Raw genomic sequence first — 57105 nt, 5'->3', positions numbered from 1 at the left:
ACGAACGGAATCCGCCAGTTCGTGTTGCCGCCCAGCAGGGCCCCGAGCGGCACGCCGAGCACGGTTGCGACGGTCAGTCCGGAACCGACGATGGCAATCGCCTGACCCTGCCGGCCGGGTCCCATGATCTCTGCGGACGCGGTGAGCCCGATCGCGAACAGGGTGGCCTGACTGCACGCGGACAGCACTCGACCGACGATCACCACAAGGTAAGTCGGCGCCAGGACTGTCACCAACGTGCCGACAACGAATAGAAGTCCCAGGCAGAGAGCGAGTCCTTTGCGGGGGAACCGTGCTGTCAAGACGGTCACAATGGGGCCGCCGATCGCAACTCCGAGCGCATAGGCGGTCACGGTCTGTCCGGCGGTCGCGATGCTCACGTCCAGATCGGCGGCCAGTTGCGGCAGGATACCGGCAACGAGGTATTCAGCAGTTCCGGTGCAGAATACCAACAGGACGAATCCCGCCAGGATGAGAATCGGCCGTTTGAGGAGATATGCATTTGCTGTTTGTTCGACATTCATACTGATAGGCTGATCCTTCACATCGATGTGAAGGCAAGTGGCTGAAGCAGAAAGGCCGAAACGATGAGGATCTCTGACGTCGCCGAACGAACAGGCATTCCATCCCGATTGCTGCGCTATTACGAAGAAAGGGACCTTCTGGTCCCCTCCCGCAATTCCTCGGGATACCGCGAATACGGCGAACAAGACGTCGCAATCGCGACACACATCCGCCAGCTGCTCGATGCCGGAATGAGCACCGCCGCAATTCGCACTGTCCTCCCCTGCCTGAGGGACAAGGCCGGTCAGCTTGCACCGATCTGCTCGGTCACCGTCGCCGATCTCGAACGCGAACGGGCGCGGATAGAAGCATCAATCGAGTCTCTCACTCAGTCGCGTGATGCCATCAGCCGAGTCATCAGCGCGGGCTGACAAGATCGAATAAGGATTTCGCCCGAAGAGTGTTGCAGGGCCACCTGATGGGCATACTGTGAAATGCAAACTCCGTCCTTGGGCAGCAGCCAGCAAACAGAGAGGTCGTACGCGCATGACAGATTTCCAGTCACTCTCCGTCCGCCCCACAGCGCCCGCCGATGAGGCCCGGTGGAAGGAACTCTTCCGCGCCTACCGCGAGTTCTACCGACTGGAGCCGTCCGAGGAGATCGTCTCCCGCGTGTGGTCGTGGCTGACCGACTCCGCCCATGAGTGCCAGGGACTCGTCGCCGAGGCGGACGGATCTATCGTCGGAATCGCCGACTATCGTCGTTTCTCCCGTCCCTCGACAGGCAGCGTCGGCATCTGGCTCGACGATCTCTTCACCGATCCCGAGGCGCGCGGCCGAGGTGTCGGCCGTGCCTTGATCTCCCGGCTGCAGATGATCGCCGCATCCGAAGGCTGTTCGGTGGTCCGGTGGATCACCGCCGATGACAACGCTCAGGCTCAGGTGCTCTATGACGATGTCGCAGCGAAGACGAACTGGCTCACCTACGACGCGAAGCCGACGGAGTCGTGAGCACTGAGTTGCCGAGTGAGGAGAGGCCGAGCTCGGTGGAGCCGGAAGAACAGGCAAGCTCAGCGAACGCCGGTGCTGACCGCGAGGTGCTGTTGTGCTGCCTGCTGTGGGCGCGCGAAGGACAGGCCGAGGCACTGACAGCCTACGAGAACGGTGTTCTCGCGCTCATCTCCGAGCACGGAGGGCGCGTCGTCAATCGTGCCAAGAGCGACGGGGCCCAGGGGCGTCCCGACGAGGTGCAGTTCTATCGGTTCGAATCCACGGAAGCGCTCGATTCCTACCTCGCAGATCCGCGACGTCAGGCGCAGGCCGCCGAACGCGATCGCGTCATCGCCAGGACGGAGCTGTTTCCGGTCAGCTTTCTTCCGACCGAGTGAGGTCCTGCGCGAAGTGCTGCTGTGCGAGCAGGACCAGCGCCTCGAGCAGCGGTCGGCGCAGCACGCTGCCGAGGACGACTCCGCGGATCCGCTCCTCCAGACTGACTGCGTCGCTGATCGCGTCGAGGTCGGTGCGACCGACGTCTTCAGCGGCCTCGACATAGGCGTCGAGCCGGTCGAGGATCGGAGTCAGGTTCTCCGTAGTCAACATGGCAACCGCGCTCACAGCCGCCCGATAGGCCGGTGACGACTTCGCGCAGTGCCACCCTCGCGCAGTGATCGCGCGGTCGAGTATCGCCGAGGCGGCTGTATCGTCCGTCTCGGCCTCGTCGATGAGCGCGTCCTGGACGACGCCCATCGCTTCGACTTCCGAGGCCTGCCCGTCCACAGCATCAACGACGGCTCGCACCTTCGCCAACGGCAGTCCGGCCACCGACGTCAGCGCCCCGATGAGGCGCAGCCGCTCGAGATGAGTGCGATCGTAGACGGCTTGATTCACGCTTGTCCGTCGTCCCGGCTGCAGCAGTCCTTCGCGGAGGTAGTACTTGATGGTCGGCACGCTGAGGCCCGAACGACGGGACAGCTCCGCCATCCTCATCCCCGACATCTCCGCTGCTTCCTGCATCGTCATCTCCTCCCGGCACTGTCAGCAATGTTCGGTGACTGGTCTTGCTCGACCCTAGCAGATACCTCTACTATCTATTATGGATAGTATAACTACCTATTAAGAGGAGAGGTCATGGATGCCTTGACTTTGCCTGCGGTCCTCGCCACCGGCTTCGTCGGCTCAGCGGAATTCGGGTCGGCCGCCTTGGTTCATCCCGTGATCCGTCAGCTGAGGACGGACGATCAGCTGGTCATGGAGAGGGGCCTGCTGAAGACGTTCGGCCGGGTGATGCCGGTGGGGATGACCGCGGCGACCGCGCTGGCCATCATCATTGCCATCGATGAGCCCAATGCATGGCTGGTTTCGGCCGCAATCAGCCTCGGTGTCGCTCTCGTCGTGACAATCGTCGGGAACGTCCCGATCAATTCCCGGACGGGACGGATCACCGAGGAGACCGCTCCCGAGGGCTTCATCGCCATGCGCAGACGGTGGGATGCCTTCCAGATCGTGCGCGCTTCACTGCAGCTGATCGGATTCGTCCTGGTGGCGGTCGGAGTCGTCGGGTTCGGCTGAGCACCCGTCAACGTTCATCTCGTCGTCAGGGCTGTTCCGGCACGCGCGTCGCAGTGCTCCGACCGCTGAGGTTTCAGTCCATCCGTCGCCGGAGCTCGGCGACTCCGCCGCCCGTCAGCTCTGTCAGCGCTTCCGGTCGGCCGGCCATGGCCATGACGAGGTCGAGGATCGGGCCGGTCACTTCCGGTCCGCCTCCGGACTCGAAGTCGGCGTCGACGGCACTGAGCTTCAACTCATCGACCAGGGTCTTCGAGTTCACTGCGAAGTCTTTTGCGGCGAAGTATCGGGCCACCTCGACGGTCGCCTCGGCGCCAGGGGTCAGGTCAAGTTCCAGTGGTCGTGCGATGTCTTGGCCGTGGACGATGACCTCGCCGAGGAAGGCCGGGAAGTCCTTCGTCGGAGCGGTGGTCAGAGCGATCGATTCACGGAACTTCGCAAGTGTCTCTTCCGGTGAGTCACCGAGGTGGCGTTCGAGCAATCGTGCGTTGTGTTTCGCAGGGTCGAATCCTGCCCGGATGATGCTGCGGATCCAGGCCCACCGCCCGGTGTTGGCAGCGGCTGTCAGGTGGGCGACAACCTGCTCGACCGTCCAGTCTGCACACTGAGTGGCGAGCGCCCACTGCTCGGGTTCGAGTGTGGTGAGCAGATCGGCCAGGCGCGCGCGTTCCGTGTGAATGAGGCCCCAGTATTCGGTTTCGTTCATCTGTTCGTCCCCTGTGATTCGTCACCCGAGACGCTGACGCGCCCCTCGTCTTCTAAGTCGAACAGCAACCGGAAGCGTTCGCAGACGACCGGCATCTCGGGCGCGAATCCGCGTTGACCATGCTCTTGCCAATAGCGCTCATGGATCTCGCTCCAGGCCGCCAGGGTTCGGTCGCCCTCCCCCTCCGCATGGGCATGCTCGGCGGTCACCCCGGAGAACGGAACGATGTCGATCGCCGTGGTTTCGATGAGGGCCCTCGGCCGGCCTCGGCCGTCAAGGATGATGCTCAGTTCGCCCACCTCGGGGACGGATTCGTCATCGGCTTCGATGTCCCACAGCGCCGAGGCGGTGCCCGTCTTGGTCCCAGCCAGCACTAGAGCGAGGAGGTCGTCCGCATGCTCGGGAGTCGCGCCGAAGGCCCATGCTTCAGGCATCGCCTCCGGTAGGTCGGGGTTCTGTCTGCGGGCCCGCCCCCAGAACGAGTCGAGTGTGACATCGAGCTTTGCCGAATGACTCACGACACAGCCTCAAGCCGATGCTTCAGACCTTGGATCAGGCTAGTCAGCCCAAACTCGAAGGACGCCACCGCTGACGAGTTCTCGCCGAATTGAGGATCCAGCGCACCTCGAATCTCCGCAAATCTATCTCCGGCCGATTCCTGAGTGATGAGGTCGACCGGAGCGACGATGTCCAAAGCGGAACCGAGGACATAGGCTTCGACGGACCGCATCACCGCCACAGTCTGACCCTGCGGCCACCCTCCTCGACGAAGTCCACCGATCACTGAGTCATACATTTCATACGTTGAGAGGTCTCGAATCGAGGTCGTGGCCAGCAATCGGATGAGGTTCGGGTGGTCGGCGAAGGCTCTGAGATACGTCCGGGCCCACAGCTCCAGAGCTCTGTCCCACGGCACGCTCTCCGACGATTCCTCGACCCTAGAGAATACTTGAACGTCGATTCCAGCCACAATACGGGCGCGCATCAATTCGATGAGTTCACCTCGGCCGGAGACATGGTTGTACAGAGACGACACCTGTCTGTCGACGCGAGCCGCCAGAGTTCGCATCGACAATGACTCTTCGCCGAGGTCGTCGACAAGCGCGAGCGCGGCATCAACCAGCCGATCCTGATTCAATCTCACAGAATGCTCGCTCTCAATTTCGCACTTCCCTACATCTTTCGAGCAGTGTATCGTGTTCCCAGTCACATACGAACACTGTTCGTGTAAACGCCGGTGCGGCCGGCCACACGCAATGGAGCAGGAGGACGGCCATGAAGACTCAGCACTTCCACAACGGCACGGTCTGGCTAGGTGCCGGTGCCGAACCCGCGGACTCCCTCGTGGTTCAAGACGGCATTGTCGTTGCCGCTGGTTCACACGCGGTGTCTCTCGTCCTCGATCTTGTCTCGAGCCACGACGGCGCAGAGTTTGAGTCCATCGATCTCGACGGCGGGTTCCTCATGCCGTCCTTCGGCGACGGCCATGCTCATCCGATCTTCGGTGGCATGGAAGCAGAGGGCCCACAGGTGAGATCGTGCACGAGCGTCGAAGAGATCATCGCTGAAGTGAAACGGTACGCCGAGGCTCACCCCGACGACGACTGGATCACTGGTGCCTCATATGACGGCAGCCTCGTACGCGACGGCCTCTTCGACGCCGAATGGCTTGACAGAGCCGTGTCCGACCGACCGGTCGTCCTTCGCGCTTGGGACTACCACACCGTGTGGTGCAATTCTCGAGCATTGGAACTCGCGGGAATCACTGCCGCAACCCCGGAGCCGCAGATTGGCGAGATTCCTCGCCGAGACGACGGCTCACCGCTGGGCACTCTGCGTGAATGGGGTGCAATTGATCTGATCGACGCCGTTCGTCCGCCACACCACGATTCCGTCCGACTTCGCGCTCTCGATCGGGCAGCCGACTATTACCTGGCTCGAGGCGTCACTTGGGTCCAGGACGCTTGGGTGGAGCCAGCAGATGTCGAGACCTATGCGTCCGCCTCTCAGCAGAATCGGCTCAAACTGCGATTCAACCTCGCGTTCTACGCCGATCCCCGCCGCTTCACGCAACAGCTGCCCGAAATGCTTTCTGCGCGCCAAAGGATCGAGGAACTCTCGGATCCGTACCTGACCGCTCAGACCGTGAAGTTCTTCGCCGACGGAGTCATCGAGAACGAAACCGGTGCGCTCATCGAGCCCTACTGCTCCTCCCTTCACAACCACGGCATGCGAGTCTGGGAAGGAGATTCGCTGGCAGAGGCGGTTCGCGAAGTCGACGCGGCAGGTTTTCAGATCCACATCCACGCCATCGGCGACGCGGCCGTTCGACAAGCATTGGATGCCATCGAGTACACAATCCGGAACAACGAAGCCCGTGATCGACGGCCGGTGATCGCACATGCCCAGATCATCGACTCTGCCGACCTGTCCCGCTTTGCTGAACTCGGCGTCATCGCGAATATGCAGCCTCTGTGGGCTCAGCTCGATGACCTCATGACAGTACTCACTGTCCCCCGGATCGGCAGAGAACGCGCCGTAGCGCAATATCGGATGCGCAGCGTCCTCGACAGCGGCGGACACCTTGCGTTCGGTTCGGACTGGCCCTGCACTTCAGGGGCGCCGCTCGAGGGTCTCGCCGTTGCCGTGAGCAGACAGACCGATGACGGTGAGCCCGAGGGCGGGTGGACTCCCGAAGAGATCCTCGACGTCGAACGCTCTCTCGACGCTTATTCGGCTGCGGTTGCCCACCAAGCATTTGCAGACCAAAGCCCCGACGAGTGGGGAGTGATCCGTCCGGGCGCGAGCGCCGACTTCATCGTTCTCGATTCGGATCCTCGAACACTTCTCCCACAGGTACTGTCTGATGCCCCTGTTCGCCGCACATACCTGCGCGGCGTGGCCGTCCATTCAGCGGACTGAATCGAAAGGACAATGATGTCCCATTCCAATCACAACGCCACCGCTCAAGACACCTCCCAAACCCACCTGAAACGTGCACTCGGGGTACCTTCACTCGTCTTCTTCGGCCTCGTCTATATGGTTCCGCTGACCGTCTTCACGACTTACGGAATCGTCACCCAGGTCACCGGCGGCCGCGTCCCGGCCGCTTACGTCATCACGTTGCTGGCAATGGTGTTCACCGCCAGGTCATACGCGAAGATGGCCGGGGCAATGCCCTTTGCCGGTTCGGCATACACGTACACGCAGAAGAGTTTCGGTGCAGGAATCGGCTTCGTTGCCGGCTGGGCACTGCTTCTCGACTACCTATTCTTGCCGATGATCAATTATCTCGTCATCGGCATCTACCTCAGCGCAGCCTTCCCCATGATCCCTGCTTGGGTCTTCGTCGTCTCTGCCATTGTTCTCGTCACCGTCCTCAACGTCATCGGAATCGTCTCCGTTGCACGGGCCAACATCGTCATCATCGCTGCTCAAGCAATCTTCATCGTTGTCTTCGCCGCGCTCGGCATCGCCTCATTCACGGATCCGGTTCTGTCGACCTAGCGGCGCCGTTCACTGGTGACGGCTCGGCACCCGGATTCGACAATGTCATGGCCGGCGCAGCGATACTGTGTCTGTCATTCCTCGGCTTCGATGCGGTCTCGACTTTGTCCGAGGAAGCCAAGGACGCGAAGAGAGCAGTCCCCCGCGCAATCGTCATCGCCACTGTCACCGGCGGCCTCATCTACATTGTTCTGTCATACCTGGCTCAGCTGGTCTTCCCGTCGAATCAGTTCGCCGATGTCGATTCAGGCGCGCTCGACGTCATGGCGGCGGCCGGCGGCGAATTCCTCACCGCCTTCTTCACCGCCGCCTATGTCGCCGGAGCATGCGGCTCAGCTCTGACCTCGCAGGCATCAGTCTCACGCGTTCTCTTCGCGATGGGTCGAGACGGCGTGCTCCCGAAAAGCTACTTCGGCCGCTTGTCACCGCGCTTTCACACACCCACGATTGCGACTCTCACAGTCGGCGGGGTCTCTCTGCTTGCGCTCGCCGTCGACCTCGCATTCATATCGGAGATGGTCAGCTTCGGTGCTCTGATCGCGTTCTCAGCAGTGAATCTGTCGGTCATCAAACACTTCATCATCGACGAGAAGAATCGTGGTTCCCGTGCAGTTCTCAGCTCTGTCGTTCTGCCGGGAATCGGATTCTGTCTGACCTTGTGGCTTTGGACGAGCCTTTCTCCGCGGACTCTGCTCGTCGGAGCCGTCTGGCTGATTCTCGGAGTCGGATACCTCGCCTTCGTCACACGAGGCTTCCGGAAGCCGACACCGATGCTCGACCTCGCGGACTGAACCTCCTCGGCGAGACCCAAGTCCATCGCCACCAGTCACCCCCGCTCCCTCGCGCCTCCTCCCCCGCTCCGACGCGGGCGGCAACGCCACCCTTCGGGCGAATGGCCCAATTTAAGACGAATAGCCCATGTTTGAACATGGGCTGTTCACCCTCAACTGGGCTGCAGCGAAATATACCTCTCCTCTTGTAATAGTGTGTTACACACACTATCGTGTGATGCATGAACGAGGACGCACAGAAGGCATTGGCCACCCACGAACAGGAGCTGCGACGCGGCACCGTGGTCTTCGCCAGTCTCGTCGCCTGTCGACGGCCGCAGTACGGCTACTCGCTGCTGACGACGCTGACCGAAGCAGGCATCACCACCGAGGCCAACACCCTCTACCCCCTCCTGCGACGGCTCGAGAAACAGGGCCTGCTGACGGCCGAATGGAATACCGAACAAGCCCGCCCCCGCAAGTACTACACGCTCACCGACAGCGGCGCCGAAGTCGCCGCCGCACTGCACAGCCACTGGCTCGAACTCAACTCCAGCATCACCAAGCTCTGGAAGGACGGAACACCATGAGTGCGCTCACCGAAATCTACGTCGACAACGTCACCCGCCACCTGCCTGAAGACTCCCGTCCCGACATCGCCGCCGAGATCACCGCCACGATCGACGACATGGTCGACGCCCGCCTCGGCGAGGATGCGGACCCCTCCCCTGATCACACGGCCGCCATCGAACGCGAGGTCCTCGAAGAGCTCGGCGATCCCGTCGCGCTGTCCCGGGAGTATTCGAACTCCCCACAGCACCTCATCGGCCCCAATTCCTACCCGCTCTATATCTGGTCGCTGCGGTGGGTTCTGCCCATCGTGGGCCTGTTTGCGGTGCTCACCAACGTCGTGGCCACCATCGCAGTCTCTCCCAACGCTCAGATCGGAGAGATCATCGGCAAGACTGCGGGCAACACCGTCACCGCTCTGCTGACCGCATTCGCCGTCATCACGATCATCATCGCTCTCGGCGACCGCAGAACGGACGGCGGCGCTTCCTCATCGATGAAGAAGCGACAGCCTGGCACGTGGTCCGTCGATGACCTCGACCGACGTGATTCCCACGGCAAACAGATCCGCGCCGAGGCGGGGCTCGGGTTGGTGTTCCTCGCGGCCCTGGCTACCCTCCCGTCCATCCCGACGACCCTGCTCTACGTCGGCCACCTCAACGAGGGCGAAACGTTCATCAACCCAGACCTCGGTGTCGGTTGGCTGGTCGGCTACTGGGCGTTCCTCGCTCTCATGGCCGCGATCGAGATCATCAAGTTCACGACCGCTTCGGCGAAACCGACCGTGGCGCTCATCGGCGGAATCATCGATGTGGCCATGGCCGTCTTCCTCACCATCACCCTGCTCACCCAGCCAGTCCTCCACCCCGAGCTGACGAACACCGCCAACGCCGATATCCAGCAGATCATCACAGCCATCGCGATCTGGATCATCACCATCTGGGACCAAGTGAGCACCTGGCGGATCTACCGCAGCAGACGTCGCTGAGCAGGAGCGATCGGGCCGCGCACCGGCGGCTCCGATCGCACAAAGGCCGACGAAGCTCAGTCGCGGCGGCTGGCGATGACGGTGAACTTCTTGTTCCGGGCCAGCTGCCGACTCGCTCCGATGATCGATTCGAGCCGACCCCGATAGCGCAGATGGGAATTGAACACCGTAAGCACCTGCCCGCCCGGAGCCAGATGCTCGGCGGCCGTGGCCATGAGCGCCGCGGCCGTCTCAGTTTCGATGGCCGTTCCCTGATGGAACGGCGGATTGAGCAGGATGAGGTCGAATTCGCCGAGGCCCGCCAGGGCCGGCTCCTCCGGATCCGCAGCATCACCGAGGATGATGTCGACTCCGACTCCGTTCGCCGCTGCAGTCGCCCGCGCCGAGGCGACCGCCGCTTTCGACACATCGACGCCGAGTCCCGTATTCGCTCCCGAGGCCCGCATGGCCGCGGTGAGCAGCCAGCCGTTGCCGCAGCCGAGGTCGAGCACGGATTCCAGGTCGTCGTCGGCGAGCAGTTCCAGCAGAGAGTCGATGAGCAGCGCCGAGCCCTCATCGCTCTTCGCCCCGGAGAAGCAGGCCCCATGAGCACGGACTTCGACCTCGCCGACTCCGCTGTGGGAGATCACGCCGCGGAGTGGGAATTCGGGCAGACTCGGGGAGGACAGGGGGCGGCTGCCGATGATCATCCGGTGTTTGCCGACCCCGGGCGAGACATCGACTCGGCCGAAGCCGCGGGCAAGCTCCTTGTTGACGCCGCGGCTCATCGCATCGCTGCGGCCGATGACGATGATGGTGCTCACGAACGGCTGCAGCACCGCGATCGTCTCGGTGAGCGCATTCATCGCCTTCGGAGCGTTGACGACGGCCCACGTCTCCCCCACAGCGAGTTCGGTCAGTTCCCCGATCTCACCGAACTCGCTCATGGCCAACACTGGGGCCGCCTCGGTGCCGGAATCTCCGGCAGCACCCGCGGACTCGCCGGCTCCGGCCAGAGACTCGACCGCCGCGGCCAAGGTCCGCGCCTCGTCGAGGCGGTCGTTAAATGTGCACACCTGCGTCAGACGACTGAGCAGGGTCGCCTGCAGACCATGCGCATCATCGATGAGGATCAGGTTCTCGGGGGCCTCGGCCGAGAGTTCGGCGGCGACGAAGGTGCCTTCGGTGTCACGGCCCGAGACGTCGAGGGCTCCGCAACGGCGTCCAATGACGTAGTCGACGAGCATGCGGGCCTGCGGCAGGCCGGGCATGTCGATCAGCTGTGGGGACTCCGCCAGCAGGTCCCGGCTGCGTTGGACGGCGGCGGAGTCAGGGGGCAGCAGGGAGGCGGACATTCGATCAGTCTAATCCGATCGGATCACTTGCCGCCTCCTCGACCGAGAGCGGCTCAGCCTTCAGCGTCGTGATCGGTCTCGATGAGCTGCTTGAGCTGGGCCAGCGTTTCGTCGGCTCCGTCACCTTCGGCGCGCAGAACGACCTTCTGACCGTATTCTGCGCCGAGGCCCATGAGGGAGAGCACGCTGGCTGCGTCGAGGGCGTCCTCGGCAGGTTCGCCCTCCAAGGCGATGGTGATCTCGAGATCAGAGTCCGCGGCGGCCTCGGCCAGCAGAGCTGCTGGGCGGGCGTGCAGGCCGACGGTGCTTCCGACTGTTGCGATGGTCTCTGCCATAACGCTGTCCTTCCTGTTCGGACCAGTCGAGGTGGCCGGTCCGGTGTTTCGTTGTTGCCTATGGGTGGTGTCTGTGGTGGTGCTGCGTGTGTCTCTGGTTCACTGCCCGACGGTCGGTCTCACAAGCCGAGCTCGTTGAGGATCGGGAGTTCGGCTCGGACCGCGGCCTTCGCGTCGTTCGGGCTGCGTGCCGCCAGGGCGCTGCGGGCGATCTGCTGTGCTTGGTCCATGGTGACACCGGCCAGCACCTCGGCGACAGCCGGCAGAGCCCGCGACGCCATGGACAGACTGGTGACTCCGAGGCCGACGAGCACGACGGCCAGCGCCGGATCGGCCGCGGCCTCACCGCAGACGCCCACCGACTTCTCCGCCTCAGCACCCTGGGCGGCGGCCATGCCGATGAGCTGCAGTACGGCCGGCTGCCACGAATCGCTGAGTTCGGCCATTCCGCCGAGCATGCGGTCGGAGGCCATGACGTACTGGGTCAGATCGTTCGTGCCGATGGAGGCGAACTCGACCTCGCCGAGGATCGATGCTGCCTGCAGCGCAGCCGACGGGACCTCGACCATGACACCGGCCGTGGAGAGACCGGCGGCGCGGACGAGTTCCGCGAACTGCCCGGCTTCGTCCGCCGTGGCGATCATCGGGGCCATGACGTGGACGGTCACTGCATGTTTCGCAGCGGCGAGCGCGATCGCTTCGAGCTGACGTTCGAGGACACCCTGGGCCCGTCGGCAGGTCCGGAATCCACGCACGCCGAGGGCCGGGTTCGGTTCATCGGCGTCGGTGAGGAACGGCAGCGGCTTGTCGGCACCGGCGTCGAGAGTGCGCACGACGACTTTGTGATCGTCGAAGGCCGCGAACACCTGCCCGTAGGCGTCGGCCTGTTCCTCGACGCTGGGTTCGGTGTCGCGATCGAGGAAGCAGAACTCGGTGCGCAGCAGTCCGACACCTTCGGCACCGGCGGCCGCCGCTGCCCGTGCCTGAGCGCCGTCGCCGACATTCGCACGCAGCGGAATCCGCGTGCCGTCTGCCAGCAGACAGGGTCCTGTGAAGGACTGCAGCCGTCCGGCCGTCTCCACCCACGCTTCGACGAGTTCACTCTCCGACGCTCCGGGTTCGGTGCGCAGGATGCCCGCACCGCCGTCGACGAAGACGGGTGTGCGGTCGGTGATCTCGCGGACTCCGGTGGCTGCAACCACGGCCGGAATGCCCAACGATCGGGCGAGGATGGCCGTATGGCTCTGTGGCCCGCCCTCTTCGCAGACGAGTCCGATCACAAGCTCGGGATCGAGCGTCGCGGTGTCGGCGGGAGCGAGGTCGGTGGCGATGAGCACGAACGGCTCGGTCGAGTGCGGGATGCCGGGTGCCGGCACTCCGCGCAGGTGGGCGACGAGGCGGGCACGGACGTCGAGGACGTCGGCTGCGCGTTCGGCCATATAGCCGCCGAGCTTCTCCAGCTGGGCTGCGGTTTCCGCGGCCACCGTCCAGACGGCGGTTTCCGCGTCGGTGTCGGACAGGCGTTTGATCGCCGTCTTCACCAGAGTGGGGTCTTTGGCCATGAGTGCGGTGCCCTTGAGTACGTCGCGGGCGTCTCCGATGACGGTCTCCGCCCGCTCACGCACTTCGGCGTGGACGGCGGCCGAGGCTTCACGGATTCTGTTCGCCTCCGCCTCGGTGTCGGCCGGGGCCGGCTTCGCCACGGGTGCGGACACGGGTTCGGGCATGCTGAGCGCCGGGGCGATGACCCGTCCGGGTACGACTCCGATGCCTGAGATCTCTGCGGACATCCCCATTCCTTCCTCTCTTGCCTCTCGCACTATGGCGTTCAACCTCGCGTGGCGTCAGCGTTCGACGATACCGGTTCAGTCGGATTCGCCTCGTCGGCTGAACCGGATCCGGTGGTCGAACCGGTCGTCGCGGCTGCGGTCGCGGTCGCTGCGGACGGGGCGGTCGCCTCGGCGAGGCCTGCCGCTCCGCCCTTGCGGACGAAGATCTTGAGCGCGAGCACGAGCAGGGCGCTGATGATCGTGCCGACGACGACGGAGAGCAGGAACAGCAGGAACGAGTCGATGGCGAAGAAGACGAACACTCCGCCGTGCGGGGCCTGGCTGGTCACGGAGAAGGCCATCGTCATGCCGCCGGTGACGCCGGCTCCGACGACCGATGCGGGGATCACGCGCAGCGGATCGGAGGCGGCGAAGGGAATCGCGCCTTCGGAGATGAACGCGGCGCCGAGCAGCCAAGCGGCCTTGCCGTTCTCCTTCTCCGCCTGGGAGAAGATGCGCGGACGGACAGCGGTGGCCAACGCCATGGCCAGGGGCGGAACCATTCCGGCGGCCATGACCGTGGCCATGATCTCCCACGGCACGGGGTTCTCGACGGAGCCTGCGGCGAGTCCGGCCACGGCGAACGAGTACGCGACCTTGTTGACGGGGCCGCCCAGGTCGACGGCCATCATGGTGCCGAGGATGAGCCCGAGGATGACGGCGACAGTTCCCGTCATCGAGCTCAGCCAGCTGTCGAGGCCCTTGGTCAGGGCGCTGATCGGTCCGCCGAGGACCATGAACATCAGCCCCGAGGAGACGAGGGAGGCCACCAGCGGAATGATGACGACGGGCATGAGTCCGCGCAGCCACCTCGGTGCGGCGAAGGAGCCGATCCAGTGGGCGATGTAGCCGGCGAGGAGTCCGCCGATGATGCCGCCGATGAAGCCGGCACCCATGAGCACGGCGACGGCGCCGACGGTGAAGCCGGGGGCGATTCCGGGCCGGTCGGCGATTCCGAAGGCGATGTATCCGGCCAACGCGGCGACGAGGAAGCTCATCGACAGGTTGCCGATCTGGAAGGCCACGGCGCCTAAGTAGGCGCCGACGGGGCCGAGTGCCAGGTTGCCGTATTCGGTGGGCAGGTTCCACAGGGAGTTGCCCAGGACGATGTCCTCGGCGTAATCGGGGATGTCGAATCCGCCGAGGAGGAAGCCCAAGGCCATGAGCAGACCGCCGGCGCGACGAAGGGGATCATGTAGCTGACGCCGGTCAGCAGCACACGTTTGAGGTGGGCGCCGACACTTTCGCGTGAGCCGGACTGCGTCTCGGACGAGTCGTCGACGGCGTGAGCGGCGGTGAGCCTGCGGCCGTTGGGGGCGTCCGCCTCGGCGAGGGCCTTGCGAATGAGGCCCTGCGGATCGTCGATCCCGGCCTTGACCGGCACCTGCACATAGGGTTTGCCGGCGAACCGTGCCTTGTCGCGGACGTCGACGTCGACGGCGAAGACGACGGCATCGGCGGCATCGATGACGGCTTGGTCGATCGGGGTCGTGCCGCTCGATCCCTGGGTCTCGGTGACGACGTCGATGCCCATCTCGGAGCCGGCCTGGGCGAGCGCGTCGGCGGCCATATAGGTGTGAGCAATTCCCGTCGGGCAGGCCGTGACGGCGACGACGCGGCGGGGATTGTCGGTCGAGGATGCGGGGGATTCGGTGGGGGCTGCTGATGTGGGTGTCGGCTCGGTGATGGTCGGCGCTCCGCCGGTGGGGGCCGCCTCGGTGGGAGTCGCCTCTTCGGGCGTCTCGCGCAGGCCCAGTGCGGTTTCGACGAGGTCGACGATCTCCTGCTCGGTTGCAGCCGCGCGCAGTGAGGCGACGAAGTCCTTCTTGACCAACGATCGCGCGAGCTTCGACAGGAGCTTGAGGTGGTCCTTGCCGGCGCCTTCGGGGGCGGCGATCATGAACACGAGGTCGGCGGGGCCGTCCTTGGCACCGAAGTCCACCGGAGGGTTCAGTCGGGCCATCACGAGGCTGGGTTCGGTGACCGCCTCGGTGCGGGCGTGCGGGATGGCGATGCCTCCGGGAACACCTGTCGGGGTCTTCTCTTCGCGGGCGATCGCCGCGGCGGCCAGTCCGTCGCCTGAGTTCGCGCGGCTCTGTTCGGCGATCGTGGCGGCCAGGGCGCGAATGACAGCGGACGACTCCGTCCCCTGATCCGCGTCGAGGATCACCAGTTCTGTTGTGATGAGCGATGTCATCGTGCCTCCTCGGCTTCGGGGACTGTGCCCTCATGTCGGTGGGAAGAGTCGTCGGTGGGTGCGGCAGCTTGTGGCGCGGGCGCGGCTGCTACCGCGGTTGCTTCAAGTGGTGTCACGGTCACCGCGTCGGTCCGCGCGTCCTCCGGGCTCGGCACTCCGGTGCCGCGCAGCCGGGCGGCTGCGGCTCCATAGGCGACGGCCTGCGCCAGCGCTGCACTGGGTTCGCGACCGCCTGTCAGTCCGAGCAGGTACCCGGCCAGGGTGGAATCGCCTGCGCCCACGGTGCTGACAACGTCCATCGGCGGATGCTGGGCATGCCACGCGGTCTCCGGCTGGGCAAGGACTGCTCCACCGGCACCCAGAGTTGCAAGGATCGATCGTGGGCGGGCGCCGCCTGCCGTGAGCAGAGCCGATGTGGCGCGGGCTGTGAGCTGCGGTGAGGATTCCAGGCGGTCGGCGATCGCAAGCAGGTCGGCGGTTCCGAGGGGTGCGGCGGACTCATGCGCTTCTGCGGTCTTGCGAGGTTCGGCGGCCTCGAACGATTCGGTCGCGCCTCTGTCGCTGTCCGCCCGAGCGTCGTCCCGGGGTCCTCCGGGGTTGAGGAGACCGGCAGCCTGCAGGAGTCCTGCGGCACTGAGGAGTTCGGCGAGTTCCTCGGCGTTCGGTTTGATGAGATCCGGTGAGGCCGTCAGGGCCGCAGCCAGTGGAGCACCAGAGGTGTCGACGGCGATCAGCGGCGGCTCATCGAGCTCACGGATGCGTTCGATTGCGCGGGCGTAGAAGTCATCATCGACTCCCGGCGGCAGCGACCCTGCCAGGACGACCCAGCTCGTCCCAGAGGCTTGGTCGGCAACGAGGTCGAGCAGTGCGTTCTGGGACTGCGGGCTCAAGAGTGAGCCTGGTTCGTTGATCTTCGTCGTCGTGCCGTCGGGTTCGGTGACGGTGATATTGGACCGCAGCGGTGTGCCGGTGGGAATGGAGCGATGAGCCAGTCCGATCGAGTCGAGTCCGGTGAGCACCGGGTCGTCGACGTCTCCGGGCAGAACCGCCAGAGTGTCACGATCGGCGGCGGCCACGGCACGGGAGACATTGACTCCCTTGCCGCCGGGCTGCTGTCCGGCCCAGACTGCGCGCTGAACCTGGCCGCGGAGGACCGGGCCGGACAGCTCGATGGTCCGGTCGAGGCTCGGGTTGGCTGTGAGGGTGAGGATCATGGAGTGACGACCTCGACTTCCGCGGTCTCCAGGTGGGTCAACATCGGCTCGTCCGGCGCATCGTCGGTGATTAGGACATCGATCTGGTCGAGCTCTGCGAACCGCACCAGGGAGACGGCATCGAACTTTGCGGAGTCGGCGAGCACCGCGACCCTGCGTCCGGAGTGCACGAACGCCGATTTCGTCGCCGCCTCGTCGTGGTCGGGTGTGGAGACGCCGTCGTCGCTGAGTCCGTTGGTGCCGAGCACTGCGAGATCGACTCGGTGGCCTTCGATGGCCGTGATCGTCTGCGGTCCGACCATGGCCCGAGTGACCGGGCGGAATCGGCCGGGCAGGACGAAGATCTCGATGCCGGGAGCACCAGCCAGACTGTCGATGACGGACAGGGAGTTCGTGATCACGCGCAGCTGTCGAGGGGACTGTCCGGCGGACTGGCGCGCGGTGGCTTCGTCTGTGATCGCTCGGGCGAAGGCCGCGCAGGTCGTGCCGCCGTCCAGGGAGATGCTCATCGTCTCCTCCAGCAGGCTCAGGGCGATCCGGGCGATCGCGGTCTTCTCATCGAGATTGTGGATCTCACGGTCGCCGAAAGTCGGCTCTTCGAGGCTGTGGGGACGGCACGGCACTGCTCCCCCGTGGACGCGCTGGAGGGCTCCGGCCTTTTCGAGAGCGGCGAGGTCACGGCGGACGGTTTCCGTGGTGATGTCGAAATCGGCGGCCAGATCGGTGACATTGACCCGGCCCGCTTCGCTGACCAGTTCAGCGATGCGTCGTTGCCTTTCTTCAGCGAACACGTCCGGCCCTTTCCTTCGCGCGACTCTTCGTCAATCGGACGAATAACCACGTGGCTATCTGTTGGTTTGAATGATCTTAGGACTCTATTCACGTGCCGTCAATCACTTTCCAACATATATCCAAATATTCCAACATCGAGTTCCGGGCAGACGACGAGTGCCCCAGAACGCAGGGTTCTGGGGCACTCGTCATTCACGGCCGGGGCGAGCCGCCTCGGCGATGGGATCAACCGTCGGGGCGGGCCGGATCAGCGGTCGGGGTGGGCCGCCTCGGCGATGGGGTCGGCTGTCGACGAATCAGCTGCCGATGCGTTTGTACGCCGAGGAATCGGCGTTGTCGATCGTCGAGTGCTTGCGGTTGTCGTGCATGAACGCCACGGCGACGAAGCCGACGATCGCGATGACGACGACGTAGACGGCGAACCACGTGCCGATTCCCGCGTTGCTGAACCACAGGGCGACGTATTCGGCGGAGCCGCCGAACAGCGAGTTGCCGACCGCATAGGTGAAGCCGACGCCGATTCCGCGGATGTGGGCGGGAAACATCTCGGCCTTCACGATTCCGGAGATCGAGGTGTACATGCTGATGAACGCCATGGCGATGACGATGAGGATGCCGGCGGTGAGGACGGATTCGGCCCTGCCGATCATGCCCAGCAGCGGGATGGGAAGCGCGATCATGCCGATGACGAAGATGAGCATGTTGTTCTTACGGCCGATCTTGTCCGAGATCTTGCCGGCGATGGGCTGCATGACGACGAAGATGAGCAGGCAGATGGTCATGAGGTCGGCAATGGAGCCCTTGTCGAACTCCGCTTCGCCCGGTGTGCCTTCGTTCTGCAGCAGCAGGAACTTCTGCATGTACGTGGTGAAGACGTAGAACACGAGCGATCCGACGCTGGTGATGCCGAGGACGACGAAGAAGGCGCGCGGGTGACGCAGCACTTCGCGGAAGCTGCCGGAGTTCTCGTCCTTGCGGCTGTCCTCGGAGGTGGTCTCTTGAAGTCCGCGACGCAGCCACAGTGAGACGATCGCGGCGGCGGCGCCGATGGCGAAGGGCAGTCGCCACCATCCGGCTTCGATCTGCTCGGTGCCCAGAGTATGGGTCATGACGACGGCCAGCAGGCTGGCCAGCAGCTGACCGCCGATGAGGGTGACGTACTGGAACGAGGAGTAGAAGCCGCGTTTGCCCTCGGTGGCGACCTCGGACATGTAGGTAGCGGTGGCGCCGTATTCGCCGCCGACGGCCAGGCCCTGGATCATCCGCACGATGAGCAGCAGGATCGCGGCCCAGGAGCCGACAGTCGCGCTCGTGGGCAGCAGGGCCATCATCAGCGATCCGGCGCACATGAGCAGGATGGAGATGAGCATCGAGTTCTTGCGCCCGAGGCGGTCGGCGGCGCGGCCGAAGATGTATCCGCCGATGGGGCGCATGAGGAAGCCGACGAAGAAGACTCCGGCGGCCTGCATCAGGGCCAGCGTCTGGTTGTCGGCGACGAAGAACTGGTCAGCGAAGTAGACGCTGAAGAAGGCGTAGATGTAGAAGTCGAACCATTCGACGAGGTTGCCCGACGAGGCGGCCATGATGGCTTTGACCGTCTGCCATTCCGACTTCTTCTGCGTTGGGGTCTCACCGGTCTTCGCCTGGTCGAGATGCGTGTTCTGATCTGTCAATGCTTCTACTTTCTCACTCGTACGCGGCGCCCGGAGCGCCCAGGTCACCTTACTGCCGTGTCAACGCAACTGACGATTCGGTCAGTAATTGAGATCTGCTCTCGGATGCCCGCTTTCGCGCGTATTCGGCGCGGATGCAGTGTGGATTCGGCGGGGATTCAGTGCAGCAGCGCTCGATGACGAAAAGGCCTGTTCCGGCCGGTGAGAAAGATCTCAGTCGAGTTCACCGATTCCGTCCTCGCAGAGTGAACTGCCGCCCGTCCGAACAGGGCGGATATGCTACTAATTGAGAGAGCTTCGTCCAATGTCGCACCAGGAGAGATCATGACAATTCTCGTCGGTTATTCCCCCTCGCCCGAAGGCAAGGCCGCTGTCGAATTCGGCATCGAGCAGGCCCGCGCATTCGACGACGTCCTCGTCGTCCTCAATGCCGGAATCGGCGAGACTCCCGACGAGCGCGGCGTGGCCACCAGCAAGGACATCGAGGAGCTCAAGGAGACGCTGAAGTCCTCCGAGGTCTCCCATGAGATCCTTCAGTTCCTCCGCGGCAATGATCCCGTCGAAGAGCTCCTGGCTCTCGCCGAGGCGACCGCCGACACCCGCATGATCGTCATCGGATCACGCCGCCGCTCCCCCGTCGGCAAGCTCATCATGGGTTCGACGGCCCAGCGCATCATCCTCGACTCCGAGGTTCCCGTCGTTTCCGTCAAGGTCGACCGGCGCAAGAAGAAGTAGTCGCGCGCCGGTTCGCTGGAACGAGAATGCCCCGCACTGTCGTCAGTGCGGGGCAATTTCAATGGGATCGCTGCTTGGGTCGGCGTTCAGCCGGGCCCGCAGTCGGTCCGCCGACCGACTTCAGTCATCAGCACGAACCGGTGCGTCCCATGCGTCCAGGTCGGATTCGCTCCAGTCGCCGTAGGTCGGATTGGGTAGGACGATCCATTCGGTGCCGAACTTCGCACGGTTCTTCTCCACCAGTTTCCTCTGCTCGTCGACGGACGCATCCGCGAATGCGCCATCGAAATCGTGCAGGGTGTCACCGAGCTGCATGAGCAGGGTGTGGTTCGCCTCGACCTTCGCACGCCGTTCATCCTTCGGCGGGCCAAGCAGCATCACGTGTTCGTCATCGGCCTGGGGCAGGCCCAACTTGGCAATGGCTTCGACATTCTTCGCCCGATTCTCTTCCGTCCGGTCCGAGACGTAGTAGATGTCGACTCCGAGCTGGTCGGCATGTTCGAAGAATTCCAACGCACCGGGGATCATTGTCGGCTCCCCGTTCTCCTCCCAGTCGTCCCAGGTGTCCCAGCCGCTGAAGTCATGGCACTTGGCGATATCACGGGCCAGAAGCTTAGAATTGTCGATGGCAGTCTCGTCGAGGTCGGTCATGATAGCCAGATCTTCCCCGTCCGGGGCCTTGGAAACGGCCTTGTCGAGCTGACGCGTAGCCATCTCATAGGTCTGTCCCTGCAGTGCCATCGCCTCAGCGCTCTGCTGCTGCCACTTCACACCCATGGTGTAGGCCGAGACGTCGCAGTCATCCGCCGTTTCGTCGCCCGATACCGGACCCGAATTGAGGATGTATCCGATCACCCCGACGATGAGCACGAGCAGAATCGTCAGGGCAGGAACGAGGGCTTTCTTCATTCATCTTCTTTCTTCAGTGTTCTTTTCTGCGGACAATTGTCAGTTCAGGCAGGTATCAGCCGTCGTGGCTGGCACGGCCGCTCGACGGTTCCGCAGCCAGGGAGCGTAGGATCAGTCCCCTGCGATGGCGGCGACGAGTGCGTCGACGTCCTCTCGTGTCGTGTCGAAGGCGCACATGAGGCGGACGATGTCCTTCTCCAGCGGCCAATCCGCGAAGGCGAACTTCTGCCGGGCGCGGGCGGCCACCTCGGCGGGCATACGGACGAAGACGACGTTCGACTCGACCTTCTGCACGATCTCGACTCCGGGGACTCGGCCGCTGTCGACCACCTCGGCGAGCTTGTCGGCGAGGTACCGGGCCATCCCATTGGACCGGTTGGCCGAATTCCTCCACAGGCCGCCTTCGTAGAGGGCATTGAGCTGAGCGGAGAGGAAGCGCATCTTCGAGGCCAGCTGCAGGTTCATCTTGCGCAGGAAGCGCATGCCGTGGCCGATGCCGGGGTTGAGGACGACGACGGCCTCCGCGCCGAGCAGCCCGTTCTTCGTCCCGCCCAGGCTGATGATGTCGACGCCGACCGCGGTCGTGATGTCGCCGAGTCCGACGCCGAGGTGGGCGGCGGCGTTGCCCAACCGGGAGCCGTCGACGTGGACGATCATGTCGAGCTCATGAGCGGTGGCAGCGATCGCGGCGATCTCGTCCGGGGTGTAGGTCGTGCCCCATTCGGTGGACTGGGAGATGCTCACGGCCAGCGGCTGCGCATTGTGTTCGTGGCCGCGGCCGATGATCGCGCCCTTGATGGTCTCGGGGGTGAGTTTGCCATTCTCGGTCGCGGCGCCGACGATCTTGAGTCCGCCGACCTTCTCCGGGGCGCCGGTCTCATCGTAGTTGATATGCGCCGAGGCGGCCGTGATCACCGCCGCCCACCGCGGCAGTGCCGACTGCAGGGCCAGCACGTTGGCGCCGGTGCCGTTGAAGACGGGGAACGCCTGGGCTTCGGGTCCGAATGGTGGGCCATGATCTCGCGGAAACGCTGCGTCCACGGATCTCCGCCGTAGCCGGGAGTGTGGCCGACGTTGGCCTCGTCGATGGCGGCGATGACTTCGGGGTGGACTCCGGCCCAGTTGTCGGAGCCGAAGTTGCGCGGGTGCGCGTCGGGGCTGGTGTCGACTGGCGGCGCGGGGGTGCCGGTGTTGGGGAGGGTGTCCGCGGGGTTCGTCGACTGCGCCGTCTGATCAGATGTCTGGGAGTTCACGATCTCAGACTAGTACGTGGACCGCGACGCGTGCAGTGCGGTCCGTAACCCTCCGCAGACAGGAACTGCTTCAAAAGGCATCCGCCGTGAATTTGCGCAGTGCGCCCACACTTCGAAGCAGTTGCAGCACCCAGGCGCGGACCCAAGCGACCGAAACGCACTGCGGCCCGCCTCCGAGTGTGGAGGCGGGCCGCGGTCTGGTTCGGATGAGTGCCGGTCAGGCGCTCACCCGATGCGGGAGTGCTCGACTCAGCCGAGGAGTCCGCGCATGAGCTCAGCGGTCTCGGTCGGGGTCTTGCCGACCTTGACACCTGCAGCTTCGAGGGCTTCCTTCTTGGCCTGAGCGGTTCCCGAGGAGCCGGAGACGATGGCGCCGGCGTGGCCCATTGTCTTGCCCTCGGGAGCGGTGAAGCCTGCGACGTAGCCGACGACCGGCTTCGTCACGTTCTCCTTGATGAAGGCGGCTGCGCGCTCTTCGGCGTCTCCGCCGATCTCGCCGATCATGACGATGGCTTCGGTCTCCGGGTCGGCCTCGAATGCTTCGAGCGCATCGATGTGCGTGGTGCCAATGACCGGGTCTCCGCCGATGCCGATGGCGGTCGAGAAGCCGAGGTCACGCAGTTCGTACATCATCTGGTAGGTCAGGGTGCCGGACTTCGAGACGAGGCCCAGCTTGCCCTTCTTCGTGATGTCGGCCGGGATGATGCCGGCCAGCGACTCACCGGGGGTGATGATGCCCGGGCAGTTGGGTCCGATGATGCGGGTGGCGTTTCCGGCCGCCTGCGCACGGGCCCAGACCTCTGCCGAGTCCTGCACCGGGATGCCCTCGGTGATGATGACGAGCAGACCGATCTTGGCGTCGATGGCCTCGATCGCGGCGTCCTTGGAGAATGCCGGCGGCACGAAGGCCACGGACACGTCGGCACCGGTGGCTTCCATCGCCTCGGCGACGGACCCGAAGACAGGGAGTTCGACCTCGTTGCCGGCCTGGTCGTTGTGCTTCACAGTGGTGCCGGCCTTGCGGGCATTGACACCGCCGACGACGTTCGATCCGGCGGCGAGCATGCGGGCGGTGTGCTTCGAGCCCTCTCCGCCGGTGATGCCCTGGACGATGATCTTCGAATCGGAATTCAGGAAGATAGACATTGTTGTAAAGACCTTTCCTTACTTGGCAGCAGCCAGTTCGGCGGCCTTGTCGGCTCCACCGTCCATCGTGTCAGTGAGCGTGACGAGCGGGTGCGCGGCCTTCTGGAGGATGGCGCGTCCCTCTTCCACGTTGTTGCCGTCGAGGCGGACGACGAGCGGCTTGGTGGCCTGGTCGCCGAGGATCTCGAGGGCCTTGACGATGCCGTCGGCCACGGCGTCACAGGCGGTGATTCCGCCGAAGACGTTGACGAAGACGGACTTCACCTGATCATCGCCGAGGATGACGTCGAGTCCGTTGGCCATGACCTCAGCCGAGGCGCCGCCTCCGATGTCGAGGAAGTTCGCGGGCTTGACGCCGTTGTGGTTCTCACCTGCGTAGGCGACGACGTCTAGGGTCGACATGACCAGTCCTGCGCCGTTGCCGATGATTCCGACCTCACCGTCGAGCTTGACGTAGTTGAGGTCGAGCTTCTTGGCCTTGAGCTCCAGCGGGTTCTCTGCGCTGATGTCGCGCAGCTCCTCGTGCTCCTTCTGGCGGAAGTCGGCGTTGTCGTCGAGCGAGACCTTGCCGTCGAGGGCGATGATGTCACCGGCACCGGTCTTGACCAGGGGGTTGACCTCGACCAGGGTGGCGTCTTCCTTCTCGAAGACGGTCCACAGGCTGGTCAGAACGGGGGCGACCTTCGCGGCGGTGTCGGCATCGAAGCCGGCCGCCTCGGCGATCTCTGCTGCCTTGGCATCGTTGATGCCGTCGATAGCGGAGACGGGGATCTTGGCGAGCGCTTCCGGACGTTCCACGGCCAGCTGCTCGATCTCCATGCCGCCTTCCTTCGAGCACATGGCCAGATAGGTGCGGTTGGACCGATCGAGGAGGACGGAGAAGTAGTACTCCTCGGCAATGTCGGCACCCTCGGCGATCATCACCTTTTCGGTGATGTGGCCCTTGATGTCGAGTCCCAGGATGTCCTTGGCGCGAGCCTCGGCCTCATCGGGGTTCTTGGCGACCTTGACGCCGCCGGCCTTTCCACGGCCGCCGATCTTGACCTGCGACTTGACGACGACGACACCGCCGCCAAGGTCTTCGGCTGCCTTCTTCGCTGCTTCTGGCGTCGTCGCGACCTGGGCCTTGAGCACGGGCACTCCGTGCTTCTCGAACAGGTCACGTGCTTGATACTCGAAAAGATCCACGTGTTTTCCTTCGTTTCTGCTGCCGGGTGGTTGGCCCCTGCAGGTTCGTTGACGGATGCAACAACCAAGGACAACCATATTCCCAAACGCACCCGTCCATCCAACCTTGCAGGTTAAATGGACCCTGAGCGTAAGGAATCTCTCGTCAAAAAGTATCTTTGCGCTCAAGATTCTTGATATGGACGTAAAATCGATTCATGGACGAAGTGGATCGAATAGTCGCAGCCTGGCGACGTGAGCGTCCGGATCTCGACGTCTCCCCGATGGAGATCCTCTCCCGAGTCTCGCGGCTGGCCAGGCAGTTGGACTTGGCACGGAAGTCGAGCTTCTCCGATTACGGCATCGAGGGGTGGGCCTTCGATGTGCTCTCCGCCCTCCGCCGAGCCGGCGAGCCCTATCAGCTCTCCCCCTCGACACTGTTGCAGGAGACACTGGTCACGAGCGGCACCATGACCAATCGCATCGACCGACTCGTCGCTCGCGGGTGGGTCGATCGCCGTCCCGATCCCGGTGATCGACGCGGGGTGCTCGTCCAGCTCAGCGACAGCGGCCGCGCCACGGTCGACTCCGCCCTGGCGGATCTGCTCGTGAAGGAGCGGGAGATCCTCAGCGGCCTCACCCCCGCCGGCAGCCGCAAATTGGCCGCACTGCTGCGGGAGCTGTCCACCGGTTTCGACGGCGGCGAGGACTGAACCGGTCTCCTGTCACATCTGCCCCACCACGAACCCCGACGACGAGGACTCAGCCATGCACGACGACCTCAGGAATTTCCAGGGCGCACAGCCGCCTCGGCGAGAGACGATCCATGGTCGGTATGTCGACCTCGAACCGCTCGATGCGGCCGATCACGGCGATAGCCTCTTCGCCGCGGTGTCGACCGCAGAGGGGATCGACGATCGGTTCCGATACCTGCCCCAGACGCCGCAGACCGAACGCGGGGATTTCGATTCCTGGATCGCCGAGGCGGCCGACTCCTCCGATCCCCTCTTCTTCGCCGTCGTGGACCGATCCAACGGTCGGGCCGAGGGCCGGCAGGCGCTGATGCGCATCGATGCGGCCAACGGCGTCATGGAGATCGGGCACATCCTCTGGGGCCCGGCACTGTCGCGGACTCGGGCGGCCACCGAGGCGCTGTACCTCTGCGCCGATCTCGCCTTCTCCTCCGGTTTCCGTCGGTTCGAGTGGAAATGCGATGACGCGAATGCTCCGTCGAAGAAGGCCGCCGAACGCTTCGGTTTCACCTTCGAAGGGGTCTTCCGTCAGCACCTCGTGTACAAGGGCCGCAACCGCGACACCGCATGGTTCTCGATCATCGACGGCGAATGGCCGGCGCTGCGCTCTGCCTACGAAGCGTGGCTTGACGAAGCGAACTTCGATGCCTCGGGAACTCAGCTCAAGGGACTGCGCGAACTCATCGCCGAGGTTCGTCAGCGTTGAGACCTTGGGCTGGGTCCCAAACTGAGCGCCCGCGCCCGCCGCTTTCGCCGCCCCGCCGCGCGTCCACCCGGGCTCGGACCATCCCGCGCATTAGGCTGGACGCGATACCACCTGGACGCTGATGACACCACGAGGAACCATGCGACTTCGCCCCCTTGCCCTGCTGTCTGCCGCTGCGATTGCTGCCACGACGACGGCCTGCGTGTCGACCCCCGAAGAGACCCGCCCGCAGCCGCGCCCCTCGGTGAGCAAGGAAGAGGTCACCCCGATCGAGACGCCCGACGATGCGCCGAAAGTGTCCGTCGTCGATTCCTCCCCCGGCGGCGCGAAGGACACCGACCCGCTGTGGCAGGGCCTCGCCGAGGCGGCCGAGAAGAAGACCGAGGCCTACCTCAAGGTCTACGTGCACACCGGCAATCCCGAGGTTCCCGAGTCCGGAGAGACGACCGTGACCGCCGACAGTCCGGACAGCGTCAGTGTCACCGTCGATGCGAAGAACGTCGATGACGGTGCCTCCCCGTTCCTGCTCATCCACGGCACCTTCGACGTCGAGGAGATCGGCAACTCGGCGTACACACTCAAGACCGTCGACGACGCAGACATCCCCGAGCTCGACCCGAAGGGCCCGAACGACGAGAAGCGCTGCACCGCCGATGACGCTCAGGACCGCATCGCCCTGGCCGCCGACGACCTCGCCGAGGATCCCGGCCGCCGCGAAGAGTTCCGCCAGCAGTGGGGCGGTTCGCCGCGCGTGTGGTGGGGCATCCAGAAGACCGCCATCAGCCTCGGCGAAGAGGGCGGAGTCGCCGGCGACTTCCTCACCGAAGCCTGCGGAGAGTTCCTCCAGTAGTCACTCCGTTCCGCTTCGCGCCCGCCGCCTCTCGCCAGTCGACGCCCTGCGTGCGACGATGACTCTATGAAGATCGCCGTCATCGGAGCTGGAATCGGCGGACTCTCGGTGGCCGTGGGCCTGCAGAGAGCGGGCGCCGAGGTGACCGTGTTCGAACGCGCATCCGAGGTCAGAGCCGGTGGTTCAGGTCTGTCGATCTTCGCCAACGGTCTAGCCGCTCTGGAGACCCTGGGTCTGAGCGAGGCGTTCGATGCCGTGACCGACGCCGGTGTCGAAGGTTTCGCCGCAGGTCAGCGGCTCGCCGACGGGCGCTGGATCGCTCAAGTGCCCAACGATGCGGTCGGTGCCCTGCGCATCGTCGACCGTGCCGATCTCCACCGCATACTCCTCGACGCTCTGACCCCGGGGACGGTGCACACCGACTCCGAGGCGACCGTGACCGGCACCGACGGGACGCTGACCGTCGAAGAACCCGGGTCCGCCGGTTCCGCAGTATCCGAGCACTTCGACCTCATCATCGGCTCCGACGGTCTGCACAGCCGAACCCGCACCGTCGTCGAAGGAGAGACGATCGCACCGCGGTACTCCGGGTATTCCGCGTGGCGGGGCATCACCTCGGTGCCGGTGGATCTGTCCGGTGAAGCCGGGGAATCGGTCGGACACGGGCGCCGCTTCGGCATCGCCCCGTTGGCCGACGGCCGCGTCTACTGGTTCGCGGTGGCGAATATGCCGCAGGACGCGGTCTTCGCCGACGAGAAGGCCACCGTCGAGCAGATGTTCACGGGCTGGCACTCCCCCATCGCCGATCTCATCGCCGCCACCCCCGCCGAGGAGGTCCGCCGCACCGCGATCTCCGACCTCTCCCGCCGGTTGGCCAGGTTCCATCGTGACCGTGTCGTGCTCATCGGCGATGCCGCTCATGCGATGACGCCGAACCTCGGTCAGGGTGGAGGGCAGGCCCTCGAGGACGCGGCGACGCTCACCGTCCTGCTCGCTCCGCTGCTCGCGCGCGGTCGTGCAGGAAACAGTGCGGAGGACCGTGCCGAGCTCGAGGCGGCGCTGCAGCGCTATGAGTCACTGCGTCGGCCACGGACGCAGTCGATCGCGCAGAAGTCCCGCCTCATGGGGCAGGTGCTCCAGCTCGAATCGCCGCTGTTGGCAGGGTTGCGCAACGCCGTCATCTCAGCCGTACCGTCGAGACTCATCGCCTCGCAGGCCGCGAGCGTCCAGAAATGGTCGCCGCCGCCCTTGTGAGGCTGCCGGCCGGCAGCCGCTGGCGCGCTGCGGACGGCGCTGTCGGTCGGAATCCGCCCAGCCAGCACCGCTGACAAGAATTAAGTGTGCGCAGATTGCCATTCTGACGCTGTCTTTGGGCAATCTTGGCACACTTAACGGATTCGCCCACCGGTGGTGGGTGGTTGCAATGGCTCGAATTCGAAAGAACGCAGGTCGCCATCGGATACCCAGCGCAGAATTCAGGTCGGTATCGGATACTTCTCTCGCTCGAAAGTATCCGATAACGACCTACATCCGGACGAGGACCCGCTTAAACCCGCTCAGTCGGTCAGGGCGCGGTTGTAGGCCTCGACGACGGCGGGCAGGAAGAAGCCCAAGAGCACGGCGATGGCGGTGACCAGGCAGGCGAGCCCCAGCCACAGGGACCCCGCGATGACGCTGAAGGCGAAGACGATGACGAGCAGCTCGAAGGCGATCGCCGCCGGACGCGCCCACCTGTGCAGACGCCAGGCGCCGCGGGCCGCGGCACCGACACCGGCTGCGAAGATGAAGAACATGACGGCCAGGCCGATCAGCGAGGTCGCCAACGGTCCGGCGGTGACCGCCGTGATGATGAACGACACCGCCGACCCGACCAGGGCCAACGCCTGAATGCCGAGGACCGTCACAGGCAGCAGCATCGCCCGCGGTGTGGGAACGCCGTGTCCCTCAGGCTCCGGTGAAGCGCCGGTGCCTGCGGCCCGGTCATTGCGTGCGGTCAAATGGTCACCCGGGCGAATCCGGGGATGAGGATCTCGTCGAGCATGCGCTCACGCACATCCAGCGGCATGAAGGCTGCGGTGATGGCGTTGACCGTCGCCCATTCGAGGTCGGTCTGGTTCCAGCCGGCCTCGTCGACGAGCAGGCGCATCTCACGCGACACGGATGTGCCGGACATCAGCCGGTTGTCCGGGTTGATGGTGACCGCAAAGCCGAGGTCTTTCAGTCCCGTGATCGGGTGGCTGGCGATGGTGCCGCCGATGTCGGTCTGCAGGTTCGAGCTCGGGCACAGTTCCAGCGGAATCTGCTGGTCGAGGACCCAGGCGGCGAGGCTGCCGAGCTGACCCTGACCGTCGACGATGTCCATGTCCTCGACGATGCGAGCGCCGTGGCCCAGACGCTGGGCGTGGCAGATGGTGACCGCCTCGTGGATGGATTCTTTGCCGGCGGCCTCTCCGGCATGGATCGTCACCGGCACATACGCCTGGTGCAGGGCGTTGAAGGCGGAGAGATGCGCGGACGGCGGGAATCCGTTCTCGGGTCCGGCGATGTCGAAGCCGACGATACCGGAGTCCGCACCCTTCTCACGATGGCGGATGGCCAATTCGGCGATCGCCAGCGAGTTGTCGGCCTGACGCATGGCCGTGATGAGCTGTCCGACGCGGATGTACCTGCCGTCGGCCGCGGCCTCGGAGACACCTTCTTCGAGACCGGCCTGGACGGCTTCGACCACGGCGTCGAGCTCGAGTCCGCCCTCGAGGTGCTGTTCGGGAGCCCACCGAGCCTCGGCGTAGAAGACTCCGTCGGCCACCTGGTCGAGGACCCATTCCTTGGCCACACGGCGCAGGTTGTCCTCACTCTGCATGACCGCCACGGTGTGCGAGAACGTCTCGAGGTAGCGGACCAGATCACCGGAATTCGCGGACTCCGAAAACCATCTGCGCAGCGATTCTGCATCGGAGGCGGGCAGGGTGTGACCGATCGAGTCGGCCAGTTCGATCATCGTCGACGGGCGCAGACCGCCGTCGAGGTGATCATGGAGGGAGACTTTGGGCAGCTGCAGGATGGGGTCGTCCGATGCGACGCCGGCGGGTACATTCATCACCGTCTCAGCTTATCCGATGACGACTGAGCCCCTCATCCTTTCTCCGGGTCGATCTCCCCGCTCTTGATCCGCTCCCTGAGGTCCGTGATCCCGCGACCGGCATCGGAGACGCGGGAGAGGAATCCGTCCTCGGCGACGATGCGCACTCCACCGTTGTCGAGGGTGCCCCAGTAGTGGCGGTCGGCGATGCGGAAGCCGCCGATCTCCTCGGGCCCGGTCTTCGGCGCAGGGGCGACCTCGTCGGGGTTCTTGCTCTGCGGCCAATCGGGGAACATCGTGCGCAGTCCACGGCGCACGTTCGGTTCCACGCTGGCCACGATCGTCTTGGAGAATCCGCCCGCTGTTCCGTACCACACGATCTTCGGCAGGCTCGGTCCTTCGTCGTCGCCCTCGGGTGCCTCCGTGGCCGTGGTCAGGTTCATCCGCTTCTCCTCCGCCGAGGTGACCACCCCCATCGCGGCCGCCGACCCGAAGGGAACGAGCACGTCGACGTCGACGTCGAAGGACCGTTCGAAGTACTCCTTCCCCGCTTTGCGGGTGTCGTCGATCGTCCGAGGCGAACCGCTCGCCGAGGCGGCCCCACCCGAGGAGGGACGGTAGGACTCCGCCTTCGGCAGGTCCTCGTCCTTCTCCTTGTTGTAGAGGTCGACGCCGGCGTCGAAGGCATTTAGAATGCGTTCGGACTGCGGGAACCCGTGGGAGACGACGACGCCGACCTTCCCTGTCTCGGAGGCAGTGGCCGCGGTGTAGCCGGCGATGAACGCCGGCGGGACGAGGTCGAAATCCATGCTCAGCACGTTCTTCGGCAGGTCGTCTGTGCCGCTGGAGACTCCGAGGAACAGGTCGTCGGGGTGCGCGGCGGCGAAGTCCGCGAGTTCGTCTGCTCCGCCGGGCCCGATGACCGTGGTCAGTGCACAGTCTTGTCGGTTCATCCGATCCAGTGCCCCCGAGGTGGCCGACCCACTCGAGACGCGTTGACTCGAGGTGCCCGAGAAGACCCCGGCGCCACGGGCCAGTTCCGTCTCCTCGAGGGTGAGAGCACCGGCGGAGTGATCGTCGAAGCCGGCCGGTGCCGAGACGAGGCAGCCCAGTCGCTCCTCTTCGAGGGCTTCGGGAGCAGAGACGGAGCAGCCGGTCAGCACCAGGGTGCCCACCGCGGCTAAGGCAGCAATGGAGGTGCTGTGGGCTGCGTGGCTCATGGCATCCAGATTATCGGCCCGGCACCCCGGCCGGGTAATCAGCGGTCCCGGTCGAGGACCTTGAGCGCGGTGGCTGTGAATACGCGGGCGGCGATCTCCACGGCTCGCTCATCGATGAGCAGATCACCCTGGTGGATGTCGTAGGTGATGCCGCCGGGCGTGCGGGTGCCCAGACGGATGAGCGCTCCCGGGCAGTGGGTGAGGTACCAGGCGAAGTCCTCACCACCCATCGACTGCGGGGTCAGCTGCACGGAGTTCTCACCGAGTTCCCCGCGGACCGCCGATTCGATGAGGCTGACTTGGTCTTCGGTGTTGACCACCGGAGGGACGCCTCGGCGATGTTCGAGGTCGACCTCGACCCCGTAGGGTCCGGCGATGCGATCGACGAGCTCGGGCAGCACCTCAGCGACCTGATTCCACCCGTCGACGTCGAGGCAGCGCAGGGTTCCGCGCAGGATCCCCTCGCTGGGGACGACGTTCGCGGCGTGACCGGCGCTGATCTCACCCCACACCAGCGAGATCGCGTGGCGCGGATCGATGAGGCGACCGAGAGTCGAGGGCAGGTCGGTGGCGAGTTTGCCGAGCGCGTAGACGAGGTCCTCGGTCAGGTGCGGGCGTGAGGTGTGGCCGCCGTGACCGGAGAGGCGGATGATCACGGTGTCGCCGGCTGCGGTGATGGCGCCGATGCGCGATCCGACCTTCCCGATGTCGACGTTCGGGTCGCAGTGGACGGCGTAGACCTCGGGCACGTCGTCGAGGACGCCCTGGGAGATCACGCGCAGCGCCCCACCGGGGGTGACTTCCTCGCCGGGCTGGAAGATCAGACGCACGCGTCCGCCGAGTCCGCCGGGGCGGGTCTCGTGGATCTTCTGCAGGGCGATGCCGGCACCGATGAGTGAGGTCAGGTGGACGTCGTGGCCGCAGGCATGGGCGACGCCGGGAACGGTGGAACGGAATTCCTCATCGATGAGGTCGTCGACGGGCAGGGCGTCGATATCGGCCCGCAGCCCCACGGCCACTGGGCCTTCGCCGACGTCGCAGACGACTCCGGTGCCGTCGAGGCGCTTCGGCGTGAGTCCGGCGGCCTCGAGTCGGGCGACGATCTTGTCGGTGGTCGCGAACTCCTGGAAGGACAGTTCCGGATAGGCATGGATGTCGCGGCGGAAATCGATGAGTTCAGCACCGATCTCAGCGATTGTCGAGCTGATCACGTCGGGTCCTTCAGTGCGGGGAGGTCGGGGATGGGCGATGTCGAACATTTCAAGCAATGCTAGGCACTCGATGTCATAAATGTGCCCATTGCGACCAATTTCGACATACTTCGCGCTTCGATCCCCCGAACGCCGGGGCGGCGGACCGAAGCCGAGACACCCCGCCCCGAGACGGCCGGCCGGAGCGAAGACCCCTCACACCAGGAGCGGCCCCGCGGCTCAGAGCAGTTCGTCGAGTCCGCGCTCACCGGCGACGGACACGGCCTTCTTCACATCCTGAGCGTGTGAGCGCGAGGTGATGAGCAGAACGTCGTCGGTGTCGACGACGACGAGGTCTTCGAGTCCGACGATCGCCACCGTCCGCGGGCCTTCGGAGAAGACGACCCCCGAGGCATCGACTTCGAGGAGATCGGTGTTCCCGCCGATCGAGATCACTCCCCGCGGCTCCCCCGGCACCGGCTGGCGCAGTCGGGCCACCGAGTCGAAGTCGCCGACGTCGTCCCAGCCGAAGTCACCGGGGATGACGATGACCCGACCGGCCGCGGCTGCGGGCTCGGCCACCACATAGTCGATGGCCCGCTTCTCCAGTCCGGGCCATACGGCGGGCAGGACCTCGTCGTGGTCGGGGGTGTCCCAGGCCTCAGCGATCCGGGCCAGTCCGGAGTAGAGGGCGGGGTCCTCCTCGGCGAGGATGTCGAGAAGGGATGAAGCCTTGGCGATGAACATACCTGCGTTCCAGCGGTAGCGGCCGGAGTTCACATACTGACGAGCCGTGCTCGCCTCCGGCTTCTCTGCGAAGGCCAACGCACGCCTGGCCGTGGGCGCCCGTCGAGGCCGAGCAGGTCGCCGGTCTCGATATAGCCGTAGGCGGTGGCGGGATTGCGCGGCATGATGCCGATCGTGACGATGTCCCCGGTCTCCGCGGCCGCGACGGCCTGGTCGATGACGAGGCGGAATTCGTCGACATTCGTGATCGAATGGTCCGCGGAGAACGATCCGACGATGGCCTCGGGATCCTCGCGGGCGATGAGCATGGCGGCCAGTCCGATGGCCGCCGCGGAATCCTTCGGGGAGGGTTCGGTGATGATCTGGCCGCGGGCGATATGCGGCAGCTGTCCGGCGACCTGATCGAAGTGGCTCTCACCGGTGACCACCCAGACCCTGTCTTCGCCGACGATCGGCGCGACCCGGTCCCAGGTGGCCTGGATGAGGCTGCGGCCGAGGCCGAGGACATCGTGGAGGAACTTCGGCGTCGCCCGGCGAGACAGCGGCCACAGGCGCGTTCCGGATCCGCCGGCGGGGATGATGGCGTGGAAGTGCGTGTTCACGATTTCAGTGTCTCAGAGTTCGGGCATGCCTTCACCGAGGTTGCCCGCCGTGTCGGATGAGCCGATCCTTAGGGCTCCGGTGGGGAGATCCCCACCTCAGGGCCGCCTCGGTGATGGTCTGCCCTTGTTCCGGGGCCGTCCAGGTCAGGACGGTAGCGAAACAATTTAGCGCATACGATTGTGATGTAAATGAAATTCCGTGAGACGCGAAATCCCAGTTTTGAGGGAATTGCCAGGGTTGTCGTGTGATCCGGGACGCTCAGCCGTGTCTCGACTGGCACGGAAGCGGTCTTCGGCGTAGTTTCTAGACGTACACACCCGAATATTCAAGATGGAGGATGCTCCGTGGCCAAAGCGTCTACGGGCACTCTGTACCGAGGAAACGAAGGAATGTGGTCCTGGGTCGCGCATCGCGTCACAGGCGTCGGAATCTTCTTCTTCCTTCTGGTCCACGTGCTCGATACTGCCCTCGTCCGCGTCTCGCCCGAGGCCTATAACGCAGTGATCGGAACCTACAAGACACCGGTCATGGCATTCGGTGAGATCGCGCTCGTCGCCGCAATCGCATTCCATGCGTTCAACGGTCTGCGCGTCATTCTCGTCGATTTCTCGAAGAGTGGCCCGAAAAATCAGAAGAAGCTGTTCTGGGGAGTCATGATCGTGTGGCTCATCATCATGATCGCCTTCATTCCCCGCCAGCTGATGCACACCTTCGGAGGCTGACATGAGCACAACATCCATTCCGGCTCCGCGGACCGGCTACTCCCGGCACAAGTCGACGCGTTCGAAGTTCGAGATGTTCGCATGGCTGTTCATGCGCATCTCCGGCGTCGTGCTCGTCATCCTCATCTTCGGCCACCTGTTCGTGAACCTGTGGGCCGGCGACGGCGTCCAGGCCATCGACTTCGGCTTCGTCGCAGGCAAGTGGGCCAGCCCGTTCTGGCAGATCTGGGATCTGCTCATGCTGTGGCTGGCGATGCTGCACGGCACCAACGGTCTGCGCACCATCATCATGGACTACTCAGAGAAGCCCGGCACACGCATGGCTCTGCAGGTGATCCTCTACATCGCCTCGGTCATCGTCATCGTGCTCGGCACGCTCGTCATCTTCACGTTCGATCCCTGCCCGGCCGGAGCGGACCCCTCGGTCCTGGCTGAGTTCTGCAAGGCCTAAAGGAGAAACATGCAGGTACATCATTACGACGTCGTCATCGTCGGCGCCGGCGGCGCCGGCATGCGTGCGGCGATCGAGTCGGGCCAGCGTGCCCGCACCGCCGTTCTCACCAAGCTCTACCCCACCCGTTCGCACACCGGCGCGCCCAGGGCGGAATGTGCGCCGCACTGGCGAACGTGGAAGAGGACAACTGGGAATGGCACACCTTCGACACCGTCAAGGGCGGTGACTACCTGGTCGACCAGGACGCCGCCGAGGTGATGGCCAAGGAAGCCATCGACGCCGTCCTCGACCTCGAGAAGATGGGGCTGCCGTTCAACCGCACCCCCGAGGGCAAGATCGACCAGCGTCGCTTCGGCGGGCACACCCGCGATCACGGCAAGTCCGCCGTGCGCCGCTCCTGCTATGCCGCTGACCGCACCGGTCACATGATCCTCCAGACCCTGTACCAACAGTGCGTCAAGCACGGCGTGGAGTTCTACAACGAGTTCTACGTCCTCGACCTCGTCATGACCGAGGTCGACGGGGTCAAGCGTCCCGCCGGCGTCGTGTCCTACGAACTGGCCACCGGCGAGATCCACGTCTTCCAGGCCAAGTCGGTCGTCTTCGCCACCGGCGGTGTCGGCAAGGTCTTCAAGACCACGTCGAACGCGCACACCCTGACCGGTGACGGCATGGCCGTGACCTACAACCGCGGCATCCCGCTGGAGGACATGGAGTTCTTCCAGTTCCACCCCACAGGCCTCGCCGGCCTGGGCATCCTCCTGTCCGAGGCTGCCCGTGGTGAGGGCGGCATCCTCCGCAACTCCGAGGGTGAGCGCTTCATGGAGCGCTACGCCCCCACGATCAAGGACCTCGCCCCGCGTGACATCGTGGCCCGTTCGATGGCCAACGAAGTCCGTGAAGGCCGTGGCTGCGGACCGAACAAGGACTACGTCCTGCTCGACCTCACCCACCTCGAGCCCTCGCATATCGACGAGAAGCTGCCCGACATCACCGAGTTCGCTCGCACCTACCTCGGTGTCGAGCCCTACACGGAGCCGGTGCCGGTCTTCCCGACCGCGCACTATGCGATGGGCGGCATCCCGACGAACATCAAGGCCGAAGTGCTGGCGGACAACGACAACGTCATCCCCGGCCTCTACGCCGCCGGTGAGGTCGCCTGCGTGTCCGTGCACGGCTCGAACCGCCTGGGCACGAACTCGCTGCTCGACATCAACGTCTTCGGCAAGCGCGCCGGCATCGCCGCCGCGGAATATGCGAAGACCGCTGAGTTCGTCGAGCTTCCGGAGAACCCGGAGACCGAGGTCGTCGAGATGCTCGAGAAGATGCGCACCTCGGACGGCACCGAACGCATCGCCGCCATCCGCAAGGACCTGCAGGACCTCATGGACGCCAACGTCCAGGTGTTCCGCACCGACGAGACTCTCCGGTCTGCTCTGGACGAGATCGCGAAGCTGCGCGAACGCTACAACAACGTGGGCATCCAGGACCGCGGCAAGCGGTACAACCTCGATCTGCTCGAGGCCGTCGAGCTCGGCTTCCTGCTCGAGCTCGCCGAGGTCATCTCTGTCGCCGCCATCCACCGCAAGGAATCGCGTGGAGGACACTTCCGCGAGGACTTCCCGGATCGTGACGACGAGAACTTCATGCACCACACGATGACCTACCTCGATCCCGAAGCGGAGACCGACGGCATCAAGGGCATGCGTCTGGAGACGAAGCCCGTCATCGTCACCCGTTACCAGCCGATGGAGCGTAAGTACTGATGAGCACCGATACCACCCCAGAGCCAGCGTCGAAGATCGACCTGCCGACACACGTGTCCGGCGAAGGCGGAACCATCCCGTCCTTCGACTGCACCTTCCGGATCGCCCGCTTCGACCCCGAGGTCGATTCCGAGGCACACTGGGAGGAATACAACGTCACGATGTACGGCACCGACCGTGTGCTGGATGCTCTCCACAAGATCAAGTGGGAGATCGACGGCTCGCTGTCCTTCCGCCGGTCCTGCGCCCACGGCGTCTGCGGCTCCGATGCGATGCGCATCAACGGCCGCAACCGCCTGGCCTGCAAGACGCTGCTCAAGGACCTCGACACGTCCAAGCCGATCACCGTCGAGGCGATCAAGGGCCTTCCGCTCGAGAAGGACATGATCGTCGACATGGAGCCCTTCTTCCAGTCGTACCGCGAGGTCATGCCGTTCCTCGTCACCTCGGGCCACGAGCCCACGCGTGAGCGTCTGCAGTCGGCCGAGCAGCGTGCGGCATTCGACGACACCACGAAGTGCATCCTCTGCGCTGCGTGCACCTCGTCGTGCCCCGTGTTCTGGACCGACGGCCAGTACTTCGGTCCGGCTGCGATCGTCAATGCGCATCGTTTCATCTTCGATTCGCGTGACGAAGGCGGAGACATGCGCCTCGAGGTCCTCAACGACAAGGAAGGCGTGTGGCGCTGCCGCACCACCTTCAACTGCACCGAGGCCTGCCCTCGCGGCATCGAGATCACCAAGGCCATCGCCGAGGTGAAGCAGGCGATCCTCCAGCGCGCCTTCTGATCGCGTCAGTCTGAGACAGACTGCAGCGGCCCCGCACCACACGGTGCGGGGCCGCTTTCGTCTGTCCCGGGCGGACAACTTCCTCAAAAGCTCGATTGAAGGCAGACAGCACTGATTTGAACATGTGCTATTCAACTTCAACCGTGCTTTCACGGAAGTGGTCCCGCCTCGGTGCGGGTGAGGGAAACCTGAGGACGCACAGCTTGGGACGAAAGTAGACTGGGGCGCATGCGTTTCCACCGCTCGACTGCTTCCTCACCACGCACCCTGTCGCTGAGCGTCATCGGCTTTGCCGCCGCACTGCTCGTGCTCGCGGCCCAGCTCATCCACTCCCCCGCGCCCGCGCAGGCGGTGCCCGAGCCGGCGCAATCGACGGCACCGGCGTACGTCAGTCCCGGCGACCTCAGTGATGGGGCGAAGCCGCCGAAGCCGACGGGCACGTCCTGGCTCGTGGGCGACCTCGACTCCGGGGAGCTGCACGTGGCGAAGAATGTGGAGAAGCGGCACGCTCCGGCTTCGACGATCAAGCTGCTCACGGCTCTGGCGCTCGTCGACGAGTTCGACGACAAGGAGAAGAAAGTCACCGCCGAGTTCGAGGATATGGAGATCGACGGGACCAAGGTCGGACTCATGCAGAAAAACAAGTACTCCATCGATCTGCTCTTCCACGCGATGCTGATGTCGAGCGCCAATGATGCCGCGAATGCTCTGGGGCGGGCAGCAGGCGGGCAGGACAAGGCCGTGAAGCTGATGAACGAGAAGGCCGCGGAACTGGGAATGTCGAACACGCAGGCGAAGAACACCTCGGGGCTGGACGCGAAAGGCCAGTACACGACCGCTGAGGACCTCATGAAGCTCGCGTGGGCCGTCTGCGAGGACGACTACCTCATGAAGGTCATCGGAACGGAAACCTTCAAATTCCCTGGCGGGAAGAACCCGCAGACGAAGGAGAAGTTCAAAGGCTACGAGATCCAGAACCACACGAAGATCGTCGGGCAGGTCGACGGTGGGCTGGGTCTGAAGAACGGATTCACCCGGGCCGCGAAGGGCTCGTATGTGGCCGTGGCCGAACGTGACGGGCACCGTGTGGTCACGACGATGCTCGGCATCGACAACAACTCCCGGCAGGTCGCAGTCGACCTGCTCGAATGGGATTTCGCCCAGGAAGACCCCAAATCGCTGCAGACTGTTCCCGTCGGAGTTCAGGCCACCGCCGAGGCGGACCCCACCGCCACCGGCAGCTCGAGTGATGCTGGTGGTGCGGAAATGGATGCGAACGGCAAGACGGAGTCCAAAGTGACGGATGAGTCGGAGCCGCCGATGGCCGCCCAGACCGTCGGTGCGGCACTGGACAACCCCCTCGCGCTCGGCCTCCTGGCCGGCGGAGTGGTCCTCTTCGTCCTCACCGTGGTGCTGTGGGCACGTCTGCGGGCGCGCATGCAGGGGCGACGATAAGGATATTTCGCGCCGCCTCGGCGAGGATTTCGGGAATCCGGGGCGCCGCCTCGGCGAGGTTTTCGTTGTCCTGATTCGTCGACTCTGCGCTCAGGTGGACAATCCGAGCTTGGGCGCGCTATGCTGTTTCTTTGCGTTCGAAGTTGTCCGCATTCATCGAACCGATCGTTGCGTTGCTCCTGACGACAAGCTTTTGAGGTCGTAGGCCCCGATCACGGTTCGACTTTGCAGATGAATGTTCCGGACACTGTGTCGCTTCGACTCGCAGATCCCCATGGCGACCACCCAATCGCCGACTTGAGAACCTGAAGAATAGCGCGCGTCGTTGCCTGCTATTCACAATTGAAGAAAGGAGGGAACCATGTCTGAGTTCCCACAGTGGGTCCAGCGCGGACTCGCACACGCAGGAATGATCGATCCCCGGATCAGCCGTCAGGCTCCTGGTGAGATCACGATCGAGGATGCGACCGGCCGCGTTGTGCTGTTCACCGGCACTTCGCTGCGTGAGATCACGCCGATGGCCGCCGCCTGACCTCCAACGAGGTCACCCTGATCTGCAGGGATCAGCACGGCCCATCAGGGCCTGATCCGGACTGATTGAGTAGACGCCCACTTGCTGCCGGGTTTTACGCAGCGGGTGGGCGTCTGCCATTCACGATGTAAACTCTCATCGCCAATGGTGAAACGCCCATCCGAGCAAACATGCTTGGATGGGCCGTTTAGGTATCTGTGGTGCGAAGGCTCAGAAGTCCCAGTCGTCGTCTTCGGTGTTCTCGGCCTTGCCGATGACGTAGGACGAACCCGAGCCGGAGAAGAAGTCGTGGTTCTCATCGCTGCCGGGCGAGAGCGCCGCGAGAATCGCGGGATTGACCTTCGTGACCTCCTTGGGGAACATCGCCTCGTAGCCGAGGTTCATCAGCGCCTTGTTGGCGTTGTAGTGGAGGAACATCTTGCAGTCCTCCGACAGCCCCACCGGATCGTAGATGTCGTGGGTGTAGGCGACCTCATTCTCGTAGAGCTCGAACATGAGGTTCATCGTGTAGTCCTTGAGCTCCTGCTTGCGCTCCTCGGACTGCGACTCCAGACCCCTCTGGTACTTGTAGCCGATGTAGTAGCCGTGCACGGCCTCATCGCGGATGATCAGACGAATGAGGTCAGCGGTGTTCGTCAGCTTCGCATGGGCCGACCAGTACATCGGCAGGTAGAAGCCGGAATAGAAGAGGAAGGACTCGAGCAGCGTCGAGGCGACCTTGCGCTTGAGCGGATCGTCACCCCGGTAGTAGCTGAGGATGATATCGGCCTTGGACTGCAGGTACTTGTTCTCACGCGACCAGCGGAAGGCCTCGTCGATCTCCTTCGTCGAGCACAGGGTCGAGAAGATCGAGGAGTACGACTTCGCGTGCACGCTCTCCATGAACGCGATGTTCGTCAGCACTGCCTCTTCGTGCGGGGTCACCGCATCCGGGATGAGCGAGATCGCACCGACGGTGCCCTGGATCGTGTCGAGCAGGGTCAGACCGGTGAAGACGCGCATCGTCAGCGTCTTCTCATCGTCGGTCAGAGTCGCCCAGGACTGGATGTCGTTGCTCAGCGGGACCTTCTCCGGCAGCCAGAAGTTGCCGGTCAGGCGGTCCCAGACCTCATCATCGATCGGATCGACGACGCGGTTCCAGTTGATGGCATCGACGTGCGATGCCAGAGTCAGATTCTCCAACGCTTTCTCTCTTCCCAAAGTGCTGTTCGTCGTGAGTACGATTCGTCTGCGCGATTGTCTGCGCGGCATACGAAAGTCATATGCGCGTCCGGCCGGTGGCGTGGGGTCCGCATGAAGCCGGCGGACCGATTCACATCGATCCGCCGATTCCATTGATCAGAGCATGCAGGAGACGCAGCCTTCGACCTCCGTGCCCTCCAGAGCGAGCTGCCGGAGCCGGATGTAGTAGATGGTCTTGATTCCCTTGCGCCAGGCGTAGATCTGCGCCTTGTTGATGTCACGTGTGGTGGCGGTGTCCATGAAGAACAGCGTCAGCGACAGGCCCTGGTCCACGTGCTTCGTGGCCTCGGCGTACGTGTCGATGATCTTCTCGTAGCCGATCTCGTAGGCATCCTGGTAGTACTTCAGGTTGTCGTTGTCCATGAAGGGGGCCGGGTAGTACACGCGACCGACCTTGCCCTCCTTGCGGATTTCGATCTTCGAAGCCACCGGGTGGATCGACGAGGTCGAGTTGTTGATGTACGAGATCGAACCGGTCGGCGGCACGGCCTGGAGGTTCTGGTTGTAGATGCCGTGCTCGGCAACAGCGGCCTTGAGCTCGCGCCAGTCATCCTGAGTCGGGATGTGCACGTTCGCTTCCGAGAACAGCTCGGCCACCCGAGCCGTGCGCGGCTGCCAGACCTCGTCGGTGTACTTGTCGAAGTATTCGCCGGTGGCGTACTTCGAACGCTCGAAGCCGGCGAAGGTCTCACCGCGCTCCTTCGCGATCTCCATCGACGCCCGCACGCAGTGGTAGGCGACGGTGTAGAAGTACATGTTCGTGAAGTCCAGACCCTCATCGGAACCGTAGTAGATGTGCTCCCGAGCCAGGTAGCCGTGGAGATTCATCTGTCCCAAACCGATGGCGTGCGACATGTCGTTGCCGCGGGCGATCGAGGGCACGGACTGGATATCCGAGGTCTCGGCGACGGCGGTGAGCCCGCGGATCGCGGTCTCGATGGTCTGACCGAAGTTGCTCGAGTCCATCGTCAGAGCGATGTTGAGCGAACCGAGGTTGCAGGAGATGTCCTTGCCGACGACGTCGTAGCCGAGGTCATCGTCGTACTTGCTGGGTTCGGAGACCTGGAGGATCTCCGAACACAGGTTGGACATGATGATCTTGCCGTCGATCGGGTTCGCCTTGTTGACGGTGTCCTCGAACATCACGTACGGGTAGCCGGACTCGAACTGGATCTCGGCCAGAGTCTGGAAGAACTCGCGGGCGTTGATCTTCTTCTTCTTGATCGCCGCGTTGTCGACCATCTCGGTGTACTTCTCGGTGACGTTGATGTCGGAGAAGGGCACACCGTAGACGCGCTCGACGTCGTAGGGGCTGAAGAGGTACATATCCTCGTTGCGCTTGGCCAGTTCGAAGGTGATGTCCGGGATCACAACGCCCAGGGACAGGGTCTTGATCCGGATCTTCTCGTCGGCGTTCTCGCGCTTGGTGTCGAGGAAGTTGTAGATGTCGGGGTGGTGGGCGTGCAGGTACACGGCACCAGCACCCTGACGGGCTCCGAGCTGATTGGCGTAGGAGAACGAGTCCTCGAGCAGCTTCATGACGGGGATGACGCCGGAGGACTGGTTCTCGATCTTCTTGATCGGGGCACCGGACTCACGGATGTTCGTCAGCGCGAAGGCCACACCGCCGCCGCGCTTGGACAGCTGCAGAGCGGAGTTGATGGAGCGGCCGATCGACTCCATATTGTCTTCGATGCGCAGCAGGAAGCAGGAGACGAGTTCACCGCGCTGCCTCTTGCCGGCGTTGAGGAACGTCGGGGTGGCCGGCTGGAAGCGACCGGAGATGATCTCGTCGACGAGCTGGGTGGCCAGCGCCTCGTCTCCGCGCGCCAGGAAGAGAGCGACCATGACGACGCGGTCCTCGAAGCGTTCGAGGTAGCGCTTTCCGTCGAAGGTCTTCAGCGTGTAGGAGGTGTAGAACTTGAAGGCGCCGAGGAAGGTCTGGAAGCGGAACTTCTGATCGTAGGCGCGCGTCGACAGCTGCTCGATGAACTCGAAGGAGTACTGCTCGAGGACCTCGGGCTCGTAATAGTCTTTCTCGACGAGGTAGTCGAGCTTCTCCTTGAGGTTGTGGAAGAAGACGGTGTTGTTGTTCACGTGCTGCAGGAAGTACTGCCGGGCAGCCTGCTTGTCACGCTCGAACTGGATCCTGCCGTCCTCGTCGTACAGGTTCAGCATCGCGTTGAGCGCGTGGTAATCCAGATCCGTCTCTTCGCGGATGATGTCCTCTACATTGCGGTCTTCAGCGAGCTCGCGCACAGTTTGTCCAATCCTAGGTTTACAGCGTCGACATCCTCCTGAGTGCCCAGGAGTTCGACTCGATACATGAGGGGTACTTGGCACTTTGCCGCGACCTTGACGGCCGCTCGGCAGAAGTCCTCGCCGAAGTTCGTGTTTCCGGCGCCGATGACGCCGAGCAGATGACGCCGGTTCTCTTCGACATTGAGGAATTTGATGACTTGCTTGGGAACGGCCCCGCGATTGCGACCGGCCCCGTAGGTGGGGGTGACGAGAACGAATGGCTCATCCACTCGCAGCGTCGGCTCCTTGGTCAACGTCGGCAACCGCACTGCCGGGTGATGCAGCTTCGCAACGAAGCGGTGCGTGTACTCGGAGTTGGCGGAGAAGTAGACCAGAAGCATTGTCAGGCCACGACGGACGCAGACTGTTCGCCGGTCAGGGTGGCGATCTTGTCCGGACGGAAGCCCGACCAGTGGTCGTTGTCGGTGACGACGACGGGAGCCTGCATGTAGCCCATCGCCTTGACGACATCGAGGGCGTTCTCGTCGACGCTGAGATCGACCGACTTGTACTTCAGGCCCTTGGCGTCGAGAGCACGGTAGGTGGCGTTGCACTGGACGCAAGCTGGCTTGGTGTACACGGTGATCATGACGACTCCTTCATTCTGCTGTGCAGTTCGGCATTTTGATGGCTGTGACCGTGTCCCGTCAACTGCGCGATCATGATGAATATCACGAGGCGCAGGCTCAGGGGTGACCACTAGATGTTGTGTTCTGGTTAGACCCTACCCCTATATCCAGTGTTACACCAGTGTCATTTGAAGGTTCCACACCCTGTGTCGTCACCGTCCACAATCGTCCACAGGCTGTGAACGACACTCGTGTAGTTCGATCACCTGCGCGGACGCTGGCATCGGCGGCTTCCGAGCCGATTTTCGACCCATTCTCCACCTCCGTTTTCCACCGCTTTCCACAGGAAAAATTTTTGCCTGTGGGCATGTCGCGAAACCCTCGATCGACGATTTCGACCTCCTCCATGCGGTGCCGGTCACGTCGCAGCGGAGGCGATCATCACAGCACCTCCTCCCATCTGTCTGTCGGTCCCACCGACGCTACAGCTCGGTCCTGACATGAGATGGCCCCGCCGTGAACGGAGGGTGGCTGGCCGCCGGGAGCAGACCGGGACGCGGTCGAAGTGTGTCAGCACTGCAACGTTCTCGGCTGTTGCGTGTCAGTGCCAGCCAATATGCTGGAGACCACAGAAACGCACCGCACTGCGTGACTGACGACCACAGTGACACCGCAAGACACGTGGCACCGAGGAACCGGTGACACCGAGAGACTGAGGGACCATGACGGCAACGGCACCGGCGAACACGCAGGAGATCGCACACGCACAGACGATCCTCAAGGCCCTGGAGTCCTACCTCGACCATTTCGTCGTCGGGCAGCAGCGACTGCGCGAATCACTGCTCATCGGACTCCTCTCCAGCGGACACCTCCTGCTCGAGAGCGTGCCCGGGCTGGCGAAGACCACGGCGGCTGCCGCTCTGGCCAATGCCGTGGACGGAAAGTTCTCGCGCATCCAGTGCACCCCCGATCTGCTGCCGGCCGACATCATCGGCTCGCAGATCTACAACGCGCACGAAGGGTCGTTCAACACCGTGCTCGGTCCGGTGCATGCGAACATCGTCCTCCTCGACGAGATCAACAGGTCGTCGGCGAAGACCCAGTCGGCGATGCTCGAAGCCATGCAGGAGAAGCAGACGACGATCGGCGGCAAACGCTTCGAACTCCCCCGCCCCTTCCTCGTCATGGCCACGCAGAACCCGATCGAACAGGAGGGCACCTACCAGCTGCCCGAGGCCCAGCTCGACCGGTTCATGATCAAGGATCTGCTCACCCACCCGAACCCCGGCGAGGAGGTCGAGATCCTCTCCCGTCTCGACTCCGGGGTCTTCGACAAGGAGTCGGTGCCCGATCCGGCCTGCACGCTCGACGATGTCGTGACCATGCAGAGCTATGCCCGCACCGTCTACATCGACCCGGCCATCACCCGCTATCTCGTCGAACTCGTCCACGCCACCCGCAATACGACGAAGTACCTCGGCCGCTTCGCCCCGTTCATCGAATACGGCGCCAGCCCGCGTGCCTCCATCGCGTTCACGAACGCCGGACGGGCTCTGGCGATGATCCGCGGCCGCAACTACGTCATCCCCGAAGACATCAAGGACCTCGCCCACCGAGTGCTCGCCCACCGCATCCAGCTCAACTTCGAAGCCGCCGCCGAGAACATCACGAGCGCACAGATCGTCGATGCCCTCCTCATGGCCGTGCCCACCCCCTGATCGGCGATTTCGATGACTGTCCTGCTCAATCGCATCAAGGCGCGTTTGACCATCCACGCCCACAGGCGGACGCGGCGCCTGCTCGACGGCGACTACTCCTCGGTCTTCCACGGCCACAGCCTCGACTTCGACGATCTGCGCGACTACATCCCCGGTGACGAGATCCGCGACATCGACTGGAAGGCCACGGCCAGGCATACCGAGCCTCTGGTCAAACGCTATGTCGCCCACCGCCGGCACATCCTCGGGCTCGTCGTCGACACCTCGAGGAACTTCGACGCTGTGACCTCCGCCGGCGCCGACAAACGCCACCTGGCCATCCTCATGGCCGGGATGGTCGGCTACCTCGCCGTCCGCCACGCCGACGACGTCATGCTCATCCACGGACATGCCGACCAGACCACCGCCTCCCCCAGGAAGGGCAGCGAGGCCCACCTCGAGCACCTCCTGCAGCAGATCCTCGCCGAATCCGGCAGCACCTCTCCTGGGTCGATCAACACCCAGCTGCAGTGGATCACCAGTCATATCAACCATCGGATGCTGCTGGTCGTCATCTCCGACCAGGCTCCGCTGGGACCGGAAGCCGAAGCGACGATCCGTCGGCTCCGTGCCCAGCACGAGGTCCTGTGGATCACGATCACCGACGCGGACCTCGCGGGCCTGCCGGCCGCCTCGGCGCCGTTCGACGTCGCCCGACCCGAACACGGACTGCCCACCTCGGTGATGACGAAACCCGAGGTCAGACAGGAATTCGCCCTCGCCGAGGCGGCCCGCCGTCAACAGCGCATCGACCTTCTCGCGAAGCTGGGCATCGCCCACATCGAAATCGACCACCCGAAGTCGGCCCTCGGCCGGCTCCACACTCTTCTGCTGAGGCACCGCCGTGGGCCCCGCTGAGCTCATCGGCCCCCTGGAGGTCTCGCCGGCATGGTACGTGGCGGCCTGCTTCGTGCTGCTGCTGGCGCTCGGGAACCTCTTCGCCCCGCTCTTCCGCGCCGCGGCCGGAGCCACCCCGTCGGAGGGGCCGCGCATCCCGATCCCCGTACGCAGCACCTACCTCTCCCGCATCAGCGCAGTGGAGTCGGGCTTGAGCGGGGAGGCTGCGGACGTGCGCGAATCGGCACAGCAGCTGGCGACGATCGTGCGCGAATTCGCCCATGATGCGTGGGGCGTCAAGGCCGAACACCTGACCTACCGTGATGCGGCCGTCGCCGGCCTCGACGACCTCGCCGACTGCCTGCTCGGTCTCTACGAGGCGGAATTCGCCGAAGCGGAGCCGTCCGGTCTGCAGCCGCAGATCACCGAGGCGCGGAAGCTGGTGGCGCGATGGTCCTGATGTTCTGGTGGCTGGCGCTCATCCTGCTCGCCCTCGCCGCAGCCGCAGTCTTCTTCTTCCGCCGACCGAAGTCGACGGAGTCCTCGCTGGCCGTCGCCCACAGCGGTCGGATGACGAGCCTCCCGAGCTTCCGCAGGGCCATGCGCAGGCGACTGGTGACCACGGTCGCCCTCCTCGGCGTCATCGTCCTCACCGGGCTTTCCGCGTTGGCGGGAATCGCACGCCCGGCCTGGGTGGAGACGGTCAACCCGGAGCGGAAGATGCGCGATGTCATGCTCTGCCTCGACGTGTCCGGGTCGATGCTCGGCTACGATGCCGATCTGCTCGAGTCCTATCAGGAGCTCGTCGACCGCTTCGACGGCGAACGCATCGGCCTCACCGTCTTCAACGCCACCGCGGTCTCCGCGTTCCCGCTCACCGACGACTACGACATGGTCCAGAACTACCTCGCCGAAGCCGAGGAGGGATTCCGCACCTGGGGCGCCGAAGGCACCGACTACTCATGGTCGACCTCGCCCCCGAACATCGGCGGCTCCTCGCTCATCGGCGACGGACTCGTCAGCTGCGTGGACAACTTCGACCGCCAGGACGAGGACCGGTCCCGATCGATCATCTTCGCCACGGACAATATGCTCGCCGGACAACCGCTCTTCGAACTCAACGAAGCCGCCGATATCGCCGTCGACGCGAAGGTCCGCGTCTACAGCCTCTCCCCTCCCTCGGTGCTGACGACCACTCAGACGAAGGAGCTGCGTTCCGTGTCCGACCGCACCGGCGGCGAACAGTTCGATATGGGCTCGGCGTCGACGATCGACCGCATCGTCGAAGAGATCCAGAGCCAGGAAGCTGAGAACACCCCCGGACGTTCGTACACGATCGTCCACGATATGCCGGTGGTTCCGCTCGGAATCGCCGTCTTCGGCCTGGCCGGAGTGTTCGTGCTGGCGTGGAGGACGAAATCATGATCTTCGATCCCGTCTTCACCTGGTTCGGCTGGGGCTTCATCGTCCTCGCCCTGCTCACCGTGTGCATCATCCCGGCCATCCGCGGCGACGGAGCACGCTGGAAGTGGTTCGCCCGCATGGGTGTCGTCGCCGTGCTCGCGCTCGCACTGGCGCGCCCCGGCATTCCGATCAAGTCATCGACCGAAGAATACGAGGCACGAGCCGATGTGTACTTCGTCGTCGATGTCACGACGTCGATGGCCGCCGAGGACTTCGACGGGGACAGCACCCGCCTCGAAGGGGTCAAGAAGGACATGCTCGAACTCGCCGATGCCTTCCCCGGCACTCGGATGAGCATCATCACTTTCGCCTCGACCGCGGCCACCGTGATGCCGCTGACGACCGATCACGCCGCCTTCGCCTCCGCCGTCGACGTGCTCGAGCCCGAATCGTCGATGAACTCCAGGGGATCATCGATCACCGAGGCCGGTGAGGAGCTCGACAAGCGGATGACCTCGAACGATGAGGATCGTCCTGAGAACAAGAACGTCGTGTTCTACTTCGGAGACGGTGAGCAGACCGTATCGGAGAATCCGGAATCATGGTCGCCCTTCGCCTCCCGCATCGACAGCGGAGCCGTCTTCGGATACGGCACCCAGCAAGGTGGGAAGATGCGCGACAGCCAGCCGTTCGGCTACGGGTCCGGCGTCGGCGATCCCGGCAATGCCCCGGGGATCGGCGACCCCGATGACCCCGACGACGATCAGTCACCGTCCGAATACATCCAGGACCGCAACGGCAACCCTGGGGTCTCGAAGATCGACGAGGGCAACCTGCGCCAGATCGCCTCGGACCTCGGCGTCGACTACCACCACCGCGACGGCAACGGTCCGATCTCCAACGTCTACACCGCCCCGAAATACGATCAGGCCCTGGTGAAGAAGGACGGCCGGGTCACCGTCGACGAATACTATTGGGTTCCGCTCATCCTCGTCTTCGCATGGATCGCCGTGGAGCTCGTCTTCGGAGTCCGCGAATATCTGCGCCTCAAGGCGATCACCCCGAAGCGCCCTCGCCGAGGCGGCCCGCCCGGTCCATGGGGCCCCAGCGGTCCCGGTGGTCCGGCTGGTCCCGGTGGTCCGGGGCCCTACCAGCAGGCGCCTCAGCAGGCGGTCCCCCATCCGCCGTCGCCTCACCCATCGGTGCCCTACCAAGGAGGTCCGCGATGAGCCGCCTGAAAAATCTGTGGTCACGGCTGCGCCGGATCACGAAGATCAACCTCATCCTCGGCACCATCTTCGCCCTGGTGTTCGGCTATATCGCGATGGCCACCTACTTCGGAACCGCTTCGCAGGTCCGATACACCTCGAATGACTTCCCCGGTGCGAAGAAAGCAGCGACGGCGTTCCTCAAGGTCAGCCCGTTCCAGCGCCATATCGGCTACTTCAACCGCGGCACCGCCGAGGCTGCCGTCGGCGACTTCGATGCCGCCCAGACCGATCTCGAATCCGCTCTGGAGATCGCTCCGACCTCGGCCGAATGCGCTGTGCGGATCAACCTGTCCTACGTCTATGAGAAGCAGGCGGATCAGATCGCCTCGCAGGACCCCGACCAATCGCAGGAACTCTACGACCGTTCGCTGAAGACCCTCGAAGACGCTCCCGAGGAGTGTCAGCCGAAGAAGAGCGAAGAGAAGCAGAAGAGCAACCAGGCGAAGGAACGCGTCGAGGACAAGAAGCAGGGCGAGAAGGCCAAGGAAGAGGGAACCGACGACAGCGAGTCCGATGACAAGGATTCGCAGGACCAGGACTCCGGGGACGAAAAATCCTCCGGAGACGAGGGCCAGGAATCCAGCGAGGAGGAGAAGCCGGACGATTCATCGGGCAAGTCCGAACGCGAGAAGAAGCGTGACGAGTTGGAGAAGCGCCGTGAGGACTCCGAACGGCACCAGCGTCAGCAGGGTCCCGGCGGAGACGGAGGCCGGTCGACCCCGGAGAAACCCTGGTGATCGACAGCGCGAGGACCTGATCGCCCCAGCGAGTGGTGGCGGCGGTGATGCCCTGTGACATCATGAGTCCATGAACGACTCCGACGCCGCCGCCTCAGCTTCTGCCTCCACCACAGCCGCACCCCGTCTGCGGCCCGCCCTGGAGACCTTCCCGCCGTATATTCCGGGCAAACCTCCGCGCCAGGTCGACGGTCTCGAGTCATTCAAGCTCTCCTCGAACGAAAATTTTCTGCCCCCTCTGCCGGCCGTCCTCGACGCCATGGTCGCTCATGCGACGAACCCCGCGCTCTACCCCGACGATGCGGCGCGGGCTCTGCGTGAGGGACTGGCGACCGCCTCGGTGTCGGGCTGGATCAGCTCGTCGTCACCACCGGTGCCAGCGAACTGCTCGTCGCACTGACCCAGATCACGTCGGACGCCACCACCGAGGCGATCTATCCGTGGCCGTCGTTCGAGATGTATCCGCAGACCACCGGTCTCGTCGGTTCGACTCGCCACGAGGTGCCGCTGACAGCGGACGGGCGCCACGACCTCGATGCGATGGCTGAGGCGATCACCGATCGCACCAGCTTCATCATCCTCTGCTCACCGAACAATCCGACCGGACCGGTGCTGCGCGATGACGAGGTCCGCGCATTCCTCGACAAGGTGCCCGCCCACGTCCTCGTCGCCCTCGACGAAGCGTACTGGGAGTTCGCCACCGCACCCGGCCGAGCCGATGGACTGAGTCTCGTCCGCGACTATCCGAATCTCGTTCTGCTCCGCACCTTCTCCAAGGCGCACGGACTCGCCGGACTGCGCGTCGGCTACGCCGTCGCCCATCCGCCGGTCATCGAGGGGCTCCTCAAGGCCGTCATCCCCTTCGGCGTCACCGACCTCAGCCAGGCTGCCGCCCTCGAATCCCTCAAACACTGGTATGAGGTCATCGAGCGGGCCGGCGAAATCGCACAGACCCGCGATGCCTTTGCAGCTGCGCTGCGCGAACAAGGCTGGGATGTGCCCGAGGCACAGGCGAACTATGTGTGGCTGCCGCTGGGCGAGAAATCCGATGCCTTCGAAGATGCGTGTGTCGAACAAGCCGTAGCGGTGCGCAATCTCGGTACCGGAGTGCGTATCAGCATCGGTGAAGACGAGGCTCTCGCCCGGGTGCTCGAGATTGCCGAACGCTTCCGCGTCGAACACTTCGCGGAGTAGTCAGCGGGCACAGCCGCACAGAACACTGTGCCGAGCAGTCGGTGAGAGCGACGCCTAGAGTTCGGCAAGCTCGAGGGCCATCGACACCGCCTGCCGCGTTTCGGCGCGGCCGAGGTCGCGGCCGAGCAGCTTCTCGATCTTCGCCAACCGCGCCCGCACCGTGTGCCGGTGGACTCCCAGCTCGGCGGCGATGCGCTCCCGCGCCCCGGACGCGGCGATGAAGACCCGCAGGGTCTCCAACAGCTCCTGGCCGCCGCGGGCCCGAAAGAGCTCGCCGAGGATGCGCTCGACGAATCGGTCGGCAGCCTCCTCATCGACTGCGGACAGCAGGGCCCTGACCTCGGAGGCCTCGGACTCATGCTGCGTCCGCCACAGCATCCACGTGTGATGGAGCTGTTCCAGCGGCAGCCTCTTCTGCGCAAGCGCGTCCAGGCCGGTGACCTCGGCGGCCTTCGTCACCAGCTCATCGACCCCGGCCTCCTGCGCACCGACGACCCCGAGCAGCGAACCGGAGCGGGTGAGCAGACTCCGACCGACGATATCGGCGATGAGGCGTTCAGCCGAGTCCCCGCGGACCCCGCCGAAGTTGTGCATCCCGACGGTCGCCACCGGTGCCAGACCCGTCACCCGAGTCCACTCCTCGCGCGCCTCAACCTCGCTCAGGTCGGTGTCGAACAGCGGTGCACCACCGGAGGGAACGGGCAGGTCTGCCAGCGTCATCGCCAACAGGGCCGAAGCGGTCGACAGCAGCAGGGCACGCGTCTTCGGAGATCCGGCCGCCTCGGCGGGGGTGAGAATCCACCCGAGCGGATGGTCACCCCCGACCGGAACGGCCTCGACGATTCGCGCACCGGTGCGAATCAGACGAGGCCCCGAAGTCGGCTTCAATGACTCCTCGATGAGCGCCGAACGCACGTCTTCTTCGGCATCGTCCCCGCTCAGCGCCCTGCCGGTGGGCGAGACGAACCGGACCGGCGCCTCCAGCGTCTCCGCCAGGTCGGCGACCAGGGCCGCGGGGCCGACACCCGCCAACGCGGTCGCGAAACGACGAGCCGCGCTGCTCGCCCGGGTCAGCTCTCGGTTCGTCTCCGCCTCGCGCATCCGGGTGAAGGCATCGACGACGGCGACGAACGGAACAGGCTCGGGCACCCCGAACAGCGCCAGCTCCTCCTCCTGCGCGGCGGCGATGAGCTTCGGCGGGACCTGCTTCCACGGAAGGTCGGAGCCCAGACCGATGCCGAGCGCATGGACGCCCACGGACTTGAGTCGGCGCACATAGTCCCCGACGGTGTCCCCGCCGAGGTCCTGACCGACCCCGATCGTCAGCAGCACCTCACCGCCGGCAAGCCATTCGTCGACCTCCGGCAGCTCCGAGGAATGGACGATCGTGACCTCCTGGTCCGCAGCCGTCGGAGAATCGACGATGACGTCGAGAGCGAGTTCGGTGCGTGACCAGATCTGTTCCAAGGTGACCATGCACCTGATTCTATCCAATCTGGATAACAGCGATGTCAAATGCGCCGCTCTGGATATCGGTGTTGTGTGAGCCACGTCCTAGGCTGAGGGCACGACCACCGGCCCGCCCGGATCCGGTCAACCGCCAAGACGAAGGAGAAAGCCAGTGACGTCTCAGCCGCTCGGCCCAGCCGACTACAGCAAGACACCCCGCTACGCAGGACCCCCGACGTTCGGACTGCTGCCGCGCATCGACGAGGTCGAAGCCGAGCGCCCCGGCGAGAAGATCGACGTCAAAGTCATCGGCATCCCCTTCGACGCCGGCGTCAGCTACCGTCCCGGCGCCCGTTTCGGACCGGCTCACATCCGCCAGTCCTCGAAGCTGCTGCGTCCCTACAACCAGGCCACGAACGTCCACCCGTTCACCTGGCAGCAGGTCGCCGACTGCGGTGACCTCGGCGTCAACCCTTTCGACATCGAAGAGGCCATCACCACCGTCGAAGCCAACGCCGACGCCATGCGCGCCGATGGGGCCAAGCTGCTCACCCTCGGTGGTGACCACACTCTGGCCCTGCCCAACCTGCGCTCCCTGCACAAGACGCACGGCAAGATCGCCGTCCTCCACTTCGATGCGCACCTGGACACCTGGGACACCTACTTCGGTGCGCCCTACACGCACGGCACTCCCTTCCGCCGCGCCAGCGAAGAGGGCCTCATCGATATGACGGCCTCGATGCACATCGGCATCCGCGGTCCCCTCTACGGGAAGAAGGACCTCGAGGACGATGAGGTGCTCGGCTTCCAGATCATCCGCAGCGACGAATACCAGTTCACCTCGGTCCAGGACGTCGTCGCCCGGATGCGGGGTCGCCTGGGCGATGCTCCGGTCTATCTGTCCGTCGACATCGACGTCCTCGACCCCGCGGCCGCACCCGGCACCGGCACCCCCGAGGCAGGCGGAATGACCAGCCGTGAGCTGCTCAACTCGATCCGCGGCCTCCAGGGACTCAACGTCGTCGGCGCCGAGATCGTCGAGGTCGCCCCGGCCTACGACCATGCCGAGGTCACTGGACTCGCCGCGGCCCATGTCGGCTACGAGGTCCTGTCCCTGTGGGCGGCGGAGAACAACGGAGTCACTGGTCCCTCCGGTCCGTCCGGCACCGCCCTCGGAGTCTGACCATGAGCACCGAGAACACCGTCCGCAACGGCGGTCGTGCCGTGGTGGCCACCCTGGCCGCCCACGGTGTCGACACGATCTTCGGCATCCCCGGCACCCATAATCTCGAGTTCTACCGGCATCTGCCGGAGTTCGGGATCCGTGCCGTGACTCCCCGCCACGAGCAGGGAGCAGGCTACGGGGCCGACGGGTACTTCCTCGTCTCCGGCAAGCCCGGGGTCGTCATCACGACCTCGGGTCCGGGCCTGACGAACGTCATCACCGCCGCCGCGACCGCCTATGCCGAGTCCCGGCCGATGCTCATCCTCTCCCCCGGTGTGCCCACCGGGTTCGAGCGCGCAGACGTCGGAATGCTGCACGAGACGAAGGACTCCTCGGGCGCCCTCAATCGCCTTCTCGTGTCCTCCCAGCGCACCCGCACCGCCGAAGGAGCTGCGCAGGCCGTCGCCGAGGCGTTCGCCATGTTCGACTCGGCCCGTCCCGGACCCGTGCACATCGAGGTTCCCCTCGACGTACTCGAGGGAGCATGGAACGGCAGCGTGCCGGTCCCGTTCGCGGGCCGCCGCCCCGGACTCGATGAACATGTCGTGGCCCGGGCGGCCGAAGCGATCAGCGCGGCGAAGCGTCCGCTGGTCATCGCCGGCGGCGGTGCCAGGAGAGCACACGCCGAGGTGGCCCGTCTCATCGAGGCCCTCGACGCTCCCCTGGCGACGACCGCCAACGGCAAGGGCATCGTGTCCGAGACGCATCCGCTGTCTCTGGGTTCCAACGTGCGCTTCCCCAGCGTGCAGGCCGAATCCGCGGCCGCCGATGTGCTCATCGTGCTCGGATCCGAACTGGCCGACTCCGACCTCTGGGGCGGAGTCATCGGTGCGCAGACGAGCATCGGCGTCCGTGATGACTCTGCCCGGCAGACCGTCATCCGCTGCGATATCGACCCCGACCAGCTGAATAAGAACCTGGCCGGTGACATCCTCGCCTGCGCGGACACCGCGGAGTTCCTCACCGCGCTCATGACCGCGCTCGAGTCAGCAACGGCCACCGCCGCTTCGGCGAGGGAAAACGGGACGGCTTCGTCCGACTCGCACGGATCGGCCGCCTCGGCGAGGGAATCCGGGGCCGATCGGGTCACCCGGATCCGGCAGAGCTGGGCCACCGATTTCGACTTCGACGCGATCGGGGCCAGGGTCACCCGGCTCGTCGAGGACGGTGCGGGAGCGAACGTCGTCATCTCCGGTGATTCCTCGCAGGTCACCTACGATGGCACGGTGCACGCGCTGACGGCGAGCACGCCTGATCAGCTGCTGTACATGCCCGGATTCGCGACCCTGGGCTACGGCATTCCCGCCGCGCTCGGGGCGAAGCTCGCCGATCCGGCGCGACCGGTCGTGTGCATCCTCGGCGACGGTGCGGCCATGTTCTCCATCCAGGAGCTCATGACCGCGGCCGAGCTGGGACTGGGCATTCCCTTCGTCATCGTCGACAACGGCGGGTACGCGGAGATCGAGGGCCAGATGGTCGATCGCGACATCGAACCCTTCGCCGTCCGGCTCGCCCGTCCGGACTTCGCGAAGCTCGGTCAGTCCATGGGCGGGGCTGGGGTGACGATCGCCGAGGCGGACATCGATTCCGCGCTGCCGCAGGCCATCGCCGAGGCGCTCGGTCGCACCGTACCCACCGCCATTCACATCACCGTCGGTCACTGAGCCGATCCAACAGAAAGGGTCGCTGTGGACTCTTTGGTAGTCATCATCTATCTCGCCGCAATGGTGGGATTCGGAGTCTGGGGCCGGTTCAAGGCCCATAATCAGGAGGACTTCCTCGTCGCCGGCCGTCGCCTCGGCGGGCTGCTGTACACCGGCACGATGTCGGCCGTCGTCCTCGGCGGCGCGTCGACGATCGGCGGTGTGGGTCTCGGCTACACCGCCGGGCTGTCGGGAATGTGGCTCGTGCTGTCGATCGGTCTGGGCATCATCGTGCTCTCACTGTTCTTCGCTCCGAAGATTCAGAAGCTCGAGATCTACACGGTCTCGCAGATGCTCGAACTCCGCTACGGCAAGGGTTCCCGATTCGTGTCCGGAGCGATCATGACCGCCTACGGTCTGATGATCTCGACGACGTCGACGGTCGCCTACGCCACGGTCTTCCATGCCCTGTTCGACCTCAACAAGGTGTTGTCGGTGCTCATCGGCGGCGGCATCGTCATCCTCTATTCGATGCTCGGCGGCATGTGGTCGATCACGCTGACGGACTTCGTGCAGTTCTTCATCCAGACGATCGGCATCTTCCTCATCATGCTGCCGCTCGTGCTCTCGAAATCCGGCGGCTTCTCCGAGCTGTTCTCGTCGCTGCCCGAAACGCACACCTCACCGGTGGGCATCGGCTGGCAGGCGATCCTCGGCTACATCCTCATCTACACCCTCGGCCTGCTCATCGGCCAGGACATCTGGCAGCGCGTGTTCACCGCCCGCAGCCCGGGTGTGGCCAGGTGGGGCGGCTTCTCCGCCGGCGTCTACTGCCTGCTCTATGCCGTGGCCGGAGCACTCATCGGCATGGCCGCGACGAAGATCGTGCCCGGCATCGAGGTTCAGGACGATGTGTTCGTCGCCGTCGTCGATGCCTCGATGTCGCCGGTGCTCGGCGGAATCGTGCTCGCTGCTGCTCTGGCCGCGATGATGTCGACGGCGTCGGGGTCGCTCATGGCGGCCTCGACCGTGTGCCGTCAGGACATCGTCGAGCCGATCCTCGCCCGCAAGGACATCGTGCCTGATTCGGGTGGCAACGTTGGTGCGGGCTCGGGTGCCGCGGTTGACGGAGCCGGGGCGGACGGCGTTGCTGCGGACGGCGCAGCGACGGGTGGATCGGCCGCCTCGGCGAATGCGTCGGGCGCTGCCGGCTCCGGCTCCGGTGCGAAGTCGACGCTCGTGCGGTCGCTGGTCCGCGAGACCGGTGACGAGGTGCGCGACTCGCGCATCTATCTCATCGGGCTCGGCGTCGTCACGCTGGTGCTCGCGATGATCATGCCCAGCGTGGTCGAGGCGCTGACCGTGGCGTACAACCTGCTGGTGGCAGGCCTGTTCATCCCGATCCTCGGCGGTCTCGTGTTCAAGCGCGGCACGATCGTCGGCGTGATGGCCGGAATGATCCTCGGCGCCGTGACCACCGTGGTCGTCATGATCGTCTCCGGCATCTACGCCGAATCGGCCATCTACCTGGGCCTCATCGCCTCGCTGGTCGGCTACCTCGTCGGGTCCCTCGTGTCGAAACCGACCCCGCCCGAGGTCATGTCCGCCTGGAAGGCCCGCCTCAACCGCTGATAATTACTACCTGATGGCGCCCAGCAACCTTGCGCCAGGTTGCTGGGCCGCCGTCAGGATCCTTCTATGTCTGTCAAGCGGCGTGGCCGATCGGTTTCGTGGCCTCGAGAATCCGATACACAGAACGAGCCACGTGACGCTTCATACACCGGATCGTCTCCTTCTTCGTCTTCCCCTCACTGAGCCGTTTAGCCATGTACGCCTGAGACCGCTGATGGTGAGAAAGCCGCGTGATAGCCACCATGTACAACGCAGAATTCAACCGCCGATCACCACTGCGGTTCAGCCGGAACCTCACCACATTCCCCGACGACGCCGGTATCGGACAGACCCCCGCCAGCTTCGCGAACGCAGCCTCCGAACGCACCCGCCCATGATGCGACCACGCCAGGTAGAACACAGCCGCGGTAATCGGCCCCATCCCCGGCTCGTCCAACAACACCGCAGCCGGACTGTCCTTGACCAACGCCTCGATCCGCATGGCGTAGTCCCTGATTTCCGCTTCGAGTTCGACGACGCGCTTGGCTAACCGAATGGCTTCCCGACGGGCCTCGGCCAGTGCCACAGACTCGTTCCTGGCCCGCCACTTCGCAACCATCTGGATCTTGACGACCGACAGTTTCCGACGCGCATCCATACCAAGGTCATGAGTACGCAACAGCGCAGTGAGCGCATTGATGGTCCGGGTCTTCTCCTGAGTCATGGACTCCCGAGCCTTGACCAGGATCCGCAGTCCCTGACGCGGCCCATCAGCCTGCCGGGGAAACCGCAGTCGTGACTCGTCTA

At 64.6% G+C, this 57105-nt stretch carries 52 protein-coding genes and 5 pseudogenes (1 of these 57 only partly in view); 30 read left to right on the top strand and 27 right to left on the bottom strand.

Translation table 11 applies throughout. The annotated features are described in order from the left end of the window. Positions 1-710: the 5' portion of an MFS transporter gene (locus tag AC2W7L_RS08525; protein WP_486004102.1), read on the bottom strand. Its footprint begins 682 nt before the window's first position; the window shows 710 of its 1392 coding nt (coding positions 1-710); its start codon is at positions 708-710; the stop codon falls past the left edge of the window. On the opposite strand from AC2W7L_RS08525, the gene AC2W7L_RS08520 reads away from it, so the two are divergent. The 3 genes from AC2W7L_RS08520 to AC2W7L_RS08510 all read left to right on the top strand — a co-directional run bounded on the left by AC2W7L_RS08520 (position 633) and on the right by AC2W7L_RS08510 (position 1892). Then, positions 633-935, top strand: coding sequence for a MerR family transcriptional regulator (locus AC2W7L_RS08520; protein WP_486004101.1), 303 nt, complete (start codon positions 633-635; stop codon positions 933-935). The two genes, AC2W7L_RS08525 and AC2W7L_RS08520, sit on opposite strands and share 78 nt — an antisense overlap. 115 nt (positions 936-1050) lie before the next feature. Further along, complete coding sequence (locus AC2W7L_RS08515; protein ID WP_486004100.1) at positions 1051-1515, top strand: GNAT family N-acetyltransferase; 465 nt, start codon at positions 1051-1053, stop codon at positions 1513-1515. Further along, positions 1512-1892 carry a hypothetical protein gene (locus AC2W7L_RS08510; RefSeq protein WP_486004099.1) on the top strand — a complete coding sequence of 127 codons (381 nt, stop codon included), beginning with the start codon at positions 1512-1514 and terminating at the stop codon, positions 1890-1892. The genes AC2W7L_RS08515 and AC2W7L_RS08510 overlap by 4 nt, the downstream gene beginning before the upstream one ends. On the opposite strand, the gene AC2W7L_RS08505 is transcribed toward AC2W7L_RS08510, so the two are convergent. Next, positions 1870-2517: a MerR family transcriptional regulator gene (locus tag AC2W7L_RS08505; protein ID WP_486004098.1), complete on the bottom strand. Its 648-nt coding sequence runs from the start codon at positions 2515-2517 to the stop codon at positions 1870-1872. The two genes, AC2W7L_RS08510 and AC2W7L_RS08505, sit on opposite strands and share 23 nt — an antisense overlap. Before the next feature lie 114 nt (positions 2518-2631). Between AC2W7L_RS08505 and AC2W7L_RS08500 the strand changes: the two genes are divergently transcribed. Continuing rightward, positions 2632-3072, top strand: coding sequence for an anthrone oxygenase family protein (locus AC2W7L_RS08500; RefSeq protein WP_486004097.1), 441 nt, complete (start codon positions 2632-2634; stop codon positions 3070-3072). Between the two features lie 73 nt (positions 3073-3145). Here AC2W7L_RS08500 and AC2W7L_RS08495 read toward each other — a convergent pair whose 3' ends face one another. From AC2W7L_RS08495 to AC2W7L_RS08485, 3 genes are all read right to left on the bottom strand, one after another. Next, complete coding sequence (locus tag AC2W7L_RS08495) at positions 3146-3775, bottom strand: maleylpyruvate isomerase family mycothiol-dependent enzyme (protein WP_486004096.1); 630 nt, start codon at positions 3773-3775, stop codon at positions 3146-3148. Further along, on the bottom strand, positions 3772-4209 hold the full coding sequence (locus AC2W7L_RS08490) for an ASCH domain-containing protein (protein ID WP_486004140.1): 438 nt from the start codon (positions 4207-4209) through the stop codon (positions 3772-3774). The genes AC2W7L_RS08495 and AC2W7L_RS08490 overlap by 4 nt, the downstream gene beginning before the upstream one ends. Before the next feature lie 80 nt (positions 4210-4289). Continuing rightward, complete coding sequence (locus AC2W7L_RS08485; protein ID WP_486004095.1) at positions 4290-4985, bottom strand: TetR/AcrR family transcriptional regulator; 696 nt, start codon at positions 4983-4985, stop codon at positions 4290-4292. A 65-nt stretch (positions 4986-5050) separates the two neighbouring features. Here AC2W7L_RS08485 and AC2W7L_RS08480 point away from each other — a divergent pair, with 65 nt between their 5' ends. The 4 genes and pseudogenes from AC2W7L_RS08480 to AC2W7L_RS08465 all read left to right on the top strand — a co-directional run bounded on the left by AC2W7L_RS08480 (position 5051) and on the right by AC2W7L_RS08465 (position 9610). After that, on the top strand, positions 5051-6697 hold the full coding sequence (locus tag AC2W7L_RS08480) for an amidohydrolase (RefSeq protein ID WP_486004094.1): 1647 nt from the start codon (positions 5051-5053) through the stop codon (positions 6695-6697). Positions 6698-6712: 15 nt separating this feature from the next. Next, positions 6713-8073: pseudogene (locus AC2W7L_RS08475) on the top strand (APC family permease). 221 nt (positions 8074-8294) lie between these two features. Further along, the gene (locus AC2W7L_RS08470; protein ID WP_486004093.1) at positions 8295-8642 is read left to right on the top strand and encodes a PadR family transcriptional regulator; all 348 of its coding nucleotides are present in this window, start codon (positions 8295-8297) and stop codon (positions 8640-8642) included. Further along, a complete protein-coding gene (locus AC2W7L_RS08465; protein WP_486004092.1) occupies positions 8639-9610 on the top strand; it encodes an HAAS signaling domain-containing protein in 972 nt (323 codons plus the stop codon). The genes AC2W7L_RS08470 and AC2W7L_RS08465 overlap by 4 nt, the downstream gene beginning before the upstream one ends. A 56-nt stretch (positions 9611-9666) precedes the next feature. Here the strand turns inward: AC2W7L_RS08465 and AC2W7L_RS08460 are convergent, their stop codons facing one another. The 7 genes and pseudogenes from AC2W7L_RS08460 to AC2W7L_RS08430 form a co-directional block, all read right to left on the bottom strand. Further along, a complete protein-coding gene (locus tag AC2W7L_RS08460; RefSeq protein ID WP_486004091.1) occupies positions 9667-10944 on the bottom strand; it encodes a methyltransferase in 1278 nt (425 codons plus the stop codon). Between the two features lie 53 nt (positions 10945-10997). Continuing rightward, entirely contained in the window at positions 10998-11279 is a 282-nt protein-coding gene (locus AC2W7L_RS08455) for an HPr family phosphocarrier protein (protein WP_092012026.1), read from the bottom strand. A gap of 119 nt (positions 11280-11398) precedes the next feature. Then, a complete protein-coding gene (gene ptsP / locus AC2W7L_RS08450; protein WP_486004090.1) occupies positions 11399-13069 on the bottom strand; it encodes a phosphoenolpyruvate--protein phosphotransferase in 1671 nt (556 codons plus the stop codon). A 161-nt stretch (positions 13070-13230) separates the two neighbouring features. After that, a pseudogene (locus AC2W7L_RS08445) lies at positions 13231-15305 on the bottom strand (PTS fructose transporter subunit IIABC); the annotation flags it as partial. Beyond that, complete coding sequence (locus AC2W7L_RS08440; protein ID WP_486004089.1) at positions 15302-16519, bottom strand: 1-phosphofructokinase family hexose kinase; 1218 nt, start codon at positions 16517-16519, stop codon at positions 15302-15304. The gene AC2W7L_RS08440 and the pseudogene AC2W7L_RS08445, both read right to left, overlap by 4 nt. Further along, positions 16516-17310, bottom strand: coding sequence for a DeoR/GlpR family DNA-binding transcription regulator (locus AC2W7L_RS08435; RefSeq protein ID WP_486004088.1), 795 nt, complete (start codon positions 17308-17310; stop codon positions 16516-16518). The genes AC2W7L_RS08440 and AC2W7L_RS08435 overlap by 4 nt, the downstream gene beginning before the upstream one ends. Positions 17311-17607: 297 nt before the next feature. Beyond that, positions 17608-18984 carry an MFS transporter gene (locus AC2W7L_RS08430; RefSeq protein WP_486004087.1) on the bottom strand — a complete coding sequence of 459 codons (1377 nt, stop codon included), beginning with the start codon at positions 18982-18984 and terminating at the stop codon, positions 17608-17610. A 324-nt stretch (positions 18985-19308) separates the two neighbouring features. Between AC2W7L_RS08430 and AC2W7L_RS08425 the strand changes: the two genes are divergently transcribed. Then, positions 19309-19719 carry a universal stress protein gene (locus tag AC2W7L_RS08425; RefSeq protein WP_486004086.1) on the top strand — a complete coding sequence of 137 codons (411 nt, stop codon included), beginning with the start codon at positions 19309-19311 and terminating at the stop codon, positions 19717-19719. A 120-nt stretch (positions 19720-19839) separates the two neighbouring features. Here the strand turns inward: AC2W7L_RS08425 and AC2W7L_RS08420 are convergent, their stop codons facing one another. The 4 genes and pseudogenes from AC2W7L_RS08420 to sucC form a co-directional block, all read right to left on the bottom strand. After that, positions 19840-20628, bottom strand: a complete 789-nt coding sequence (locus AC2W7L_RS08420; protein WP_486004085.1) for a 5'-nucleotidase, lipoprotein e(P4) family — start codon at positions 20626-20628, stop codon at positions 19840-19842. Positions 20629-20739: 111 nt separating this feature from the next. Beyond that, a pseudogene (locus AC2W7L_RS08415) lies at positions 20740-21881 on the bottom strand (threonine aldolase family protein). A gap of 249 nt (positions 21882-22130) precedes the next feature. Continuing rightward, positions 22131-23027 carry a succinate--CoA ligase subunit alpha gene (gene sucD / locus AC2W7L_RS08410; protein WP_486004084.1) on the bottom strand — a complete coding sequence of 299 codons (897 nt, stop codon included), beginning with the start codon at positions 23025-23027 and terminating at the stop codon, positions 22131-22133. A gap of 18 nt (positions 23028-23045) precedes the next feature. Next, positions 23046-24215 (bottom strand): ADP-forming succinate--CoA ligase subunit beta, encoded by a 1170-nt coding sequence (gene sucC, locus AC2W7L_RS08405; RefSeq protein WP_139908545.1) that lies wholly within the window; start codon positions 24213-24215, stop codon positions 23046-23048. Positions 24216-24412: 197 nt separating this feature from the next. Between sucC and AC2W7L_RS08400 the strand changes: the two genes are divergently transcribed. The 4 genes from AC2W7L_RS08400 to AC2W7L_RS08385 all read left to right on the top strand — a co-directional run bounded on the left by AC2W7L_RS08400 (position 24413) and on the right by AC2W7L_RS08385 (position 27756). Further along, the gene (locus AC2W7L_RS08400) at positions 24413-24907 is read left to right on the top strand and encodes a MarR family winged helix-turn-helix transcriptional regulator (RefSeq protein WP_486004083.1); all 495 of its coding nucleotides are present in this window, start codon (positions 24413-24415) and stop codon (positions 24905-24907) included. Between the two features lie 55 nt (positions 24908-24962). Then, complete coding sequence (locus AC2W7L_RS08395) at positions 24963-25652, top strand: GNAT family N-acetyltransferase (protein WP_486004082.1); 690 nt, start codon at positions 24963-24965, stop codon at positions 25650-25652. Between the two features lie 139 nt (positions 25653-25791). Then, on the top strand, positions 25792-26502 hold the full coding sequence (locus tag AC2W7L_RS08390) for a hypothetical protein (RefSeq protein ID WP_486004081.1): 711 nt from the start codon (positions 25792-25794) through the stop codon (positions 26500-26502). A 66-nt stretch (positions 26503-26568) separates the two neighbouring features. Further along, the gene (locus tag AC2W7L_RS08385; RefSeq protein WP_486004080.1) at positions 26569-27756 is read left to right on the top strand and encodes an FAD-dependent monooxygenase; all 1188 of its coding nucleotides are present in this window, start codon (positions 26569-26571) and stop codon (positions 27754-27756) included. Positions 27757-28058: 302 nt separating this feature from the next. Here AC2W7L_RS08385 and AC2W7L_RS08380 read toward each other — a convergent pair whose 3' ends face one another. The 5 genes and pseudogenes from AC2W7L_RS08380 to AC2W7L_RS08360 all read right to left on the bottom strand — a co-directional run bounded on the left by AC2W7L_RS08380 (position 28059) and on the right by AC2W7L_RS08360 (position 33340). Then, on the bottom strand, positions 28059-28499 hold the full coding sequence (locus AC2W7L_RS08380) for a hypothetical protein (RefSeq protein WP_486004079.1): 441 nt from the start codon (positions 28497-28499) through the stop codon (positions 28059-28061). After that, a complete protein-coding gene (locus AC2W7L_RS08375; RefSeq protein ID WP_486004139.1) occupies positions 28496-29599 on the bottom strand; it encodes an adenosine deaminase in 1104 nt (367 codons plus the stop codon). Before AC2W7L_RS08375 ends, AC2W7L_RS08380 begins: the two co-directional genes overlap by 4 nt. Before the next feature lie 35 nt (positions 29600-29634). Next, entirely contained in the window at positions 29635-30801 is a 1167-nt protein-coding gene (locus AC2W7L_RS08370; protein WP_486004078.1) for a BMP family lipoprotein, read from the bottom strand. 38 nt (positions 30802-30839) lie between these two features. After that, a complete protein-coding gene (locus tag AC2W7L_RS08365) occupies positions 30840-32012 on the bottom strand; it encodes an amidohydrolase (protein ID WP_486004077.1) in 1173 nt (390 codons plus the stop codon). A 219-nt stretch (positions 32013-32231) separates the two neighbouring features. Beyond that, a pseudogene (locus AC2W7L_RS08360) lies at positions 32232-33340 on the bottom strand (mannose-1-phosphate guanylyltransferase). 345 nt (positions 33341-33685) lie between these two features. Here AC2W7L_RS08360 and sdhC point away from each other — a divergent pair. From sdhC to AC2W7L_RS08330, 6 genes and pseudogenes are all read left to right on the top strand, one after another. Next, positions 33686-34063, top strand: a complete 378-nt coding sequence (gene sdhC / locus AC2W7L_RS08355) for a succinate dehydrogenase, cytochrome b556 subunit (RefSeq protein ID WP_092011973.1) — start codon at positions 33686-33688, stop codon at positions 34061-34063. Between the two features lies 1 nt (position 34064). Continuing rightward, entirely contained in the window at positions 34065-34514 is a 450-nt protein-coding gene (locus AC2W7L_RS08350) for a succinate dehydrogenase hydrophobic membrane anchor subunit (RefSeq protein WP_062243580.1), read from the top strand. 9 nt (positions 34515-34523) lie between these two features. Continuing rightward, positions 34524-36283, top strand: a pseudogene (gene sdhA, locus AC2W7L_RS08345) (succinate dehydrogenase flavoprotein subunit). After that, the gene (locus tag AC2W7L_RS08340; protein ID WP_264799289.1) at positions 36283-37071 is read left to right on the top strand and encodes a succinate dehydrogenase iron-sulfur subunit; all 789 of its coding nucleotides are present in this window, start codon (positions 36283-36285) and stop codon (positions 37069-37071) included. Before sdhA ends, AC2W7L_RS08340 begins: the two are co-directional and overlap by 1 nt. Before the next feature lie 228 nt (positions 37072-37299). Next, entirely contained in the window at positions 37300-38526 is a 1227-nt protein-coding gene (locus AC2W7L_RS08335) for a D-alanyl-D-alanine carboxypeptidase family protein (RefSeq protein WP_486004076.1), read from the top strand. A gap of 361 nt (positions 38527-38887) precedes the next feature. Then, a complete protein-coding gene (locus AC2W7L_RS08330) occupies positions 38888-39058 on the top strand; it encodes a hypothetical protein (protein ID WP_155807412.1) in 171 nt (56 codons plus the stop codon). 210 nt (positions 39059-39268) lie between these two features. On the opposite strand, the gene nrdF is transcribed toward AC2W7L_RS08330, so the two are convergent. The 4 genes from nrdF to nrdH all read right to left on the bottom strand — a co-directional run bounded on the left by nrdF (position 39269) and on the right by nrdH (position 43190). After that, on the bottom strand, positions 39269-40240 hold the full coding sequence (nrdF, locus tag AC2W7L_RS08325; protein WP_167198072.1) for a class 1b ribonucleoside-diphosphate reductase subunit beta: 972 nt from the start codon (positions 40238-40240) through the stop codon (positions 39269-39271). A 156-nt stretch (positions 40241-40396) separates the two neighbouring features. Beyond that, positions 40397-42523: a class 1b ribonucleoside-diphosphate reductase subunit alpha gene (gene nrdE / locus AC2W7L_RS08320; RefSeq protein ID WP_228281888.1), complete on the bottom strand. Its 2127-nt coding sequence runs from the start codon at positions 42521-42523 to the stop codon at positions 40397-40399. A gap of 5 nt (positions 42524-42528) precedes the next feature. Beyond that, positions 42529-42942 (bottom strand): class Ib ribonucleoside-diphosphate reductase assembly flavoprotein NrdI, encoded by a 414-nt coding sequence (nrdI, locus tag AC2W7L_RS08315; protein WP_486004075.1) that lies wholly within the window; start codon positions 42940-42942, stop codon positions 42529-42531. Between the two features lie 2 nt (positions 42943-42944). Further along, the gene (nrdH, locus tag AC2W7L_RS08310) at positions 42945-43190 is read right to left on the bottom strand and encodes a glutaredoxin-like protein NrdH (protein WP_025778731.1); all 246 of its coding nucleotides are present in this window, start codon (positions 43188-43190) and stop codon (positions 42945-42947) included. 702 nt (positions 43191-43892) lie between these two features. On the opposite strand from nrdH, the gene AC2W7L_RS08305 reads away from it, so the two are divergent. The 8 genes from AC2W7L_RS08305 to AC2W7L_RS08270 all read left to right on the top strand — a co-directional run bounded on the left by AC2W7L_RS08305 (position 43893) and on the right by AC2W7L_RS08270 (position 50370). Then, a complete protein-coding gene (locus AC2W7L_RS08305; RefSeq protein ID WP_486004074.1) occupies positions 43893-44888 on the top strand; it encodes an AAA family ATPase in 996 nt (331 codons plus the stop codon). 12 nt (positions 44889-44900) lie between these two features. Beyond that, positions 44901-45785, top strand: coding sequence for a DUF58 domain-containing protein (locus AC2W7L_RS08300; RefSeq protein ID WP_486004073.1), 885 nt, complete (start codon positions 44901-44903; stop codon positions 45783-45785). After that, entirely contained in the window at positions 45772-46224 is a 453-nt protein-coding gene (locus tag AC2W7L_RS08295) for a hypothetical protein (protein WP_167198087.1), read from the top strand. Before AC2W7L_RS08300 ends, AC2W7L_RS08295 begins: the two co-directional genes overlap by 14 nt. Further along, positions 46215-47189 (top strand): vWA domain-containing protein, encoded by a 975-nt coding sequence (locus tag AC2W7L_RS08290; RefSeq protein WP_486004072.1) that lies wholly within the window; start codon positions 46215-46217, stop codon positions 47187-47189. Before AC2W7L_RS08295 ends, AC2W7L_RS08290 begins: the two co-directional genes overlap by 10 nt. Further along, the gene (locus AC2W7L_RS08285) at positions 47186-48397 is read left to right on the top strand and encodes a vWA domain-containing protein (protein WP_486004071.1); all 1212 of its coding nucleotides are present in this window, start codon (positions 47186-47188) and stop codon (positions 48395-48397) included. Before AC2W7L_RS08290 ends, AC2W7L_RS08285 begins: the two co-directional genes overlap by 4 nt. After that, on the top strand, positions 48394-49176 hold the full coding sequence (locus AC2W7L_RS08280; protein ID WP_486004070.1) for a hypothetical protein: 783 nt from the start codon (positions 48394-48396) through the stop codon (positions 49174-49176). Before AC2W7L_RS08285 ends, AC2W7L_RS08280 begins: the two co-directional genes overlap by 4 nt. A 70-nt stretch (positions 49177-49246) precedes the next feature. Beyond that, on the top strand, positions 49247-49576 hold the full coding sequence (locus AC2W7L_RS08275) for a hypothetical protein (protein WP_486004069.1): 330 nt from the start codon (positions 49247-49249) through the stop codon (positions 49574-49576). Next, positions 49525-50370 carry an aminotransferase class I/II-fold pyridoxal phosphate-dependent enzyme gene (locus AC2W7L_RS08270; protein ID WP_486004138.1) on the top strand — a complete coding sequence of 282 codons (846 nt, stop codon included), beginning with the start codon at positions 49525-49527 and terminating at the stop codon, positions 50368-50370. The genes AC2W7L_RS08275 and AC2W7L_RS08270 overlap by 52 nt, the downstream gene beginning before the upstream one ends. Before the next feature lie 54 nt (positions 50371-50424). Here the strand turns inward: AC2W7L_RS08270 and AC2W7L_RS08265 are convergent, their stop codons facing one another. Further along, positions 50425-51846 carry a PucR family transcriptional regulator gene (locus AC2W7L_RS08265; protein WP_486004068.1) on the bottom strand — a complete coding sequence of 474 codons (1422 nt, stop codon included), beginning with the start codon at positions 51844-51846 and terminating at the stop codon, positions 50425-50427. Positions 51847-51991: 145 nt separating this feature from the next. On the opposite strand from AC2W7L_RS08265, the gene speB reads away from it, so the two are divergent. The 3 genes from speB to AC2W7L_RS08250 are packed head-to-tail and all read left to right on the top strand — an operon-like array spanning position 51992 to position 56319. After that, positions 51992-53002 (top strand): agmatinase, encoded by a 1011-nt coding sequence (speB, locus tag AC2W7L_RS08260; protein WP_486004067.1) that lies wholly within the window; start codon positions 51992-51994, stop codon positions 53000-53002. 2 nt (positions 53003-53004) lie between these two features. Next, positions 53005-54708 (top strand): thiamine pyrophosphate-binding protein, encoded by a 1704-nt coding sequence (locus AC2W7L_RS08255; protein WP_486004066.1) that lies wholly within the window; start codon positions 53005-53007, stop codon positions 54706-54708. 24 nt (positions 54709-54732) lie between these two features. Next, positions 54733-56319 carry a sodium:solute symporter family protein gene (locus tag AC2W7L_RS08250; protein WP_486004065.1) on the top strand — a complete coding sequence of 529 codons (1587 nt, stop codon included), beginning with the start codon at positions 54733-54735 and terminating at the stop codon, positions 56317-56319. A 73-nt stretch (positions 56320-56392) separates the two neighbouring features. Here AC2W7L_RS08250 and AC2W7L_RS08245 read toward each other — a convergent pair. After that, the coding region (locus tag AC2W7L_RS08245) for a transposase (protein ID WP_486004064.1) at positions 56393-57105 on the bottom strand (713 nt) is incomplete at its 5' end.

The organism is Brevibacterium sp. LAARM3_SD1 (genome assembly GCF_057364765.1).
Note: the sequence above shows the minus strand (reverse complement) of the source record. Positions and strands in the feature narration are given on the sequence as shown.

What these genes read in the sequence shown, in the direction of transcription:
- AC2W7L_RS08515 (WP_486004100.1), top strand. Translation starts at nt 1,051, where the DNA reads ATGACAGATTTCCAGTCACTCTCCGTCCGCCCCACAGCGCCCGCCGAT.
- AC2W7L_RS08505 (WP_486004098.1), bottom strand. Translation starts at nt 2,517, where the DNA reads ATGCAGGAAGCAGCGGAGATGTCGGGGATGAGGATGGCGGAGCTGTCC.
- AC2W7L_RS08500 (WP_486004097.1), top strand. Translation starts at nt 2,632, where the DNA reads ATGGATGCCTTGACTTTGCCTGCGGTCCTCGCCACCGGCTTCGTCGGC.
- AC2W7L_RS08495 (WP_486004096.1), bottom strand. Translation starts at nt 3,775, where the DNA reads ATGAACGAAACCGAATACTGGGGCCTCATTCACACGGAACGCGCGCGC.
- AC2W7L_RS08490 (WP_486004140.1), bottom strand. Translation starts at nt 4,209, where the DNA reads ATGCCTGAAGCATGGGCCTTCGGCGCGACTCCCGAGCATGCGGACGAC.
- AC2W7L_RS08480 (WP_486004094.1), top strand. Translation starts at nt 5,051, where the DNA reads ATGAAGACTCAGCACTTCCACAACGGCACGGTCTGGCTAGGTGCCGGT.
- AC2W7L_RS08470 (WP_486004093.1), top strand. Translation starts at nt 8,295, where the DNA reads ATGAACGAGGACGCACAGAAGGCATTGGCCACCCACGAACAGGAGCTG.
- AC2W7L_RS08465 (WP_486004092.1), top strand. Translation starts at nt 8,639, where the DNA reads ATGAGTGCGCTCACCGAAATCTACGTCGACAACGTCACCCGCCACCTG.
- AC2W7L_RS08460 (WP_486004091.1), bottom strand. Translation starts at nt 10,944, where the DNA reads ATGTCCGCCTCCCTGCTGCCCCCTGACTCCGCCGCCGTCCAACGCAGC.
- AC2W7L_RS08455 (WP_092012026.1), bottom strand. Translation starts at nt 11,279, where the DNA reads ATGGCAGAGACCATCGCAACAGTCGGAAGCACCGTCGGCCTGCACGCC.
- ptsP (WP_486004090.1), bottom strand. Translation starts at nt 13,069, where the DNA reads ATGTCCGCAGAGATCTCAGGCATCGGAGTCGTACCCGGACGGGTCATC.
- AC2W7L_RS08440 (WP_486004089.1), bottom strand. Translation starts at nt 16,519, where the DNA reads ATGATCCTCACCCTCACAGCCAACCCGAGCCTCGACCGGACCATCGAG.
- AC2W7L_RS08425 (WP_486004086.1), top strand. Translation starts at nt 19,309, where the DNA reads ATGACAATTCTCGTCGGTTATTCCCCCTCGCCCGAAGGCAAGGCCGCT.
- AC2W7L_RS08420 (WP_486004085.1), bottom strand. Translation starts at nt 20,628, where the DNA reads ATGAAGAAAGCCCTCGTTCCTGCCCTGACGATTCTGCTCGTGCTCATC.
- sucD (WP_486004084.1), bottom strand. Translation starts at nt 23,027, where the DNA reads ATGTCTATCTTCCTGAATTCCGATTCGAAGATCATCGTCCAGGGCATC.
- AC2W7L_RS08400 (WP_486004083.1), top strand. Translation starts at nt 24,413, where the DNA reads ATGGACGAAGTGGATCGAATAGTCGCAGCCTGGCGACGTGAGCGTCCG.
- AC2W7L_RS08395 (WP_486004082.1), top strand. Translation starts at nt 24,963, where the DNA reads ATGCACGACGACCTCAGGAATTTCCAGGGCGCACAGCCGCCTCGGCGA.
- AC2W7L_RS08390 (WP_486004081.1), top strand. Translation starts at nt 25,792, where the DNA reads ATGCGACTTCGCCCCCTTGCCCTGCTGTCTGCCGCTGCGATTGCTGCC.
- AC2W7L_RS08385 (WP_486004080.1), top strand. Translation starts at nt 26,569, where the DNA reads ATGAAGATCGCCGTCATCGGAGCTGGAATCGGCGGACTCTCGGTGGCC.
- AC2W7L_RS08375 (WP_486004139.1), bottom strand. Translation starts at nt 29,599, where the DNA reads ATGAATGTACCCGCCGGCGTCGCATCGGACGACCCCATCCTGCAGCTG.
- AC2W7L_RS08370 (WP_486004078.1), bottom strand. Translation starts at nt 30,801, where the DNA reads ATGAGCCACGCAGCCCACAGCACCTCCATTGCTGCCTTAGCCGCGGTG.
- AC2W7L_RS08350 (WP_062243580.1), top strand. Translation starts at nt 34,065, where the DNA reads ATGAGCACAACATCCATTCCGGCTCCGCGGACCGGCTACTCCCGGCAC.
- AC2W7L_RS08340 (WP_264799289.1), top strand. Translation starts at nt 36,283, where the DNA reads ATGAGCACCGATACCACCCCAGAGCCAGCGTCGAAGATCGACCTGCCG.
- AC2W7L_RS08335 (WP_486004076.1), top strand. Translation starts at nt 37,300, where the DNA reads ATGCGTTTCCACCGCTCGACTGCTTCCTCACCACGCACCCTGTCGCTG.
- AC2W7L_RS08330 (WP_155807412.1), top strand. Translation starts at nt 38,888, where the DNA reads ATGTCTGAGTTCCCACAGTGGGTCCAGCGCGGACTCGCACACGCAGGA.
- nrdI (WP_486004075.1), bottom strand. Translation starts at nt 42,942, where the DNA reads ATGCTTCTGGTCTACTTCTCCGCCAACTCCGAGTACACGCACCGCTTC.
- nrdH (WP_025778731.1), bottom strand. Translation starts at nt 43,190, where the DNA reads ATGATCACCGTGTACACCAAGCCAGCTTGCGTCCAGTGCAACGCCACC.
- AC2W7L_RS08305 (WP_486004074.1), top strand. Translation starts at nt 43,893, where the DNA reads ATGACGGCAACGGCACCGGCGAACACGCAGGAGATCGCACACGCACAG.
- AC2W7L_RS08300 (WP_486004073.1), top strand. Translation starts at nt 44,901, where the DNA reads ATGACTGTCCTGCTCAATCGCATCAAGGCGCGTTTGACCATCCACGCC.
- AC2W7L_RS08290 (WP_486004072.1), top strand. Translation starts at nt 46,215, where the DNA reads ATGGTCCTGATGTTCTGGTGGCTGGCGCTCATCCTGCTCGCCCTCGCC.
- AC2W7L_RS08285 (WP_486004071.1), top strand. Translation starts at nt 47,186, where the DNA reads ATGATCTTCGATCCCGTCTTCACCTGGTTCGGCTGGGGCTTCATCGTC.
- AC2W7L_RS08280 (WP_486004070.1), top strand. Translation starts at nt 48,394, where the DNA reads ATGAGCCGCCTGAAAAATCTGTGGTCACGGCTGCGCCGGATCACGAAG.
- AC2W7L_RS08275 (WP_486004069.1), top strand. Translation starts at nt 49,247, where the DNA reads ATGAACGACTCCGACGCCGCCGCCTCAGCTTCTGCCTCCACCACAGCC.
- AC2W7L_RS08265 (WP_486004068.1), bottom strand. Translation starts at nt 51,846, where the DNA reads ATGGTCACCTTGGAACAGATCTGGTCACGCACCGAACTCGCTCTCGAC.
- AC2W7L_RS08255 (WP_486004066.1), top strand. Translation starts at nt 53,005, where the DNA reads ATGAGCACCGAGAACACCGTCCGCAACGGCGGTCGTGCCGTGGTGGCC.